The 56,063-nt window shown below is 72.2% G+C and carries 54 protein-coding genes, 2 tRNA genes, 1 pseudogene and 1 riboswitch (2 of these 58 cut by a window edge); of the genes and pseudogenes, 30 read left to right on the forward strand and 27 right to left on the reverse strand.

All coding sequences use genetic code 11. From position 1 onward, the window contains the following. From pepN to J3P36_RS05115, 5 genes are all read left to right on the forward strand, one after another. Window positions 1–1,611, forward strand: partial view of an aminopeptidase N gene (pepN, locus tag J3P36_RS05095; RefSeq protein ID WP_210506140.1) — the 3' portion only. 927 nt of this gene lie to the left of the window's left edge; 1,611 of the gene's 2,538 nt are visible here — the last part of the coding sequence; its start codon lies off the left edge, out of view; it ends in the stop codon at window positions 1,609–1,611. Between the two features lie 347 nt (window positions 1,612–1,958). Further along, entirely contained in the window at window positions 1,959–3,602 is a 1,644-nt protein-coding gene (locus J3P36_RS05100) for an amidohydrolase (RefSeq protein WP_210506141.1), read from the forward strand. Window positions 3,603–3,660: 58 nt separating this feature from the next. After that, the gene (locus J3P36_RS05105; protein ID WP_210506142.1) at window positions 3,661–4,566 is read left to right on the forward strand and encodes an ABC transporter substrate-binding protein; all 906 of its coding nucleotides are present in this window, start codon (window positions 3,661–3,663) and stop codon (window positions 4,564–4,566) included. Window positions 4,567–4,568: 2 nt separating this feature from the next. Continuing rightward, window positions 4,569–5,540 carry an amino acid ABC transporter permease gene (locus J3P36_RS05110; protein ID WP_210506143.1) on the forward strand — a complete coding sequence of 324 codons (972 nt, stop codon included), beginning with the start codon at window positions 4,569–4,571 and terminating at the stop codon, window positions 5,538–5,540. Beyond that, the gene (locus tag J3P36_RS05115) at window positions 5,537–6,307 is read left to right on the forward strand and encodes an amino acid ABC transporter ATP-binding protein (protein WP_282595081.1); all 771 of its coding nucleotides are present in this window, start codon (window positions 5,537–5,539) and stop codon (window positions 6,305–6,307) included. The genes J3P36_RS05110 and J3P36_RS05115 overlap by 4 nt, the downstream gene beginning before the upstream one ends. A gap of 88 nt (window positions 6,308–6,395) precedes the next feature. Here J3P36_RS05115 and J3P36_RS05120 read toward each other — a convergent pair whose 3' ends face one another. Beyond that, window positions 6,396–8,393, reverse strand: coding sequence for an NAD(P)-binding protein (locus J3P36_RS05120; RefSeq protein ID WP_210506144.1), 1,998 nt, complete (start codon window positions 8,391–8,393; stop codon window positions 6,396–6,398). Window positions 8,394–8,465: 72 nt separating this feature from the next. Next, a complete protein-coding gene (locus tag J3P36_RS05125; RefSeq protein ID WP_210506145.1) occupies window positions 8,466–8,897 on the reverse strand; it encodes a VOC family protein in 432 nt (143 codons plus the stop codon). Window positions 8,898–8,977: 80 nt separating this feature from the next. On the opposite strand from J3P36_RS05125, the gene J3P36_RS05130 reads away from it, so the two are divergent. Continuing rightward, window positions 8,978–10,030: a mechanosensitive ion channel family protein gene (locus tag J3P36_RS05130; RefSeq protein ID WP_246854145.1), complete on the forward strand. Its 1,053-nt coding sequence runs from the start codon at window positions 8,978–8,980 to the stop codon at window positions 10,028–10,030. A 65-nt stretch (window positions 10,031–10,095) separates the two neighbouring features. Then, window positions 10,096–10,476, forward strand: a complete 381-nt coding sequence (locus tag J3P36_RS05135; protein WP_210506637.1) for a globin — start codon at window positions 10,096–10,098, stop codon at window positions 10,474–10,476. Between the two features lie 19 nt (window positions 10,477–10,495). On the opposite strand, the gene J3P36_RS05140 is transcribed toward J3P36_RS05135, so the two are convergent. From J3P36_RS05140 to J3P36_RS05150, 3 genes are read right to left on the reverse strand one after another with little or no spacing between them, the layout of a single operon-like run. After that, window positions 10,496–13,636, reverse strand: coding sequence for an efflux RND transporter permease subunit (locus J3P36_RS05140; protein ID WP_210506146.1), 3,141 nt, complete (start codon window positions 13,634–13,636; stop codon window positions 10,496–10,498). Continuing rightward, on the reverse strand, window positions 13,636–14,094 hold the full coding sequence (locus J3P36_RS05145) for a hypothetical protein (RefSeq protein WP_210506147.1): 459 nt from the start codon (window positions 14,092–14,094) through the stop codon (window positions 13,636–13,638). Before J3P36_RS05145 ends, J3P36_RS05140 begins: the two co-directional genes overlap by 1 nt. Then, a complete protein-coding gene (locus J3P36_RS05150; protein ID WP_210506148.1) occupies window positions 14,091–17,243 on the reverse strand; it encodes an efflux RND transporter permease subunit in 3,153 nt (1,050 codons plus the stop codon). The genes J3P36_RS05145 and J3P36_RS05150 overlap by 4 nt, the downstream gene beginning before the upstream one ends. Before the next feature lie 343 nt (window positions 17,244–17,586). Between J3P36_RS05150 and J3P36_RS16895 the strand changes: the two are divergent. Together J3P36_RS16895 and J3P36_RS05155 are read left to right on the forward strand one after the other, a co-directional pair. Continuing rightward, window positions 17,587–17,943 (forward strand): annotated as a pseudogene (locus J3P36_RS16895) (FAD-binding protein); the annotation flags it as partial. Window positions 17,944–18,044: 101 nt separating this feature from the next. Beyond that, window positions 18,045–19,175 carry an FAD-binding dehydrogenase gene (locus tag J3P36_RS05155; RefSeq protein WP_374100702.1) on the forward strand — a complete coding sequence of 377 codons (1,131 nt, stop codon included), beginning with the start codon at window positions 18,045–18,047 and terminating at the stop codon, window positions 19,173–19,175. Between the two features lie 16 nt (window positions 19,176–19,191). Here the strand turns inward: J3P36_RS05155 and J3P36_RS05160 are convergent, their stop codons facing one another. Continuing rightward, window positions 19,192–19,872: a hypothetical protein gene (locus J3P36_RS05160; RefSeq protein ID WP_210506149.1), complete on the reverse strand. Its 681-nt coding sequence runs from the start codon at window positions 19,870–19,872 to the stop codon at window positions 19,192–19,194. A 61-nt stretch (window positions 19,873–19,933) separates the two neighbouring features. Between J3P36_RS05160 and J3P36_RS05165 the strand changes: the two genes are divergently transcribed. Continuing rightward, window positions 19,934–20,812 (forward strand): acyl-CoA thioesterase II, encoded by an 879-nt coding sequence (locus J3P36_RS05165; RefSeq protein ID WP_210506150.1) that lies wholly within the window; start codon window positions 19,934–19,936, stop codon window positions 20,810–20,812. Between the two features lie 191 nt (window positions 20,813–21,003). After that, window positions 21,004–21,474 (forward strand): SRPBCC family protein, encoded by a 471-nt coding sequence (locus tag J3P36_RS05170; protein WP_210506151.1) that lies wholly within the window; start codon window positions 21,004–21,006, stop codon window positions 21,472–21,474. A gap of 57 nt (window positions 21,475–21,531) precedes the next feature. On the opposite strand, the gene J3P36_RS05175 is transcribed toward J3P36_RS05170, so the two are convergent. From J3P36_RS05175 to msrA, 4 genes are all read right to left on the reverse strand, one after another. Beyond that, window positions 21,532–22,011 carry a thioesterase family protein gene (locus J3P36_RS05175; protein WP_210506152.1) on the reverse strand — a complete coding sequence of 160 codons (480 nt, stop codon included), beginning with the start codon at window positions 22,009–22,011 and terminating at the stop codon, window positions 21,532–21,534. Between the two features lie 10 nt (window positions 22,012–22,021). Beyond that, the gene (ettA, locus tag J3P36_RS05180; RefSeq protein WP_210506153.1) at window positions 22,022–23,704 is read right to left on the reverse strand and encodes an energy-dependent translational throttle protein EttA; all 1,683 of its coding nucleotides are present in this window, start codon (window positions 23,702–23,704) and stop codon (window positions 22,022–22,024) included. Window positions 23,705–23,764: 60 nt separating this feature from the next. After that, a complete protein-coding gene (locus J3P36_RS05185) occupies window positions 23,765–24,229 on the reverse strand; it encodes a single-stranded DNA-binding protein (protein WP_210506154.1) in 465 nt (154 codons plus the stop codon). 146 nt (window positions 24,230–24,375) lie between these two features. After that, entirely contained in the window at window positions 24,376–24,903 is a 528-nt protein-coding gene (gene msrA, locus J3P36_RS05190) for a peptide-methionine (S)-S-oxide reductase MsrA (protein ID WP_210506155.1), read from the reverse strand. A gap of 81 nt (window positions 24,904–24,984) precedes the next feature. Between msrA and J3P36_RS05195 the strand changes: the two genes are divergently transcribed. From J3P36_RS05195 to J3P36_RS05215, 5 genes are all read left to right on the forward strand, one after another. Continuing rightward, window positions 24,985–26,001 (forward strand): aldo/keto reductase, encoded by a 1,017-nt coding sequence (locus J3P36_RS05195; protein ID WP_210506156.1) that lies wholly within the window; start codon window positions 24,985–24,987, stop codon window positions 25,999–26,001. Further along, on the forward strand, window positions 26,002–26,952 hold the full coding sequence (locus J3P36_RS16730) for a DMT family transporter (protein WP_210506157.1): 951 nt from the start codon (window positions 26,002–26,004) through the stop codon (window positions 26,950–26,952). A gap of 58 nt (window positions 26,953–27,010) precedes the next feature. After that, window positions 27,011–27,241: a hypothetical protein gene (locus J3P36_RS05205; RefSeq protein WP_210506158.1), complete on the forward strand. Its 231-nt coding sequence runs from the start codon at window positions 27,011–27,013 to the stop codon at window positions 27,239–27,241. Window positions 27,242–27,266: 25 nt separating this feature from the next. Then, the gene (locus J3P36_RS05210; RefSeq protein WP_210506159.1) at window positions 27,267–28,073 is read left to right on the forward strand and encodes a hypothetical protein; all 807 of its coding nucleotides are present in this window, start codon (window positions 27,267–27,269) and stop codon (window positions 28,071–28,073) included. Between the two features lie 69 nt (window positions 28,074–28,142). Continuing rightward, window positions 28,143–28,577 carry a MarR family transcriptional regulator gene (locus J3P36_RS05215; protein ID WP_307806953.1) on the forward strand — a complete coding sequence of 145 codons (435 nt, stop codon included), beginning with the start codon at window positions 28,143–28,145 and terminating at the stop codon, window positions 28,575–28,577. A 51-nt stretch (window positions 28,578–28,628) separates the two neighbouring features. On the opposite strand, the gene J3P36_RS05220 is transcribed toward J3P36_RS05215, so the two are convergent. Continuing rightward, entirely contained in the window at window positions 28,629–28,979 is a 351-nt protein-coding gene (locus tag J3P36_RS05220; protein ID WP_210506161.1) for a hypothetical protein, read from the reverse strand. Window positions 28,980–29,166: 187 nt separating this feature from the next. Here J3P36_RS05220 and J3P36_RS05225 point away from each other — a divergent pair. The 5 genes from J3P36_RS05225 (at window position 29,167) to J3P36_RS05245 (ending at window position 31,753) form a co-directional block, all read left to right on the forward strand. Next, window positions 29,167–29,239 (forward strand) — tRNA-Arg (locus J3P36_RS05225). A 264-nt stretch (window positions 29,240–29,503) separates the two neighbouring features. Next, complete coding sequence (locus J3P36_RS05230; RefSeq protein ID WP_210506162.1) at window positions 29,504–29,743, forward strand: hypothetical protein; 240 nt, start codon at window positions 29,504–29,506, stop codon at window positions 29,741–29,743. A gap of 102 nt (window positions 29,744–29,845) precedes the next feature. Next, window positions 29,846–30,100, forward strand: a complete 255-nt coding sequence (locus J3P36_RS05235) for a hypothetical protein (RefSeq protein WP_210506163.1) — start codon at window positions 29,846–29,848, stop codon at window positions 30,098–30,100. 134 nt (window positions 30,101–30,234) lie between these two features. Next, window positions 30,235–31,011: a glycerophosphodiester phosphodiesterase family protein gene (locus J3P36_RS05240; protein WP_210506164.1), complete on the forward strand. Its 777-nt coding sequence runs from the start codon at window positions 30,235–30,237 to the stop codon at window positions 31,009–31,011. Between the two features lie 118 nt (window positions 31,012–31,129). Further along, window positions 31,130–31,753 (forward strand): hypothetical protein, encoded by a 624-nt coding sequence (locus J3P36_RS05245; protein WP_210506165.1) that lies wholly within the window; start codon window positions 31,130–31,132, stop codon window positions 31,751–31,753. A gap of 94 nt (window positions 31,754–31,847) precedes the next feature. Here the strand turns inward: J3P36_RS05245 and J3P36_RS05250 are convergent, their stop codons facing one another. After that, window positions 31,848–32,063, reverse strand: a complete 216-nt coding sequence (locus tag J3P36_RS05250; protein WP_210506166.1) for an SCO4848 family membrane protein — start codon at window positions 32,061–32,063, stop codon at window positions 31,848–31,850. A gap of 52 nt (window positions 32,064–32,115) precedes the next feature. Between J3P36_RS05250 and orn the strand changes: the two genes are divergently transcribed. Further along, a complete protein-coding gene (gene orn, locus J3P36_RS05255; protein WP_210506167.1) occupies window positions 32,116–32,736 on the forward strand; it encodes an oligoribonuclease in 621 nt (206 codons plus the stop codon). Between the two features lie 61 nt (window positions 32,737–32,797). Next, a tRNA-His gene (locus J3P36_RS05260) sits at window positions 32,798–32,873 on the forward strand. Between the two features lie 84 nt (window positions 32,874–32,957). Here the strand turns inward: J3P36_RS05260 and J3P36_RS16735 are convergent. Then, window positions 32,958–34,190 (reverse strand): MFS transporter, encoded by a 1,233-nt coding sequence (locus J3P36_RS16735; RefSeq protein ID WP_210506168.1) that lies wholly within the window; start codon window positions 34,188–34,190, stop codon window positions 32,958–32,960. A 71-nt stretch (window positions 34,191–34,261) separates the two neighbouring features. Between J3P36_RS16735 and J3P36_RS05270 the strand changes: the two genes are divergently transcribed. Further along, window positions 34,262–34,615, forward strand: a complete 354-nt coding sequence (locus J3P36_RS05270) for a metallopeptidase family protein (protein WP_210506169.1) — start codon at window positions 34,262–34,264, stop codon at window positions 34,613–34,615. 229 nt (window positions 34,616–34,844) lie between these two features. On the opposite strand, the gene J3P36_RS05275 is transcribed toward J3P36_RS05270, so the two are convergent. Beyond that, entirely contained in the window at window positions 34,845–35,126 is a 282-nt protein-coding gene (locus J3P36_RS05275; RefSeq protein ID WP_210506170.1) for a hypothetical protein, read from the reverse strand. A 59-nt stretch (window positions 35,127–35,185) separates the two neighbouring features. Between J3P36_RS05275 and J3P36_RS05280 the strand changes: the two genes are divergently transcribed. Next, the gene (locus J3P36_RS05280) at window positions 35,186–36,421 is read left to right on the forward strand and encodes a hypothetical protein (protein ID WP_210506171.1); all 1,236 of its coding nucleotides are present in this window, start codon (window positions 35,186–35,188) and stop codon (window positions 36,419–36,421) included. Here the strand turns inward: J3P36_RS05280 and J3P36_RS05285 are convergent. The 6 genes from J3P36_RS05285 to J3P36_RS05310 form a co-directional block, all read right to left on the reverse strand. Beyond that, entirely contained in the window at window positions 36,405–36,947 is a 543-nt protein-coding gene (locus tag J3P36_RS05285; protein WP_246854147.1) for an ATP-binding protein, read from the reverse strand. The genes J3P36_RS05280 and J3P36_RS05285 overlap by 17 nt on opposite strands. Beyond that, window positions 36,934–37,713 carry an energy-coupling factor transporter transmembrane protein EcfT gene (locus J3P36_RS05290; RefSeq protein WP_210506172.1) on the reverse strand — a complete coding sequence of 260 codons (780 nt, stop codon included), beginning with the start codon at window positions 37,711–37,713 and terminating at the stop codon, window positions 36,934–36,936. The genes J3P36_RS05285 and J3P36_RS05290 overlap by 14 nt, the downstream gene beginning before the upstream one ends. Next, window positions 37,710–39,182: an ATP-binding cassette domain-containing protein gene (locus tag J3P36_RS05295; protein WP_307806954.1), complete on the reverse strand. Its 1,473-nt coding sequence runs from the start codon at window positions 39,180–39,182 to the stop codon at window positions 37,710–37,712. The genes J3P36_RS05290 and J3P36_RS05295 overlap by 4 nt, the downstream gene beginning before the upstream one ends. 1 nt (window position 39,183) lies before the next feature. Beyond that, on the reverse strand, window positions 39,184–39,810 hold the full coding sequence (locus J3P36_RS05300) for an ECF transporter S component (RefSeq protein ID WP_210506645.1): 627 nt from the start codon (window positions 39,808–39,810) through the stop codon (window positions 39,184–39,186). Window positions 39,811–39,842: 32 nt separating this feature from the next. Beyond that, window positions 39,843–39,953, reverse strand: a riboswitch (TPP riboswitch). Between the two features lie 43 nt (window positions 39,954–39,996). After that, entirely contained in the window at window positions 39,997–40,644 is a 648-nt protein-coding gene (locus tag J3P36_RS05305; protein ID WP_307806955.1) for a response regulator transcription factor, read from the reverse strand. A 40-nt stretch (window positions 40,645–40,684) separates the two neighbouring features. Beyond that, window positions 40,685–42,073: a sensor domain-containing protein gene (locus J3P36_RS05310; RefSeq protein ID WP_210506173.1), complete on the reverse strand. Its 1,389-nt coding sequence runs from the start codon at window positions 42,071–42,073 to the stop codon at window positions 40,685–40,687. Between the two features lie 128 nt (window positions 42,074–42,201). On the opposite strand from J3P36_RS05310, the gene J3P36_RS05315 reads away from it, so the two are divergent. Continuing rightward, window positions 42,202–43,128 carry an LLM class F420-dependent oxidoreductase gene (locus J3P36_RS05315; protein ID WP_210506174.1) on the forward strand — a complete coding sequence of 309 codons (927 nt, stop codon included), beginning with the start codon at window positions 42,202–42,204 and terminating at the stop codon, window positions 43,126–43,128. A gap of 70 nt (window positions 43,129–43,198) precedes the next feature. Here J3P36_RS05315 and J3P36_RS05320 read toward each other — a convergent pair whose 3' ends face one another. Then, on the reverse strand, window positions 43,199–43,525 hold the full coding sequence (locus tag J3P36_RS05320; RefSeq protein WP_210506175.1) for a hypothetical protein: 327 nt from the start codon (window positions 43,523–43,525) through the stop codon (window positions 43,199–43,201). A 121-nt stretch (window positions 43,526–43,646) separates the two neighbouring features. Here J3P36_RS05320 and glgX point away from each other — a divergent pair, with 121 nt between their 5' ends. From glgX to treZ, 3 genes are read left to right on the forward strand one after another with little or no spacing between them, the layout of a single operon-like run. Beyond that, window positions 43,647–45,854, forward strand: coding sequence for a glycogen debranching protein GlgX (gene glgX, locus J3P36_RS05325; RefSeq protein ID WP_210506176.1), 2,208 nt, complete (start codon window positions 43,647–43,649; stop codon window positions 45,852–45,854). 1 nt (window position 45,855) lies between these two features. Beyond that, a complete protein-coding gene (gene treY / locus J3P36_RS05330; RefSeq protein ID WP_210506177.1) occupies window positions 45,856–48,189 on the forward strand; it encodes a malto-oligosyltrehalose synthase in 2,334 nt (777 codons plus the stop codon). Then, window positions 48,186–49,943 (forward strand): malto-oligosyltrehalose trehalohydrolase, encoded by a 1,758-nt coding sequence (gene treZ, locus J3P36_RS05335; protein ID WP_210506178.1) that lies wholly within the window; start codon window positions 48,186–48,188, stop codon window positions 49,941–49,943. The genes treY and treZ overlap by 4 nt, the downstream gene beginning before the upstream one ends. 68 nt (window positions 49,944–50,011) lie before the next feature. Here treZ and J3P36_RS05340 read toward each other — a convergent pair whose 3' ends face one another. From J3P36_RS05340 to J3P36_RS05360, 5 genes are all read right to left on the reverse strand, one after another. After that, a complete protein-coding gene (locus J3P36_RS05340) occupies window positions 50,012–51,178 on the reverse strand; it encodes a DNA polymerase IV (RefSeq protein WP_246854373.1) in 1,167 nt (388 codons plus the stop codon). Window positions 51,179–51,657: 479 nt separating this feature from the next. After that, complete coding sequence (locus tag J3P36_RS05345) at window positions 51,658–51,870, reverse strand: hypothetical protein (protein ID WP_210506180.1); 213 nt, start codon at window positions 51,868–51,870, stop codon at window positions 51,658–51,660. An 86-nt stretch (window positions 51,871–51,956) separates the two neighbouring features. Beyond that, window positions 51,957–52,979 carry an FAD-dependent monooxygenase gene (locus tag J3P36_RS05350; protein ID WP_210506181.1) on the reverse strand — a complete coding sequence of 341 codons (1,023 nt, stop codon included), beginning with the start codon at window positions 52,977–52,979 and terminating at the stop codon, window positions 51,957–51,959. Then, the gene (locus J3P36_RS05355) at window positions 52,976–53,512 is read right to left on the reverse strand and encodes an isoprenylcysteine carboxylmethyltransferase family protein (RefSeq protein ID WP_307806956.1); all 537 of its coding nucleotides are present in this window, start codon (window positions 53,510–53,512) and stop codon (window positions 52,976–52,978) included. Before J3P36_RS05355 ends, J3P36_RS05350 begins: the two co-directional genes overlap by 4 nt. Further along, the gene (locus J3P36_RS05360) at window positions 53,509–54,591 is read right to left on the reverse strand and encodes a type III polyketide synthase (RefSeq protein ID WP_210506182.1); all 1,083 of its coding nucleotides are present in this window, start codon (window positions 54,589–54,591) and stop codon (window positions 53,509–53,511) included. Before J3P36_RS05360 ends, J3P36_RS05355 begins: the two co-directional genes overlap by 4 nt. An 87-nt stretch (window positions 54,592–54,678) precedes the next feature. Between J3P36_RS05360 and J3P36_RS05365 the strand changes: the two genes are divergently transcribed. Further along, window positions 54,679–55,695 (forward strand): magnesium and cobalt transport protein CorA, encoded by a 1,017-nt coding sequence (locus J3P36_RS05365; protein WP_210506183.1) that lies wholly within the window; start codon window positions 54,679–54,681, stop codon window positions 55,693–55,695. Here the strand turns inward: J3P36_RS05365 and J3P36_RS05370 are convergent. Then, window positions 55,673–56,063, reverse strand: partial view of an oxygenase MpaB family protein gene (locus J3P36_RS05370; protein WP_210506184.1) — the 3' end only. Its footprint extends 515 nt past the window's final position; the window shows 391 of its 906 coding nt (coding positions 516–906); its start codon lies off the right edge, out of view — the gene reads right to left on this strand; it ends in the stop codon at window positions 55,673–55,675. The two genes, J3P36_RS05365 and J3P36_RS05370, sit on opposite strands and share 23 nt — an antisense overlap.

A 56,063-nucleotide genomic window follows, 5' to 3' on the forward strand; every position in this document is an offset into this window, starting at 1 on the left:
CTCGTGACCATGAAGTGGTGGAACGACCTCTGGCTGAACGAGTCGTTCGCCGAGTACATCTCGACGCTCGCCGCCGCGGAGGCCACCGAGTGGACCGAGTCGTGGACCACCTTCGCCGCCCTCGAGAAGGGCTGGGCGTACCGCCAGGACCAGCTCCCCTCCACGCACCCGATCGTCGCGACCATCAACGACCTCGAGGACGTGCAGGTCAACTTCGACGGCATCACCTACGCGAAGGGCGCATCCGTCCTCAAGCAGCTGGTGGCCTGGGTCGGCCGGGAGGCCTTCCTGCAGGGCGTCGCCGCCTACTTCAAGAAGCACCAGTTCAAGAACACCGAGCTGCGCGACCTGCTCACCGAGCTCGAGGCTGCGAGCGGCCGCGACCTGACGGCCTGGAGCGAGAAGTGGCTCGAGACCGCGGGCGTCAACACGCTGCGGCCCGAGTTCGAGCTGGACGACGAGGGCCGGTTCACGTCCCTCGCGATCACCCAGACCGCGCCGCCCGAGTGGCCCACCATCCGCCCGCATCGTCTCGCGGTGGGCCTCTACAACCTGCGCGGCGGCAAGCTCGTGCGCGACGGACGCGTCGAGCTCGACGTGGACGGCGAGCGCACCGAGGTGAGCGAGCTGGTCCGCGAGAAGAAGCCGGACCTCCTGCTGCTCAACGACGACGACCTCGCCTACGCCAAGATCCGCCTCGACGACGAGTCGCTCCTCGTCGCGATCGACTACCTGTCGGCCATCGAGTCCCCGCTCGCGCGCTCGCTCGTCTGGGGCTCGGCGTGGGACTCGACCCGCGACGCCGAGACCGCCGCCCGCGACTACGTGCAGCTGGTGCTCCGCAACATCGGCGCCGAGACCGAGTCGACGACCCTCCGGACGGTGCTCGCGCAGGCGCAGACCACCGCCGCGATGTACGTCGCGCCCGAGCGCCGGGAGGCGGCGCTCCGCGAGCTGGGTGACGCGTTCTGGGCGCTCGCCAAGGAGGCGGCCCCCGGCTCGGACGCGCAGTTCCAGTTCGTCAAGGCGTTCGCCGCGGTCGCCCACACGCCCGCGCAGCTCGACGACGTCCAGGGCGTGCTCGACGGCACGACGACCCTGCCGGAACTCACCGTGGACACCGACCTCCGCTGGGAGCTGCTGACCGCTCTCGCGGCGGGCGGACGCGTCGGCGCAGCCGAGATCGACGCCACCCTCGAGCAGGACAACACCGCGACCGGCCGGCAGTCCGCCGCCACCGCCCGCGCCGCGATGCCCGATGGCAAGGAGCAGGCGTGGACCTCGATCGTCGAGGAGACGGGCGCGTCGAACCTCATCGTCCGGGCGACCGGCGCCGGCTTCCTCCGCACCGCGGACCCGTCGGTGCTCGAGCCCTTCGTCGCGCGGTACTTCGACGCGCTGACCACGATCTGGGAGACCCGCAGCTACGCGATCGCCGCCGGGATCATCAACGGGTTCTACCCGTCGGTGCTCGCCGACCAGGCGCTCGTCGACGCGACGAGGGCCTGGCTCGAGGCGAACCCGGAGACGCCCGCGCTGCGGCGCCTCGTGATCGAGAACCTGGCCGGCGTGGAGCGCGCGCTCCGCGTCCAGGCCCGCGACGCGGCGTAGGGAGTCACCCCCGGGTGAGTGAGTAGGCCGCGGAGCGGCCGTCCATCCATCCCGGTGATTGAGGAGGCCGCGGAGCGGCCGTCTCCTCCGGTGATTGAGGAGGCCGCGCAAGCGGCCGTCTCGAAATCACGCGACGTCCCTTTGCACCCGGCCACGTGGCTGAGTCCCGAGAGGAAGGTCACGGGATTTCGAGACGCCGCCTGCGGCGGCTCCTCAATCACCGGAACGCCGTCCGGTGCTTTCCGTCGCCGGATCGGCATTTCGCGACGGAATCAGCGGCAGTTCTGTGGATATGGTGTCGGATACGACATTCCGACGGACGGGATGGTCGTGACAGCGGAGGTGGTATGGCGGGCGCGGACGCGGTCTTCGTCGGCGGTGTGGTCTTCGACGGGAGCGGATCGGATCCGCGGCCTGCCGTCGTAGCGGTGCGCGACGGGCGCATCCTCGCCGTCGAGCGAGAGCTCGACCGCGACCTGATCACCGCGTCCACCGAGGTCGTCGATCTCGCGGGCGGCATGCTGCTCCCGGGCTTCATCGATGCTCACGTGCACCCCGTCGAGGGCGGCATCGAGCGCCGCCGCTGCGACCTGTCCGGCCTGCACACGCGCGAGCAGTACCTGGAGGCGATCGCCGACTACGCGCGGCGCAATCCGGACGCCGAGTGGATCCTCGGCGGGGGCTGGCAGGCGCCCGCCTTCCCGGGCGGCAATCCGCTCGCCGCCGACCTGGACCGCATCGTGCCGGATCGCCCGGTGTTCCTCTCCAACCGCGACCACCACGGCGCCTGGGTCAACTCGGTCGCCCTCGAGCGGGCCCGCCTCGACCGGACGACGCCGGACCCCACCGACGGCCGGATCACCCGGGACGCGGACGGCGCGCCCTCCGGCACCCTTCACGAGGGGGCCCGGCTCCTCGTCTCCGACCTCATCCCCCGCCCGACCGCGGAGGAGGAGCGGCTCGGCCTGCTCGAGGGCCAGCGCTACCTCCACTCGTTCGGCGTGACCGGCTGGCAGGACGCGATCGTCGGCGAGTACGGCAGCCACACCGACACCGGGAACGTGTACCTCGACGCCGCCCGCAGCGGCGAGCTGACCGCGACCGTCGTCGCCGCCCTCTGGTGGGACCGCAACCAGGGGCTCGAGCAGCTCGAGCACCTGCGCGCCCGCCGGGCGGAGCTGCGGCACGACCGGTTCGTGGCGACGAGCGTCAAGATCATGCAGGACGGCATCCCGGAGAACCAGACGGCCGCGATGCTCGACCCGTACCTGACACCCGGCTGCACGTGCGGAACCGACCGCGGGATCGCCTTCCTCGATGCGGCGGAGCTGCACGCGGCGGTGCGCGTCCTCGACGACGACGGCTTCCAGGTGCACGTGCATGCGATCGGCGACCGCGCGGTCCGGGACGCCCTCGACGCGTTCGAGGCGGTGCCGGACCGCCGGCGGCCGGGCGCGCCCCGGCACCACATCGCCCACCTGCAGATCGTGCACCCCGACGACGTGCCCCGGTTCGCCGCGCTCAACGTGACCGCCAACATGCAGGCGCTCTGGGCAACGTACGAGCCGCAGATGGTCGAGCTCAACCTGCCGATCCTCGGCGCCGAGCGGGCCGCCTGGCAGTATCCGTTCGGCGACCTGCGCCGCACGGGCGCCCCCCTCGCCGCCGGCTCGGACTGGCCCGTCACCACGCCCGACCCGTGGGCGGCCCTGCACGTCGCGGTGAACCGGCGCCTGCCGGACACCGACCCCGACTTCGATCCGCGCCCCTTCTATCCGGAGCAGGCCCTGGATCTCGGCTCCGCGCTCGCCGCCTACACCTCCGGCTCGGCGCGCATCAACTCCCGCGACGACGCCGGCCGCATCGCGGTCGGGGCCGTCGCCGACCTCGTGGTGGTCGATCGCAACCCGTTCGCCGCCCCCGCCGACGAGATCGCCGCCACTCGCTCCGTCTCCACCTGGATCGACGGGACACGCGTGGCCGGTCGCTGAGTTACCGTTCCATCACACATTCCTTCCGCACCAGCCCCTCCCCACAGAAAGCAGAGAAATGCGCTCTCCCAAGCTCCTGCTCCCGGCCGCACTCGTGGTCGGGACGCTCGCCCTCTCCGGGTGCGTCAACAACGAGGTCGCCGCCCCGGGCTCCGGCTCCGGCGGGGACTCCTCCGCTCCGGCCGCCGAGGTCAACGAGGAGGCGGCCGCCCTTCTCCCCGACGACATCGCCGAGGCCGGTGTCCTCCAGATCGGCACCGACGCGACGTATGCCCCGAACGAGTTCAAGGACGCCGACGGCAACCCGATCGGCTGGGAGATCGAGCTCGCCGACGAGATGGCCGCCCGCCTCGGCCTGACCACGAACTACAACATCGCGAAGTTCGACAACATCATCCCGAGCGTCACCGGCGGCAAGTACGACGTCGGACTGTCCTCGTTCTTCGACACCCTCGAGCGCCAGCAGCAGGTCGACATGGTCGACTACTACACGGCCGGCATCCAGTGGGCGGTGCCCGCGGGCAAGCCGGTCGACCCGGACGACGCGTGCGGGCTGAAGGTCGCCGTGCAGAACGGCACCACCCAGGCCCTCGACGACGTGCCCGCCAAGTCGCAGGCCTGCGTCGACGCCGGCAAGCCGGCCATCGAGATCCTCGGCTACGACACCCAGGACGAGGCCACGGCCGCGCTGACCCTCGGCCGCGCGGACGCCATGACCGCCGACTCCCCCGTCATCCAGTACGCGGTGAAGCAGAGCGAGGGCAAGCTGGAGCTGTCCGGCGAGATCTACTCGATCTTCCTGTACGGCATGCCGATCCAGAAGGACCGCGGCACCCTCGCCGAGGCCATGCAGGCGTCGCTCCAGTCGATGCTCGACGACGGCACCTACACCGAGATCCTCGAGAAGTGGGGCGTCGAGGCGGGCGCGATCGACGCGATCGACATCAACGGGGCCACGGAGTAGCTGTGACCACGTCGACCGGGGGGCCGGCCCCCACGCCGGCCCCCGGGCACGAGCCCATCCGAGCGGTGCCGCTGCGCCATCCGTGGCGCAACGTGATCGGCGCCGTGCTGATCATCGCCATCGCGGCGATCGTGTGGGACGCCGCCGTGAATCGCCAGGCCTACGACTGGCCGGCCGTCGGCAAGTACCTGTTCGACCGCCGCATCTCGGAGGCGGCGTTCGTCACGCTCCAGCTCACCGTGTACTCGATGGTCGGCGCCATCGTGCTCGGCATCATCCTCGCGGTGATGCGCCTCTCGCCCAACCCGATCCTCAAGTCGATCGCGTGGGTGTACATCTGGATCTTCCGCGGCACCCCCGTCTACGTGCAGCTCGTCTTCTGGGGCCTGCTCTCGACGATCTACCCGACGCTCGACATCGGCCTGCCGTTCCTGCCGCCCATCGCGCAGCTGCCGACCGACCAGGCGCTCAACACGTTCTGGATCGCCGTCATCGGCCTCGCGCTCAACGAGGCGGCGTACATGTCCGAGATCGTGCGGGCCGGCATCCTCTCCGTCGACCGCGGCCAGGAAGAGGCGGCCACCGCGCTCGGCATGGGCTGGGGCCTCACCATGCGGCGGATCATCATCCCGCAGGCGATGCGCATCATCATCCCGCCGACCGGCAACGAGGTCATCTCGATGCTGAAGACCACGTCGCTCGTGACGGCCGTGCCGTTCACGCTCGACCTCTACACGCGGTCGCGCGACATCTCGGCGGAGACGTTCAACCCGATCCCGCTGCTCATCGTGGCCTCGCTCTGGTACCTGTTCGTGACGTCGATCCTGATGGTCGGCCAGTACTTCCTCGAGCGGCGGTTCGCGCGCGGCCTCGACCGGGTGGACCTGACGAAGGGCGCCCGCTTGCCGCAGGGCGACGCCCCCAGCGTCGATTCGATCGCGAACGCGCGCGGCGAGTCGGAGGAGAGACGATGACGGCGACCGTTCCCATGGTCCGCGCCGACCGCCTGATGAAGAAGTACGGCTCCAACGTCGTGCTGCAGGACATCTCGCTGGAGGTGCGCACAGGCGAGGTGATGTGCGTCATCGGCCCGTCCGGATCCGGCAAGTCCACCTTCCTGCGCTGCATCAACCACCTCGAGAAGATCGACGGCGGCCGCCTGGAGGTCGAGGGCGAGCTCGTCGGGTATCGCGAGAAGGGCGGTGTGCTGCACGAGCTGCACCCGCGCGAGGCGGCCCGGCAGCGACGCGACATCGGCATGGTCTTCCAGCGCTTCAACCTGTTCCCGCACATGACGGCGCTCGAGAACGTGACCGAGGCACCGGTGCGGGTGAAGCGGCAGCCGAAGGACGCCGCCGTCGAGCGCGCGCGCACCCTGCTGGCCCGCGTCGGGCTCGGCGACAAGCTCGACAGCTACCCCGGACACCTGTCCGGCGGTCAGCAGCAGCGCGTCGCGATTGCGCGGGCTCTCGCCATGGAGCCGAAGCTCATGCTGTTCGACGAGCCGACGTCGGCCCTCGACCCGGAGCTGGTCGGCGAGGTCCTCGACGTCATGAAGGGCCTCGCCGCCGACGGCATGACGATGATCGTCGTCACCCACGAGATGGGCTTCGCGCGCGAGGTCGCCGACTCCCTGGTGTTCATGGACCAGGGGCACATCCTCGAGCGCGGCGCCCCGCGCGACGTGCTGGCGACCCCGGAGCACGAGCGGACCCGCGCCTTCCTCTCGAAGGTGCTGTAGCGGCATCCGGCAACGCAGACGACTGCACCCATCCCGGTGATCGAGGAGCCCGCGCATCGGGCGTCTCGATCGCCGGGTGGGACTGCTGTCAGGCGCGAACGACGCCGCGGGAGAACGCGAGCTCGAAGGCGTCGAAGATCGCCGCGTCGATGTTGCGCGGGGATACCGCGTCGCCCACCTCGACCACGCGGGCCGCGCCCGCACGGAGGTCCGGGCGGATGCTCTCGCGCGGCGTCGACAGGACGATCGCGTCGAGGCCGTCGAAGGTCTCCTCGCGGCCGGACAGCGCGTCCGCGACCGTGACCACACCCGGACGCACCTCCGCCACGCGCACCGCGGTACGGGCGGCGAACCGCGACGCGGCGAGCGTCTCGAGCAGCAGCGGCCGGTCGTAGCCTGCGCGGACGTGCGGGAACGGCGACTCGAAGCCGGTGATCAGCTGCACGTCGAGCCCGGCGCCCGCGAGCGTCAGCGCGATGCCCGAGGCGTACGCGGTGCCCTCGTCGTCGAGGATCGCGATGCGCTTGCCGAGCGCTGCCGCATCCGCGAGCGCGGTGCCCGCGTCCACCACCGCCGCCTCGTCGACCCTGGCGCCGCCGAGCATCCCGCCGAGGGCGAGCGAGGTGCCGTGCCGCGGAGCGCGGGCCCCGGTCGCGAGCACCACACCGTCGACGTCCGCGCCGAGGTCGGCGGGCGCCTCGGTGCGGAGGCGCACGTCGACGCCGGAGGCCGCGACCTCGCGGAGGAGGTCGTCGAGGAGCAGCCGGATGCTCTCCCGCCCGGGCACGGCCATCGCGGTGTGCAGCTGCCCGCCGAGGCGGTCGGCGCGCTCGTAGAGCGTGACGCGGTGCCCGGCGCGGTCGAGGTCTATGGCGGCGCGCAGCCCGGCGGGCCCGCCGCCGATCACGACCCACGACTCCGCACGCTCGGCGCCCGCAGGACGGCTCCGCTCCTGCTCCCGGCCGACCGTCGGATTGACGGTGCAGCTCATCGGGAGCCCGGTGCTGCCGCGGCCGAGGCAGCCCTGGTTGAGCCGGATGCAGTGCCGGATCTCGGCGGTGCGGCCGGTGCGCAGCTTCTCGGCGAGGTCGGGGTCGGCGATCTGGGCGCGGGTGAGGGCCACCATGTCGGCGATGCCGGAGGTGATCACCTCCTCGGCCTCCTCGACGCTGCGCGCGGCGCCCACGCCGAACACCGGCAGGTCGGGGTGCGCCTGCTTCAGCGCGGCGACGCCGTTCCGCAGCCATGCGACCGGCATCGGCGAGGACGGGAAGACGTAGTGCACGTTGTGGTAGCCGCCGGCGGCGAGGTCGAGGAAGTCGAGCCGCGCCTCCGCCCGGAGCAGGCGCACGATCTCGGCCACGTCGGCGCTCGTCAGGCCATCGGGACGGAACTCGTCGGCGACGATGCGGATGCCGACCGTGAAGTCGTCGCCGACCCGGTCGCGGACGGCGCGCAGCACCTCTCGCGGGAATCGGGTGCGCCCCTCGAGGTCGCCGCCGTACTCGTCCTCCCGCGCGTTGTAGAGGGGCGAGAGGAACTGGTGCAGCAGGTAGCCGTGCGCCATGTGGATCTCGACGCCGTCGAAGCCGCCCTCCCGGGCGATGGCGGCGGAGTCGGCCCAGCCCTGCACGAACTCGGCGATGTCCTCCCGGCTCGCGGCGCGGGTCGCGTGCCCGGTGGACGGCGACACGAGCCGCGACGGCGCGTACACCGGCCGGGGGCCGACCGGCCCGTCCGGCATCGCCTGCGCGCCGTGGTGGTTGAGCTGGACGAGGATCGCGGCGCCCTCGGCGTGGACGGCGTCGGTGAGGCGCCGGTCGGTGGGCACGGAGTCGGGGCGGAACGCGTCCGGGAAGCCCTTGATGGAGCCGGACGGGTGCACGAAGCGGTTGCCGGCGACGACGAGCCCGGCGCCGCCGCGGGCGCGGCGCGTGAAGTAGGCGATCTCGCGGTCCGACTCGTAGCCCTCGACCGCGTACTGCTTCGAGTGCGCCGCCTGCATGATGCGGTTCCGCACGGTGACGGCGCCGATCCGGAGCGGGGTGAAGAGGGCCGATGCGGGGTGCGGAAGCGGTTCGGTCATGATCCTCGGTCGACGCGGGAGGGGCCGACTCCCGGCCCGTTCCAGCCTAGAGGCCGCCTCCGCGGCGGCCCGTCAGTCGCCGGAGCGGTCGAGCTCCTGGAACAGCGTGACCTGGAGGCCGGCGGGCGCGCGGAGCCGCGAGTTGAGCGAGCGCCACGGCGTCTCGCGCGGCTCCGCGATCAGCTCGGCCCCCGCGTCGACCAGGCGCTCGGTCGTCGCCGCGGAGTCGTCCACCTCGAGCGCGACCCGCAGCCGGTCGCTGCGCTTGCCCTCCGCCTCCACCGCGTCGATCATGCGGACCTGCGCGGGGTTCGAGAGCTCGAGGGTCGCCCGTCCAGCGTCGAGGATGATCACCTCGGCGCCGCCGTCACCGCTGTACGACTCCTGCTCCGGCATGCCGAGGACGTCGCGGTAGAAGCGAACCGCCACCTCCCAGTCCTCCGCCTCGACGACCAGCCGCAGCTGGCGCACCGGTCCCGTCGAATCCGTCCGCTCGTCCGTCATGAGGTCACTGTAGGGCGCGGCCCGGTCCCACTCCCAGAAACCGTCCGTATCATCGATGGCTGCGAATCCGAGGGGGCTCTATGGCGGACGTTGTTGGTGCAGTGGGGGAAGCGATGGACTGGGAGCTGTTCTGGGGCATCTGGGGCACCCCGATCTACATCCTCGCGGTGATCGTGGTCGCGGTTCTCGCCCGCATCGCGCTGCACTACGCGGTCCGCAGCGTCGTCGAGCGCATCGTGCACGGCGTCAAGAAGCGTCAGCGCGTGACGGACACGCAGGCGCTGCACGCCTCGCCGCTGCACACCGTGCGCCTCGTCCAGCGCGCCCGGACGCTCGGCTCCGTGCTCAACAACATCGTGACGGTCACGATCGTCGTGATCGCGCTGCTGCTGATCATCACCCAGATCAACCCGAACATCACCGGAGCGTTCTCGCTCATCACCGCCGCCCTCGGCGCGGGCCTCGGCTTCGGCGCTCAGAACATCGTCCGCGACATCCTCAACGGCCTGTTCATCGTGATCGAGGACCAGCTGGGCGTCGGCGACGTGGTCGACACGGGGCAGGCGACGGGCGTCGTCGAGCACGTCGCCATCCGCACCACCCAGATCCGCGACGTGAACGGCACGCTCTGGTACGTGCGCAACGGCGAGATCCTCCGCGTCGGCAACATGTCGCAGGGCTGGGCGCGCGTCATCATCGATCTCGCGGTGCCCTACGATGCCGACATCGAGGCGGTGGAGGCGCGCATGCTGGACACGGCGAACTCCCTGGTGGAGGACCCGAAGTGGCGTTCCACCGTGATCGAGCGGCCGGAGATCTGGGGCCTCGAGTCGATCTCGTCGGAGGCGCTCGTCATCCGTCTCGTCCTGAAGACGCGCACCTCCGCCAAGGACGACGTGTCCCGCGAGCTGCGCCTGCGCCTCAAGCGCGCCCTCGACGACATGGGCGTCCGCCTTCCCTCGCTCAACGCGGTGGTGCTCTCCGGCTTCGAGGGCGCCGCGAGCGTCAAGGGCGCCCGGCCGCCGCGCACCGCCCCCACTCCCCTGCCCGCGTCCGCGCCCGCGAAGAAGCCGCGCGCCACGCGCGCCAAGAAGGCGGACGTGAGCAGCGCGGTCGACGGGAGCTCCTCGTGAGCGACGACCGCTCCGTCGTGCCGCCCTCCCCCGTCACCCTGCGCATGTCGCCCGGCGGCGAGGCGATGCAGGGCAACTTCTGGGAGCAGGTGGGCGGACGCCCGACGTTCGAGCGCCTCGTCCGCGAGTTCTACCGCGGCGTCGCGAGCGACCCCGTCCTGCTGGCCCTCTATCCCGAGCAGGACCTCGAGCCGGCGATCCAGCGGCTCACCGGCTTCCTCGAGCAGTACTGGGGCGGGCCCACCACGTACAGCCAGGAGCGCGGCCACCCGCGCCTCCGGATGCGGCACATGCCGTTCAAGGTGAACCCGGACCAGCGCGACCGCTGGCTGAAGCACATGCGCGCCGCCGTCGACTCGCTCGACCTGCCGCCGCTGCAGGACGCGACGCTCTGGGCCTACCTGGAGCGCGCCGCGCACGCGATGGTCAACACCTTCGACGACTGAGGCGGACGGACCGCTCGGGTCAGACGGGCACTGGCTCCTCGGCCCGCTCCTGCTCCTGCTTCGGGCGCCGCTTCGCCGTGACGCGCAGGTACAGCGTCGGCACGAGGTAGAGGTTCACGAGGGTCGAGGTGACGAGGCCGCCGACGATGACGACCGCCATCGGGTGCTCGATCTCGTGCCCGGGCAGGTCGCCCATGATGATCAGCGGCACCAGCGCGAGCCCGGTGGCGAGCGTCGTCATGAGGATCGGCGAGAGCCGCTCGGCGGCGCCGCGCAGCACCAGCGCCTCCCCCGGCTTCTCGCCCTCGTACCGCTCCAGATGCTGGAAGTGGTTGACGAGCAGGATGCCGTTGCGCGCCGCGATGCCCATCACGGTGAGGAACCCGACGATCGAGCCGAGCGAGAGCACGCCGCCGCTGATCGCCGCCGCAAGCACGCCGCCCACCAGCGCGACGGGCAGGGTGCCGAGGATCAGCAGGGACAGCCTCCAGTTCCGGAACGACGCCTGCAGCAGGACGAAGATGACCACCAGGGCCACGATCGCGAGCAGCAGCAGCCGGTTGGTCGCCTCCTCTCGCTCGGCGAACTCGCCGAGCACCACCGCGCGGTAGCCGGTCGGGAACTCGATCTCGGAGAGGCGGCGCTCCATCTCGGCGGCGACCGTTCCGAGGTCGCCGTCGGTCGCGGCGTTCGCGCTCACGTCGATGCGGCGGGAGTTCGCGTCGCGCTCGATCACGTTCGGCGTGGCCTTCACCGCGACCTCGGCGACGTCGGCGAGGCGCACCCGCTGACCGGACGGGGTGTCGATGAGGAGGTTCTGCACGCTCGTCACGTCGGAGCGGATCTTCGGGTCGCTCCAGATCCGGATGTCGAAGACCCTGTTGTTGTACCAGAGGTCGCCGACCTCCTCGCTGGCGATGACGGTCGCGGCGGCGCGCCGGACGTCGCCCGGCTTCAGGCCGTACTGCTGGGCTTTCGCGAGGTCGACCCGGACCTCGACCTGGGGGACGTCGACCTGAAGGGCGATGTGCTCCTCGACCGCCTCCGGGATGTCGCCGAGGACGGCCTCGACCTCTTCGGCCAGGTCGTGCAGCACCCCGAGGTCGTCACCGTAGATCCGCACCACCACCGCGTTGCCGGTGCCGGTGAGGACCTCGCGCACGCGCTCCTTGAGGTACGTCTGCACGTCGCGGTAGAGGCCGGGGTAGCCGTCGACCACCTCCTGCACCTTCGCGAGGGTGTCCTCGTAGTCGGCGGACGGCTCGACGCTGATCCAGTTCTCACCGAAGTTCACGCCGACGACCTCGTCCGCGGCGTCCGCCTGGCCGATGTGCGATCCGCAGTTGCGCACGCCGGGGATCTCGAGGAGCTCTCGGCACGCCTCCTCGCTGATGCGCACCTCCTCCACCACCGACGTGCCGGGCTGGGCGACCCAGTGCATCAGGAAGTCGCGCTCCTTGAAGGAGGGCAGCAGCGCCTGGCCGAGGAAGGGCAGCACGACGAGGCCGGCGAGCGTGGTGGCGCCGAGCGCGAGGAAGCCGGGAAGGGGCCGCTGCATCATCCGCTTGAGGAACGGGACGTAGCCGCGCTTCAGCACGCGGACGAGCGGCGGATCGCGCGGATCGAGCGGCGCCTTGCGCAGGAAGATGAGCGCGAGCGCGGGAGTCACGGTCAGCGCGACGAGCATCGAGGCGAACACGGCGAGCGCGTACGCCGTCGCGAGGGGGCGGAAGAAGGCGCCGGTGAGCCCCTCGAGGAAGAAGATGGGCGCCGCGGCCGCGAGGATGATGAGCGTCGCGTAGATGATCGGGCCCCGCACCTCCATCGACGCCTCGAGGACGACGGACGCCGTCGACCGGGTGCCACCCTGGGCGCGATGCGCGCGCAGCCGCCGGACGATGTTCTCGATGTCGATGATGGCGTCGTCCACCACGACCCCCACCGAGATCACCAGCCCGGCGAGCACCATCGTGTTGACCGTGCTGCCGGTCAGGATGATCACCACCGCCGCCGTCATCAGCGACAGCGGGATGGCGATCACGCTGATGAGCGCGGTGCGCCACTGGAACAGGAAGGCGCCGAGCACCAGGATCACGAGCAGGATCCCGAGGAGCAGGGCCAGGCTCAGGTTGTCGAGGGACTGCTCGATGAAGGTCCCGGGCCGGAAGAGCGTGGTGTCGAGCTCGACGTCGGGCAGCGCCGGGGCGATCCCCTCCACCGCCCGCTCGACGCCCTGCGTCACCTCGAGGGTGTTCCCCCAGGGGAACTTCTCGACGATGAGCATGAGCCCTTCGCCCTCGTTGATGACGGCGTCGCCGATGAGCGCGTTGTGGCCGATGACGAGGTCGGAGACCTGGTCGAGCCGCACCGCCTGCCCGACCCGGTTCTGCACCACCACCTTCGCCAGATGGTCCGGCGTCAGGATCGGGAGCACGTGCTGCACGGCGAGCCGCTGGTTCGGGGTCTCCACGAAGCCGCCGGTGCCGACGACGTTGCCGGTCGCGTACGGCAGGAGGCCGGCGTCGACCGCGTCGTTCGTCGCCTCCATCACCTCGTCGAGGGTGACGTCGTGCTGGACCATGCGCTCCGGGTCCACCCGCACGTGCAGCGACTCCTTGCGCTGGCCCCACACCGCGACGTTCGCCACGCCGGGGACGTCGAGGATCGCCGCCCGCAGCTTGTAGTGGGCGACCATGCTGAGGTCGATGAGGGAGAGCTCATCGGAGGAGACGCCGATCTTCATCACGCGGCTGGTCGACGACAGCGGCTGCAGCATGAACGGTGGCCGCACCCAGCTCGGCAGCGTCGGCGTCACCGTCGCGATCCGCTCGGCGACGAGCTGGCGGGAGCGCAGCAGGTCGGTCCCGGGCTCGAAGATCAGCATGATCGAGGACAGCTGAGCCACCGACTTGGACCGGATCTCGTCGAGGTTCTCCACGCCGGTCAGCGCGTCCTCGAGCGGGACGGTGACGAGCTCCTCCATCTCGGAGGCGGTCATCCCGAGACCTGCGGTCTGGATCTCGACTCGAGGCGGAGCGAACTCGGGGAAGACGTCGACGGGCGCGCTCGCGATCTGCACGCCGCCGAGCGCCATCATGCCGGCGGCCAGCGCGAGGATGATCGCCCGGAAGGCGAGGCTGAACCGGATGATCCGGCGCATCAGTGTGCCGTATCGAACTCGGAGCCGAAGAGCTCGGCCGCCCCGACCGTCGCGACCTCGGTCCCGACCGCCGGTCCGTCCGACAGGAGCACGGTGTCGCCCTCGATGCGGACGACGGTGACCGGCTCGCGCTCGAACACGAGCTCCTCGTTGCTCGCGTAGACCCAGGTCGACCCGTCCGCCATGTACAGCAGAGCGCTGTACGGGATCCGCAGCCCACCAGCGTCCTGCTGCACGGGCGCGGTCTCCAGCCCGAGCCGGTCCGCGGCCTGCGACGTCAGCGTGAGACGCGCGACGTCCGACCCCTCGGCGTGCTCGATGGCGACCGGCTCCTCGTGTCCCGTCGCCTCGGAGCTCTGGGCCGAGCAGCCGGCGAGGGCGGCGCCGACGAGGAACACCCCGGCTACGGCAGCGTGTGCACGACGACCGGCCGTCCGGCCGTACTCGCTCGCGGTCATGATGCGATCCCTTCTCGTGCAGGCGCGATCTCGTCGTCCCCGAATGTCCCGTCGCCTGCGGGCACGCGGACCCGGAACAGGGCGATCGGCAGGATGACGAGGGTCAGCAGCCAGGAGGTGAGCAGGCCGCCCCAGACGACGGCGGCGAGAGGCAGCAGGAGTTCGCGGCCCAGGGCGCCGCCGAGGGCCACCAGCGGCACGAGGGCGAGCCCGGCGACCGCGCCGCTCAGGAGGGTGGGCAGGAGGCGCTCGCGGGCCCCGGCCAGCACGCCGTCCACGCGGCCCTCCTGGCCGGACCTCTGGTGCTCGCGCACCGCGAGCACCAGCAGCACGGAGTCCCGCACGGTGATCGCCAGGACGGCCGCGAGCCCGGTGAGGGTGACCAGGGTCGGCCCCCCGACGAGGAGCGCGGCGGCGACCCCGCCGAGGAGGGCGATGGGCAGGGCGAGCGTGATCACGGCGGCGAGCGGCCAGCTCCGGACCGCCGTCTGCACGAGCACGAGGAGCCCGAGCACGATCGCGGCGATGAGGCCGGCCGTGATGAGCCCGTCGTCCCGCTGGTCGATGAAGCGGGCCGGCACCTCGGCGTGGTACTCGCGCTCGAACTCCATGCCGCGCACGGCGGACTGCACGTCGGCGGCCACGTCCCCGACCGAGCGGCCGTCGACGGAGGCGACGACGTCGATGTACCGCTCGGTGTCGACGTGCCGGAGGACGGTGTTCCGCGGGGCGATCCGGATGTCGGCGACGTCGCCGAGCCGCACCTGTCCGCCCGCGGGGGTGTCGATGGACAGGTTCTCGAGGCTCGTCAGGCTGTGCCGCACCTCCGGCATGCCCCGCACCACCACCTGGAACACCTTCTGCTGCTCGAAGAGGTAGCCGACCTCGAGGCCCTGGATGAGCGTCGCGGCCGCGCGGCGCACATCGCCGGGCTTCAGGGCGGCCCGCTCGGCTGCGGCCAGGTCGACCTCGATCTCGGTCACCGGCTCGGCTTCCGGGATGTCGAGCGCCACCGAGGTGACCCCGTCGGCGCCGCCGACCAGATCGGCGACCCGCTCGGCCTCCTGGCGCAGGACGTCGAGCTCGATGCCGAAGACCCGCACCGCGAACTCGGCCTCCCGGCCGGCGGTCGCCTCGCCCACCTTCGCCTCCGCGTACCCCACGACCTCGGCGTCGAGGCCGGGGATGGACTGGACGATCCCCTCCACGTCTCCCGCGAGGCCGCGGGAGTCGGCGCCGTCGGCGAGGTTCACCCACAGCTCGGACGAGTTGATCCCCACCACCTGGTCTCCGGCGATGGCGCGCCCGATGTGTCCGTCCACGCTCGTGACGCCGGGCAGCTCGCCGATCAGGGCGCCCGCTCGCTGCGTCACGCGGTTCATCTCGTCGATCCCCGTGCCGGGCGCTCCTGCCATCCGCACGAGGAGACTCGAATCGTTGACGACGGGCACGCCCCTGGCGGCGCCGGCGAGGAGGGGCGCGAGGGCCACGGCGCCCGCGGCGAGGAGGGCGCCCACGACGAGCACCGCCGTCGCACGGCTGGCAGTGCGCCCGAGCGCCGCCGCGTAGCCGCGCCGGACGCGGGCGATGGATCCCGGCTCCGGCCGGTGCGCGGTCCGGGTGAGCAGGGTGGACACGAGGGCGACGGTGAGGGTCCAGGCGAGGATCATCGCAACAGCGAGGGTGACGGCGAACGCCAGCACGAGAGGCCGCAGGAAGGCGCCCTCGACCTCGGGCAGGAACACGGCGGGCACCAGGACGAGCACGGCGACGAGGCCGCCGAAGAAGGCGGCGTAGCGGCTGGCCCGCAGCATCCGCGCGAGCCGGCCCGCCTCCTGGTCGGCGACGTCCACATCGACACCGGTGCGGCGCCCGGAGGCCTTGAACCCCCGGAGCGCGTGCAGGTCGCCGATCGTGTCGCCGACGATCACGGCGAGCGCGAGGACGAGCCCGGCGAAGATCATCGTGTTCATCCCCACGCCGAGCAGGGTGAGCACGAGCACGGCGCCCGTCGTCGTGACGACGAGGACGGCGAGCGCGAGCAGCCCGAGCCGCCAGGAGCGGAAGCCGAGCCCGATCAGGAGCGCGACGAGGATGACGCTGAGCAGGCTCCCGAGCCCCAGGGACTGCGCCGCGCTCTCGATGAACGTGGCCGGCCGGTAGACGGTGGAGTCCACGGTGACGCCGGCGAGGCCGGGGCGCATGTCGTCGAGGGCGCTCTCGAGCGCCGCGGTCACCTCGGCCGTGCTGGTGTCCGGGAACTTCTCGACGACGAGCACCAGTCCCGGATCCCCACCGCCTGCGGCATCGCCGATCAGCGGCTGGTGATCCTCCACGACGGTGGCGATGTCCCGCAGGGTCAGGCCGTTGGCCCCCTCGACGCTCATCTGCGACAGATCCGCAGGGGTCGTGATGGGGAGCACGTGCTGCACCCCGAGCCGCTGGTTGCCCGTCTCGATGAATCCGCCGGAACCCGGGGTCGACGCCCGGAGGTAGGTCAGCGGCGACACCCAGACCGCGTTGCCGGTGGTCTGGATCACCTGGTTCAGGGTCACGCCGCGCCCGGCGAGCTGTGCCGGATCCACGAGCACCTGCATCTGCTGCTCGCGGTGTCCCCAGATCGCCACGTTCGCGACCCCGGGGACGCCCATGAGCCGCGGCTTGACGTTCCAGCGGGCGAGCACCGACAGGTCGATGAGGGGAACCTCAGTCGACGACAGGCGGATCATCATGACGCGACTGGTCGACGACAGGGGCTGCATCAGCACCGAGGGTGCGGACACGTTCGGCAGGTCCCCCGTCAGCGGGAGGCGCTCGGCCACGAGCTGACGAGCCTTGTTGAGATCCGTTCCCGGCTCGAAGATGAGCTCGATGGAGCTGAGCCCGGCGACGGACTCGGAGCGCATCTCGTCGAGGAAGGCGATCCCGGCGAGGATGTCCACCTCCATCGGCGCGGTGATGAGCTGCTCGACCTCCTCCGCGGACAGGCCGAGCGCCTCGGTCTGGATCTCGACGTGCGGAGGGTCGAACTCGGGCACGGCCTCGACGGTCACACCCGGGAGAAGGGCGACGCCGAGAGCGACGACCCCCGCGGCGACGGTCAGGACGAGCAGGCGGAAGCGCTCGCTCCAGCGCGCGATCGAATTCATGCGAGGGCCTCGCGACCTGGGCGGGCGGAGCCGCGCAAGCCGGGGAGCGCGCGACGGAAGAACGGCACAGGGGCAGACAACATCGTCATTCCTCGGGCAGAAGGAAGAAGAGCGCAGGGGTACTGCGAGGGGCCGCCCCTAGGGGGCGGGCACCGCTCCCGCGGGTGGGGCCCGGGAGCGAGGGTCGGGATCTGGGTGACTGAACTGTGCTCGCGCTGAGGATCGCCGGATAAGGGCTTTGGTCCCGCCCCCGGTAGTGTTCGCGGGGCAGGACGAGGACGACGAGGGAGTCGGGTTGGCGGACGCGGACGCGATCATCGTGGGAGCAGGGCTGGCGGGACTGGTGGCCGCGGCGGAGCTGCTCGACGCGGGCAAGCGGGTGATCGTGCTCGACCAGGAGCCGGAGGGCGCCCTCGGCGGCCAGGCCTGGTGGTCGTTCGGCGGGCTCTTCCTCGTCGACTCCCCCGAGCAGCGCCGTCTCGGCATCCGGGACTCCCTCGAGCTCGCAACCCAGGACTGGTTCGCGTCCGCCGGGTTCGACCGGGAGGAGGACCTCTGGCCGCGCCGCTGGGCGGAGTCCTACCTCGACTTCGCGGCCGGCGAGAAGCGCACCTGGCTGCATTCGAAGGGCGTCCGGTGGTTCCCGGTCGTCGGCTGGGCCGAGCGGGGCGGCCGGACCGCGCTGGCCCACGGCAACTCCGTGCCGCGCTTCCATGTCACCTGGGGCACCGGTCCTGCTGTGGTGGCGCCCTTCGAGCTCAGGGTCCGCGCCGGGGTGGCCGACGAGCGGGCGCGCCTGTTGTGGCGGCACCGGATGGACGAGCTCGTCGTCGAGGACGGGGCGGTCGTCGGCGTGCGCGGCACCGTGCTCGCCCCCTCATCCGTCGAGCGCGGGCAGGCGAGCGATCGCGAACCGGTCGGCGACTTCGAGGTGCGCGCACCCGCCGTGGTCGTCGCGACCGGTGGCATCGGCGGCAACCACGACCTGGTGCGCCCGAGCGCCTGGGCGCCGCCCCGGCGTCGCTCCTCACGGGCGTCCCCGCCTCCGTCGACGGCCGCGGGCTCGAGATCGCCGAGCGCACCGGCGCCCGGCTCGTGGGCCGCGATCGCATGTGGCACTACACGGAGGGCATCGCGAACCACTCCCCCGTCTGGAACCTGCACGGCATCCGCATCCTGCCGGGCCCGTCCTCGCTGTGGCTCGACTCGACCGGCCGACGGCTGCCCGCTCCGCTGTTCCCCGGCTTCGACACCCTCGCCACCATGGAGCATCTCGCGCGCGGCGGGCACGACCACAGCTGGTTCGTGCTCACGCAGCGGATCATCGAGAAGGAGTTCGCGCTGTCGGGCAGCGAGCAGAACCCCGATCTCACCGGCAAGGACCTCCGGCTGCTCGCGAGCCGGGTGCGCGGCGGTGCGCCGGGGCCCGTCGACCGCTTCCTTCGAGAGGGCGACGACTTCGTCACCGCCTCCGACCTCGACACCCTCCTCGACCGGATGGCGGCGCTCGGCGGCGGCGCCCTCGATCGCCGCCTCGCCGAGCGGGAGGTGGTGGCGCGCGACCGCGAGGTGGAGAACGCATTCACGAAGGACGCCCAGATCGCGGCCATCCGGGACGCGCGCCGGTACCGCGGCGATCGCCTGATCCGGGTCGCCCCGCCGCACCGGCTGCAGGACCCGAAGGCGGGTCCGCTGATCGCGGTGAAGCTCCGGCTGCTCACCCGCAAGAGTCTCGGCGGCATCGAGACGGACCTGTCCGGACGCGCGCTGACGCCGCACGGCGAGGTGCTGCCCGGGCTCTGGGCGGCGGGCGAGGCGAGCGGCTTCGGCGGAGGCGGCATGCATGGCTACCGGTCGCTGGAGGGCACCTTCCTCGGCGGCTGCCTGTTCTCCGGGCGGGTGGCGGGGCGCGCGATCGCCCGGATGGTGTGACCGGACGGAGCCGCGGTCAGCCGAGCAGCGACCAGGACCGGCGGCGCACCAGCACGTGCCCGCGCGCGGAGCTGAGCCTGGTCCAGGCGCCCGCCTCGTAGACGGGGATGCGCTCGCCGGGCTCGCCGAGGAAGCCGAGGGTGAGGGCGGCGAAGCCGGCGCCCGCGGGCACGGCGTCCATGCCGTCGACTGGTCTGCCCCAGATCTCGGTGCGGACCCGGCGCACGATCTGCTCGCCGGTGCCCTCCGGCAGGGCGTTCGCGACCTCCTCGATGCCCTGACGCCCGGCGGTCTCCAGCGCGCCTGCCGTGATCTCGCCCGTCTGCTGCCAGCCGCCGCGCGGCGGCGAGATTCCGGCCCAGGTCACCGTGCTCACCTCGGTGGGCACGGTGATGGCGGGCGCGGGACCGATGGGACCCGCCGCCTCCTGGGCGCGGGTGAGCCGGTCGAGCAGCGACCGGACGGGCACCACGACGTCGAACCGGGCGTCGTCCTCGAGCGCGAGGGTGCGCAGGCCGAGCACCGTCTGGGACTCGTCGAGGAGACCCGCCGGGTAGAGGATCGCGGTGTAGACGGCGAGGACCCGGTTGCCGGCGATCAGGCGCACCGATCCGTCCTCGACCCTCCCGGCGCGGCCGAGATAGGTCACGAGGTCGCCCAGGGAGAGCGCGTCGGCGAGAAGGATTGTGCGGGCCACCGCCTCCTAAACTAACGGAACGGACGACTCGCCCTCCCGCGCGAGCGCCACAGGGAGAGATGTGACCGATCCGCTGGAGGCCCTGCTCGCCGCCCTCGACCTGACCGACACCGGGGCCCGCACGAGCGAGGACATCTTCACCGGTCCGTCCCAGTGGAGCCCGAACGGCCGGGTCTTCGGCGGCCAGGTGCTCGCGCAGTCCCTGCTCGCCGCGGTGCGCACCCTCGCCGAGGACCGCATCGTGCACTCGATGCACGCGTACTTCCTGCGGCCGGGCGATGTGCAGCACCCCATCACGTTCTCGGTGGACCGCATCCACGACGGCCGCTCCTTCTCGACGCGGCGCACGCAGGCCTATCAGCAGGGGCTGCCGATCCTCTCGATGATCGCCTCGTTCCAGGTCGAGGACGTCGGGCTCGAGCACGCGACGCCGATGCCGGAGGGGCTGCCGGAGCCGGAGAGCCTGCCGAGCGCGGCGGAGGTGCTCGGTGCGATCGAGCACCCGATCGCGCGCCACTGGGCGCTGTCGCGCCCGTTCGACATGCGGCACGTCCCCTCGCCCGTCTACGTGCGAGTGGAGGGCGAGCGCGTCGCGCACCAGGCCGTGTGGTTCCGCACGATCGGGCCGATGCCGGACGAGCCGAATCTGCACCGGGCGGCGCTCGCCTATGCGAGCGACTACACGATCCTCGAGCCCATCCAGCGGCGGCACGGCGTCCCGTGGACGACGCCCGGACTCAAGATGGCGAGCCTCGACCACGCCATGTGGTGGCACCGCTTCGCGCGCGTCGACGAGTGGCTGCTCTACGTGCAGGAGTCCCCGAGCGCCCAGGGTGGCCGGGGCCTCTCCCAGGGCCGCATCTACGACCGCAGCGGCCTGCTCGTGGCGAGCGTCGCGCAGGAGGGCATGATCCGCGTCCCCGACGCCGACTCCCGGTGACCGAGGAGCCCGCGCAACCCGGTGATTGAGGAGCCCGCGAAGCGGGCGTCCCGAAATCACTCGACGGACCCCGAACGCAGGCCGCGCCGGGATGAGTCCGGGGACGAGGTCGCCTGATTTCGAGACGGGCGCTCCGCGCCCTCCTCAATCACCGGGATGAGACCGGGACCACCCGGGTGAATGATGTCGGCATGACGACGACCACCGTGCGGCGCCGCATCGCCGCTCCCCCGCACCGCGTCTACGCCGCGCTCCTCGATCCCGACACTATCGCGCGCTGGCGCGTGCCCGCCGAGATGTCCTGTGTCGTGCACGAGTTCGAGCCCCGGGAGGGCGGCAGGGTTCACGTCTCGCTCACCTACGACAGCGCGGATGCCGTCGGCAAGACGACGGAGCACACCGACACCTACCGGGGACGGCTCGTCCGCCTGGTGCCGGATCGTGAGCTGGTCGAGGTGGACGAGTTCGACACCGACGATCCCGCCCTCCGCGGCGAGATGACGATGACGTTCACGCTCGCCGAGGCGGGCGACGCCACCGAGCTGTCTGTGGTGCACAGGGGCGTTCCCGCCGGGGTGAGCGCGGCCGACAACGAGCAGGGCTGGAACGAGTCCCTCGACCGCCTCGCCGCCCTGGTCGAGGAGCAGCAGGCTCAGCCGTGACTCGACCTATCCCCACTCCCTCCCAGCAAGAGCAGACCGTCGCCGGCGGAACGCGGCTCAGCGGCGGGTGAACGCCACTGGTGCCTCGACGTAGGGCTCCCAGGCCTTCCGCTCGGCGTCCCCGATCCGTTTCGGGCGGCCCGTCGCCGCGTCCACCATCACGACCGTCGTCGACGCCCGTCCGTACAGCAGGCGCGGTGCCACGTGCTCGGGCGAGTAGATCTCGTAGCAGACCTGCAGGCTCGCGCCGCCGAGCCGCCCGAGCCACAGCTCGATGTCGAGCGGGGCGCGCAGATACGGAATCGGGAGCAGGTACTCCATCTCCTGGTGGGCGATGAGCGTCAAGGTCTCCGCGCCGGGCCGGGCGTCGAGCACCGCGGTGCTCGGGCCCGCCTCCCCCCTCTCGTCGGCCGGGTCGAGCGTCCAGAACGCCTGGATGCGCGCCTCCTCGAGGATGCGCAGCATCTCCGCGTTGTTGACGTGCGCGTAGGCGTCGAGGTCCGACCAGCGCAGCCGGATCGGAACGTGCAGCCTCACTCGGAGCCGCTCAGCTGCGGGTGAGCTTGCGGTACGCGGAGCGGTGCGGGCGCGCCGCCTCCGGCCCGAGCCGCTCGATCTTGTTCTGCTCGTACGCCTCGAAGTTGCCCTCGAACCAGTACCAGTTGGCCGGGTTCTCGTCGGTGCCCTCGTACGCGAGGATGTGCGTCGCGATGCGGTCGAGGAACCACCGGTCGTGGGTGATCACGACGGCGCAGCCGGGGAACTCGAGGAGCGCGCCCTCGAGGCTGCCGAGAGTCTCGACGTCGAGGTCGTTGGTGGGCTCGTCGAGCAGGAGCAGGTTGCCGCCCTGCTTGAGCGTGAGCGCCAGGTTGAGGCGGTTCCGCTCGCCGCCGGAGAGCACGCCCGCGGGCTTCTGCTGGTCCGGGCCCTTGAAGCCGAAGGTGGAGACGTAGGCGCGCGACGGGATCTCGGTCTTGCCCACCGTGATGTAGTCGAGCCCGTCGGAGACGACCTCCCAGATCGTCTTCTTCGGGTCGATGCCGGCGCGGCTCTGGTCGACGTAGGAGATCTGCACGGTCTCGCCGACCTTCAGCTCGCCGCCGTCCAGGGGCTCGAGGCCGACGATCGTCTTGAAGAGCGTCGTCTTGCCGACGCCGTTCGGGCCGATGACGCCGACGATGCCGTTGCGGGGCAGCGTGAACGAGAGGCCGTCGATCAGCTGGCGGTCGCCGAAGCCCTTCTCGAGCTTCTTGGCGTCGATCACCTGGCTGCCGAGGCGCGGGCCGACGGGGATCTGGATCTCCTCGAAGTCGAGCTTCCTCGTGCGCTCGGCCTCCGCGACCATCTCCTCGTAGCGGGCGAGGCGGGCCTTCGACTTCGCCTGCCGGCCCTTCGCGTTGGAGCGGACCCAGTCGAGCTCCTCGGAGAGGCGCTTCGCGAGCTTCGCGTCCTTCTTGCCCTGCACCGCGAGGCGCTCGCGCTTCTTCTCGAGATAGGTCGAGTAGTTGCCCTCGTAGGGGTAGAGCCGGCCGCGGTCGACCTCGGCGATCCATTCCGCGACGTTGTCGAGGAAGTACCGGTCGTGGGTGACGGCGAGGACGGCGCCGGGGTACTTGGCGAGGTGCTGCTCGAGCCAGAGCACACTCTCGGCGTCGAGGTGGTTGGTGGGCTCGTCGAGGAGCAGCAGGTCGGGCTTCTGGAGCAGGAGCTGGCAGAGCGCGACGCGGCGCTTCTCACCACCGGAGAGGTTGCCGACGATCGCGTCCGCCGGAGGCGTCCGGAGGGCGTCCATCGCCTGCTCGAGCTGCGAGTCGAGGTCCCACGCGTCGAGGGCGTCGATCTGCTCCTGGAGGGTTCCCATCTCGGCGAGCAGCTTGTCGAAGTCCGCGTCAGGCTCGGCCATGGCGGCGCTGATCTCGTTGAAGCGGTCGACCTTGGCCTTCGTCTCGGCGACGCCCTGCTGCACGTTCTCGAGGACGGTCTTGTCCTCGTCGAGGTTCGGCTCCTGCTGCAGGATGCCGACCGTGTAGCCGGGGCTGAGGCGCGCCTCGCCGTTGCTCGGCTGGTCGAGACCGGCCATGATCTTGAGGATCGTCGACTTGCCGGCACCGTTCGGGCCGACGACACCGATCTTCGCGCCCGGCAGGAACGCCATGGTGACGTCGTCGAGGATGACCTTGTCACCGTGCGCCTTGCGGGCGCGGACCATGGAGTAGATGTATTCGGCCATGGGTTCCATCCTATTTGCGACGGCGGCCCTCCCCGGCCCTGTCCGCCGCCGGCGAAGCCGCTAGAAGGGGGTGTCCTCCGGGGCGGGTGCGCCCCAGTCCCCCGCCGCGGCCCCGGACTGGACGGGGGCCTGCTCCTCCGCGGATCGCCGGCCGCCCTCCCCGCCGCTGCGCTTCGTGTAGGCGGTGCTGCCCCACAGCAGGTCGTGGCCGAGCGAGTCGGCGATCACCTCGATGGACGTTCCCGACTGCCCCTTCTCGTTCTCCCAGTCGCGCACCTCCCCGCGCCCTGTCACCGTCACCCGCTCCCCCTTGCGGATCGAGTCCTTGCCGTTGACGGCCAACTGCTTGAACGCCTTGACCTGCACCCAGCTGGTCGCACCGGTGACGAAGGCGTTCTGCTTCTGGTCCCACCGCCGCTCGTTCACAGCGAGGCGGAACGACAGGATGTCGGAGCCTTCCTGGGTGTGGATGTAGCGCGGGTCGTTGCCGACCGTGCCGACGGCGGTGACGGTGAGAGCGTGCACGGGATCCTCCTGTTCGGGTGCGGAAGGAGCCGGCCACGTGCCGGATGACCGGCTCCCGAGCATGAAGCATCGCGACTCCCCCGCTCCCCGGACGCACGAAGGCCCGGTCCCGTGCGGAATGGGACCGGGCCTTCGGCTGGGGAGGGTCAGGCGGCCTTGATGTACTCCGCGTAGCCCTTGCGCACCTTGTTCACCTTCGGAACCGCGACCGCGAGGCAGTAGCCCTGGTTCGGGTTCTTGGCGAAGAAGTCCTGGTGGTACTCCTCAGCGCGGTAGAAGTCGCCGAGCGGCTCGATCGAGGTGACGATCGTGCCGTCCCACCACTCGCCGGCCCGCTGCGCGGCCTGCTCGAACAGCTCCTTCTGCGCGTCGTCGGCGTAGAACATCGCCGAGCGGTACTGCGTCCCCACGTCGTTGCCCTGCCGGTTGAGCTGGCGCGGGTCGTGCAGCGTGAAGAACACGTCGAGGATCACCTCACGCGGGATGACGTCGGGGTCGAAGGTGACCGCCACCGCCTCGGCGTGGTTCGTGGTCCCCGTGCACACCAGCTCGTAGCTGGGGTTCGGGATCGCGCCGCCGGTGTAGCCCGACACCACGTCCTGCACGCCCTTGAGGTCGCGGTACACGGCGTCCAGACACCAGAAGCAGCCGCCGGCCAGTACGAACGTCTCCATCAGATCTCCTCACTCCGGCCCCTCGAGGGCCGCACTCCTGTCAACACGGTGGGGGCGGGTCGTGTTCCCTAGGCTGAGCCGGTGACCGCTCAGCCCTACACCGCCGCGTCCGACCGATACTCCATCCTCGACTACCGCCGGACGGGGCGCAGCGGACTGCTGCTGCCGCCCGTCTCCCTCGGACTGTGGCACAACTTCGGGGACGAGCGTGCTCTCGAGACTCAGCGTGACATCCTGCGGGCGGCGTTCGACCGCGGGATCACCCACTTCGACCTGGCGAACAACTACGGCCCGCCCGCCGGTGCGGCCGAGCGGAACTTCGGGCGGATCCTCGCCGAGGACCTCCGCCCGTACCGGGACGAGCTCGTGATCTCGACCAAGGCCGGCTACTTCATGTCCGAGGGCCCCTACGGCGAGTGGGGGTCGCGGAAGCACCTGCTGTCCTCGCTCGACGCGAGCCTCGGCCGCATGGGACTCGACTACGTCGACATCTTCTACTCGCACCGGCCCGACCCGGAGACGCCCATCGAGGAGACCGCGGGCGCCCTCGCGACGGCCGTGACGAGCGGCAAGGCGCTCTACGCCGGCGTCTCCAACTACAGCCCCGAGCAGACCGCTCGCGCTGCCGAGGTGCTCGCCTCGCTGGGCGTCCCGCTGCTCATCCACCAGCCCCGCTACTCGATGTTCGACCGGCAGATCGAGGAGGGGCTCTTCCCCGTCCTCGAGGAGCACGGCATCGGCGCGATCGTGTTCTCCCCGCTCGCTCAGGGGCTGCTCACCGACCGCTATCTCGCGGGCGACATCCCCGCCGACTCCCGTGCCGCGACGAGCCGGTTCCTCTCTCCCGACCGCATCGACGAGACGTACTTGCAGCGGGCGCGCGCGCTCAACGAGATCGCGCAGCGGCGCGGGCAGACGCTCGCACAGCTCGCCCTGCTCTGGGTGCTTCGGCAGCCCACCATCACCTCGGCGCTCATCGGAGCGTCGAGCGTTGCGCAGCTCGAGCAGAACCTGGCGGCCCTCGCCGCGGCGCCGCTGACGGAGGACGAGGTCGCCGAGATCGAGCCGCTCGCCGTGCACGGCACCGCCCTGCGCTGAGTGGGCTACGTCCACGGCCTGCTCTCGGCCCTTCTCTTCGGCGCGAACGGCAGCGTCGCGAAGCTCGTCATTCAGGCCGGCATCGACCCGGCACAGCTGACCTTCTTCCGCTGCCTCGGCGCCGCGCTGCTCGCGGGCGGGTTCGTGCTCGCGCAGAATCGCGGCGGCTTGCGGGTCTCGCGGCGCACGCTGCTCGGCTGCGCGCTGCTCGGCGTCGCGGGGATCGCCGCCACCCAGTGGCTGTTCGCCGTCGCGATCGAGCTGCTGCCGGTCGGGATCACGCTGCTCATCCAGTACTTCGCGGTGCCGATCGTGGCGGTCGTGGCGTGGCTCGCCCTCCAGGAGCACGTGCGGGCCCGACTGTGGGTGGCGATCGGGCTCGTCGTGGCCGGGATGGCGGTCGTCGCCCAGGTGGGCGCGGCCCCGCTCGACGCCCTCGGGGTGCTCGCCGCCGCAGGTGCGGCCGTCGCGCTCGCGGCGTACTTCCTGCTCGGCGAGCGAGGCGTCGCCGCCGCGCCGCCGCTCGTGGTCGCCTTCTGGTCGATGCTCTTCGCGGCGCTCTTCTGGGCGGTGCCGAGCGGCTGGTGGCGGGTCTCCCCCTCCGCTCTCGCGGCTCCCCTGCCGCTCGAGCCGGGCGTCCCGATCCCGCTGTGGGCCGGGCTGCTCTGGGTGATCGCGCTCGGCTCGTTCGCATCGTACGCGCTCAGCTACCTGGCGATCCGCCGCCTCGGAGCCACGCGCGCCGGGATCCTCGCCGCCGCCGAGGTGGTGTTCGCGTTCGCCGTCGCCTGGCTCTGGCTCGGCGAGGCGCTCACGGCGCCGCAGACGATCGGCGCCGCGATCGTGCTCGCCGGCATCCTCGTCGCACAGTCGGCCCGTCCACGTACCGCCACCGCCATCGACGCGGACCTCGCCCTCGTGCCCGAGGGTGGTGTCGGAGGCCGCTCGTAGTCTCTCCTCACCAGTTCAGGACAGGCAGGGCCGGCTGCCGGACCAGGAGGAGCGCATCATGAGCACCACCCTTCCCGTCGCGGCCCGCCGCCCCGGCGTCGCCTTCGTCCAGCTCAACAACGGCCTCTGGCGCATCACCCGCCCGGCCGGCGCGGTGCTCGGCTACGTCGAGAACCTCGACGGCGGCCGCTTCCTCGCGAAGCGCCTCGCCTCGAGCGGCCGCGCCTTCCTGCCCGTCGGCGAGTTCTGGTCGTTCGACGACGCGGTGGACTGCCTCCGCTTCGGCTGACCGGGCCCGGCCTATAGTCCGGAGCATGCAGTGGTGGAACGACCTTCTCGCCTGGCTGAGCACGGACGACGGGCGCCTGGTGCTGCTCGGCGGGGTGCTGCCCTTCGTGGCGATCGTCGTCGCAGGCATCGTGGCCGCCCTCATCGCGCGCGGCGCGATCCGGCGACTGCTGGCCCGCCAGGACCGGGAGGCGAAGTCCGCCGTGCTCGGCCTGCTCGTCGACGCGGCGCGCCAGGCGTCGGGGTGGAGCTCGTCCTCCACCGGCGAGCGCGTCATGCTCGAGCGGGCGATCGCCGAAGCCGACCTCCGGCTCCGTCTGCTGCCTGTGCACGGTGCCCGCAGCGCCGCCGACTGGGCGGCACACGAGATCGAGGGCTTCCGCCGCGCCTCCGCTGCGTTCTCGCTCGGCTTCGACGAGCCGCTGGCCGCGTTCCGCGACCGCCTCGTCGAGTGGCACCGCCGCCCCCGTCGCGCGCGCAAGGGCTTCGACCAGGACCTCGCGCGCTGGCGCGCCGAGGAGGCGGAGGAGCGGCGCATCCGCGACGCCGAGGAGCCGCCGGCGGCCGACCCGGCGACCCCGCCGCTCGCCGCCGTCCCGGCGCAAGCGGCTTCCGCTCCGACTTCGTCTTCCGCCGCTCCCACCCGAGCCGCCCCGTCCCCCGTCGCGCAGGCAGCGCCGGTGCGGCACCGAGAGGCGGACGGCGGCGAGAAGCCGACGCTGGAGCCGCTGCGCGCGCGCACTCCGGACAGCCGGCCCGGCGAGGTGGAGCCACCGACCGACGACGAGTTCGCCGCACCGGTCGGAGCAGCACGCCCCTCCTCCGACGACTGAGCCCGGCCGCCGTTCTCCCTCAGCGGACTCGCATAGCCCGGCTATATGGCCGCGCTAACATTAACCAACGTGAACGATCCCCGCAGCACTCTCGCGTCCCTGATCACGTCGGCGCACCACCTCACGCGCATCGCCGCCCGCGCGACCGGCGACCAGACGTCGCCCGCCGTCTGGCGGACCCTCTCCATCCTCGCCGCCGACGGGCCGATGCGCCTCGGTGAGCTCGCCGCGGCCAGCCGGGTGGCGCAGCCGACCATGAGCAAGCTGGTGCAGAACCTCGCCGCCGACGATCTGATCCGCCGGATCGCGGACGTCGACGACTCCCGCGCCTGGCTCATCGCCACCACCGCAAAGGGCGAGCGGGCGCTCGAGCAATGGCGCGACCGCCTCGCCGACGCAGCCGCCCCCTTCTTCGCCGGCCTCAGCGACGCCGAGCAGCGGACCCTGCACGAGGCCGCGGCGATCGTCTCCCACCGCGTCTCGGCGACAGAGGCAGCCGCCTGAGCGGCGAGCCGAGGCGCGACCTCCTCGAGTAGCCCCGCCGGGACCGAGCGGTCAGGCGAAGTCGTCGAGGACGCCGAACTCGTCCGACCGGCGCGGGCCGCTCTCGACGACGGCGGCGCCCAGCCCGCGGTCGTGCAGAGCCTCGATCCGCTTCCGCACCTGATCGACCAGGTCGCCGTTGTCCGGGTCGGGGAGCGACGATCCGCTCGACTCCGCCAGAAGCGACGTGCCCGAGTTGAGCACCAGCCTCACGTCCACGTGGTCGCCGTCCGGCGCGAGCCCCGAGATCGCGACCTCGTCCCCTGTGCCGGCCACCGCGAGAGCGGCCGCGTAGTCGACGAGCGCGTCGGCGAGGTCGGCCGCGACCAGGAAGGATCGCGGGCCATAGGTGATCAGCTTCAAGAGTCCTCCGGATCGCGCCCGAAGGCTCAGCATGCGGCCGCTTCCAGCCGCCTCCTCACACTAGGTCGCGAACTCGAGCGGCGGGACACGTTCCGCTCCTCACCGGGGTCGGCTATCGTGCGCGCGGCATCCACAGTGGCGGGCCACCAGCCGGACCCGGGCGGCCGCCAGTAGACTTCTGCGGCCCGCCCCGATAGCTCAATGGATAGAGCAACGGCCTTCTAATCCGTAGGTTGCAGGTTCGAGTCCTGCTCGGGGCGCTCGTGTTTTCACTCCGATCGTTCGCGGTCGGCGGGGGCGCACTCCGCTTCTCAGACAGTTGCGCGCCAAGCATGGCGCGCAAAACTCGCCTCGGAGCGCGCCCCCGCCGACCGCTCGGTTCTGGCGAACCATTGCGGCGCCAGTGCGGCCTCTTCAGCCGTGTCCTCCCCCGGCGCGTGAAGGCGGTGTGGGAGCGACGGAGTCTTGGGCGGAACCCGATCCTCGTTCACCCGGTTGTCATGTGGCGGAGGGAGGGTGGGCGCATGTCGATGGCCGAGCCGATCCTTCCCCACTCCTCGTCCGACGAGGACGCCATCCCGGCCGCCGAGCCCGGAGCGGGCGGGCCTCTCCCCGCCGCTCCCGAAGAGCCGGACGTCCTGCCCGGGGAGTGGGACGAGGAGACCGACGTCGACCTCGACGAGCGGGAGGAGCCCCCGTTCCGCACGCCCGCCCCGGGCGACCGCCTGCACCCCGGCGACCTCGCGCCCGGCGGCGACCAGTAGCGCAGGGCCGCTGTCGGCGGCCTTGCTCTGAGGAGCGCGCCTCCCGTTGCGAGCGGCGGGCCGGTCGCGCCACTATGGGCGGAGCGTGAAAGGGCACACCCGATGAGCGACTCCCCCGACTCCCTCCGCGACGACGCCGTGCGCCTGGTGGCGGCGGTGATCGCCCGCGGGCCCGAGTCCGAGCTGGCCCAGGAGATCGCCCAGGAGGCGGTGGACACCCACCCTCCCGCCGACTTCGCGGTCGACGTCGCCGACATCGCGTCGACCTCCCTCCAGGCGCTCGCGGAGTCCGCCGGCGACGACCGGGAGACTCTGCTGCACGAGCTCTCCGACCGCCGCGCCCTGCACGCCGACTGACGCCGTCGCGCGTCCATCGGATGCGACTCGCCGACCCGGGGCCGCTGCGCCGGCGCTCGGCGCCCCTGTGAGGGCGCGGCGCACCCACGCGGGTGAGGAAGACTTCAAGCCAGAACGTCAGGAGGAGCAGCGGCATGACGGACGTCCGGTTCTTCGCGCATCGCGGATCGAGCGCCCGGTACCCCGAGCACACCCGCGCGGCGTACCGTCAGGCGATCGACGACGGGGCCGACGGGATCGAGTGCGACGTGCGGCTCACCGGCGACGGCGCCGTGGTGTGCTGGCACGACGCCACCGTCACGCGCACCACGGGCGCCAAGGGGCGGGTGGACAAGTACAGCCTCGCCGAGCTCGGCCGGCTCGACCTTCTGCGCGGGGCCGTGATCCCGGCCGCCCACGGCGACGCGGCCGAGCAGCTCGTCACCCTCCCCGCGCTGCTCGCGCTCGTCGAGAGCGCCGGGCGCCCGATGCTGCTCGCCATCGAGCTGAAGCCGGCCCGAGGATCCGAGCGGCGGCTCGTCGAGGCCGTGCTGGAGATCCTCGCCGCGGCCGGCTGGGACCCGGCCACCGGACGCGTCGGCGCCGTCCAGGTGTCGCTCATGGCGTTCAGCGTCCCCGTCATCACCGCTCTCCTCGCGCACGTTCCCGCATCGCTCCTCGTGCTGCTCCTCGAGGAGGAGACGCCCAAGGCGCTCGCCCTCCTGGAGGCGGGAACCGTCGGCGCGGGACCCGGCGTCGACGAGGTGCGGCGGCGCCCCGACCGGGTCCGCTCCTGGATCGCCCGCGGCTCGCACGTGCGCGTGTGGACCGTGAACACCGCCGAGGACCTCCACTTCTGCCTCGAACTCGGCGTGCGGGACATCATCACCGATCGCCCGGCCGAGCTGCGCGCCGCCCTCGACGGCCGGTGAGCCCGGACTGCCCCCGCCCCTGCCGCCGGCCTCTCGACCTCGGCCGCCCCGCGCTTCCCGGAGCCCGCTCGGCGCGCCGTCTCGCGCTGAGCCCGTCCTCCCTCCAGACTCGCCGCCTGTGAGCACCACGACGACGGACGCCGCGGCGCTCCGCATTCAGCCGATGCGCGACCTCTGGCGCGAGGGCTGGAAGTCGTTCCTCGCAACGTCCGTCCCGATCTTCGGCGCCCTCGGTCTGGTGGCAGCGGACAGCGGCCGGTTGCTCGCGGTGCTCGCCGGGTTCGCCGGAGCGACGGCCGTGTTCGCTCTCGTCGCCGGGCGGCTGCGCGGCTCGGGCGTGGTCCTCGACGCCGACGGCATCCACGAGCGGGCCTACCTGCGCTCCACGGTCTTCACCCCGCGCCGCCGCGTCCATCAGGCCCTTGTCGTGCCGGTGGGGCGCACGCTGCTCGACGAGGTGACGCATCAGCTCTTCCTACTCGACCGCCGTGGTCGCACACTGCTGCGGATGCGCGGCCAGCTGTGGGATCCCCGGGACCTCAAGGCCGCGGCGAACTACTTCGACGTGCCGGTCCGGATCCTCGACGCGCCCGTGACCTGGTCCGAGCTGCGGCAGTCCCCATACCGCGGCAACCTCGAGCCGTGGGAGCGGCACCCGCTGCTCACCACCGCCGGACTCGTGACCATTGCGATCGCCGTGCTCACGCCGGGGATCACCCTGGCGATGACGCTGCACCTCTAGCTCGGCGGGAGAACCGTCGACCTGCGGCAGCGACAACACCGCGGCGAGGACGATCCCAGCGCAGCGAGCGGCCGATCCGGGCCAGGAGCGGAGGTCAGGAGAACAGGCCGACCAGGCCGAAGACGATCGAGAGCGCGCCGATCAGCAGCGAGATGCCGATCAGCACGGTGTGCACGATCAGGAACCGGGTCGGGCGACCGGACGCGTCGCGGGAGCGCGGGTCACGCATCACCCGGCGGAAGAACGCGGGCCAGACGACGAAGTTCCAGACCCCGCTGACGAGCAGCAGCACGGCGAGGGTCGTCGTCACGCGCCCAGTCTAGGCGGCGGGCCCCTCCGGCCCGGCTGGCTAGACTCGCCTGGTGGCGAACGGCTCCGAACGACTGGTCTGGATCGACTGCGAGATGACCGGGCTCGACCTCTCCGTCGACGAGCTCGTGGAGGTCGCGGTCGTGATCACCGACTACGACCTGCAGCCGGTGGACCCCGGGCTCTCGATCGTCATCAAGCCCGACCAGTCCGCCCTCGACAACATGGGCGACGTAGTGACGGCCATGCACACCGACTCCGGCCTCCTCGACGAGATCCCGCACGGCGTAAGCCTCGCCGACGCCGAGTTCAAGGTGCTCGAGTACATCCAGCGCTTCGTGCCCAACTCGGGCACCGCTCCCCTGGCCGGCAACACGATCGGCACCGACCGCTCGTTCCTCAGCAAGTACATGCCGCGGGTGGACGGCTGGCTGCACTACCGCAGCGTCGACGTCTCCTCCATCAAGGAGCTCGCCCGCCGCTGGTTCCCGCGCATCTACTTCAACGCTCCGCAGAAGGCGGGCGGACACCGTGCGCTCGCGGACATCCTGGAGTCGATCCGCGAGCTCGAGTACTACCGGAAGGCCGCCTTCGTGCCCGCCCCCGGCCCCACCACCGAGCAGGTCCAGGCGGTGTCGGCGGCGGTGGTGGAGGAGTTCGCCTCGCGTCTGTAATAGAATCGATTGTCCGCGTGGGAGACCACACGGATTCCGCCCCGTCTGCGGACGGGACATGGTGGGCGTAGCTCAGTTGGTAGAGCGCTGGCTTGTGGTGCCGGAAGTCGCGGGTTCAAGCCCCGTCGTCCACCCCAATAACTCCGAATGCGGGAACCCCGCGAAACGACATCCGGCAACGGACACCGTTGCCGGATGTCGTCCCGGTTGCCGAATAGGCGTCACTCCGCGCCGGCGGGGATCCGCTCCGGCTGCCGCGTCTCCCGGGCCGCGAACGCCAGGACCCCGGCGAGGGCGATCAGCGCACCGACGATGAGCAGTGCGCGCAGCAGCCCGACCGCGTCGCCGAGCACGCCGATGAGCGGCGGACCGGCGAGGAAGGCGAGGTAGCCGACCGTCGACACGACGCTCACCCGGGCGGCCGCCTTCGCCGGGTCGTCCGTCGCCGCCGAGATGCTCACCGGGAAGCCGAGGGCGCAGCCGAGCCCCCAGAGCACGACGCCGACGACGGTGACCGCCGTCTGGTCGACGAAGATGACGAGCAGCAGCCCCGCGACGGCCATCGCAGCGGACACCCGCAGCACGGGCACCCGGCCGTACCGGTCGAGCACCCGGCCGCCGAGCAGCCGTCCGGCCGTCATCGACGCCGTGAACACCGCCAGCAGCAGGGCGCCCGACGCGTGGGAGGCGCCCCGCTCGTCCACCATGGCGAGCGCGAGCCAGTCGTTGGCGCCGCCCTCGGCGAACGCCATGCCGAGCGCGACCACCCCGAGCAGGAGGGTGCGCGGCTCGACCCAGACCGCCATCCGCTCGGCGAATCGGAGCCGCTCGCCCCCCTCCCCCGCTCGCCGCTCCGCTTCGAGCCGGTCGGCGAGGAGCGCCGGCACCGCCACGAGCACCGCGACGACGAGCAGCACACCGACGGCGGTGAGCTGCACCGACATCGGCACCCTCGCCTGCGCGACGAGCGCCCCGGCGCCCGCCCCGGCCACCGAGCCGAGGCTGAAGAACGCGTGGAACAGGGGAAGCATGCTCTTCCCGCTCCTCCGCTCGGCGGCGGCACCCTCCACGTTCATCGCGACATCGGAGAGGCCCGACCCGATGCCGAAGATCGCCAGCCCGGCGAAGGTGATGGCGTAGCTGCCGAAGACCTCGCTGCCGACTCCGATCAGGACGATTCCGACCGCAGCGAACGACTGGGAGCCGGCGACCGCCCGGCGGGAGCCGACCAGATGCAGGACGGGGCTCGCGAGCAGCAGACCCAGGATCGCCCCCGCCGAGCAGCCGAGGATGAGGAACCCCGTCTGCCCTGTCGTGATGCCGAGGCTCTCACGGATCGCGGGGACGCGGGCGAGCCAGGACGCGAGCGAGAAGCCGGCCACCGCGAACACGACGAACACCGCGTTGCGCCAGCGGACGAGGGACGCGCGCTCGGCGGCGACGGACTGGCTCACGCGTCGGGAGCCTAGCCGGGCCGCGTAGCCTGGACGGGGTCCGCCGCCCCCGCGCGGGCCGGGAAGGATCCATGCCGCTCGAGATGCCGGCCGACGAGTTCGAGAGGCTCGTCGTGGACGAGCTCGACGAGCTGCCCGACGACATGGTCGAGGGGCTCGAGAACGTGGTGTTCGTCGTCGAGGACCGCCCCGAGGACGGGACCCTCGATGTGCTGGGCACCTACGACGGCGTGGCCCTCACCGAACGGGACCGCTACGGCTTCGGCGAGATGCCGGACCGCATCATCCTCTTCCGTGAGGCCCTGCTCGCCATCTGCGAGGACGAGGAGGAGCTGCGGGACGAGATCCACGTGACCCTCGTGCACGAGATCGCGCACTACTACGGCATCGACGACGACCGCCTCCACGAGCTCGGGTGGGCGTAGGCATCCGCCCCGTTGATCGAGGAGCCCGCAAAGCGGGTATCCCATCCCCGGTGATTGAGGAGCGGCCGCAGGCCCGCGTCTCGAAATCACCCGACCGTGCCTTCGGACCGGAGCCGAGGTGGCTGAGTTCGAAGAGAGGGTCGCGTGATTTCGAGACGCCGGCCTCCGGCCGGCTCCTCAATCACCGGGACTGACGCCGGCCTCCGGCCGGCTCCAATCGCCGGTCGGGTTAGAAGCGGTAGGAGTCGACTTCCTTGTTGCCCTGGGTCTCGTCGCTGTCGCGCTCGTCCCAGCGGTAGCGGACGTGCGGCACACCCTGCACCTCGCGGCTGTCCTCGGCCGTGTACCAGAAGAGGCGGTCCTGGCCGCCGAAGGTCGCCATCTCGCTGATCTCGTCGTCGTGCTTGCCGTCGATGAGGATCCGGTGCTCGACGCGGCCCTCGAACGGACCGTCGATGAACTCGGCGACGTACTCCTTGCTGGACGGGACGGACGGCTGCGCATCGCTCATGCCTCCACGTTACCGCGCGCCGATCCGACCCTCTGAGGGGGTTGCCCTAGCCTGGCGCGATGCCACAGCGGGAGCGGAATCGGGTGCTCTGGGCGGTCGCCGCGATCCTCCTCGTGGCCGCCGCCGTCTACGCGCCGATGGCGCTGCTCGCCCCGCTGCCCGCCGCCCGCGTGGTCGACCTGGGCGCGCAGACCGCGCCCGGCGAGGGGCCGCCACCGGTGCTCCCGGCGGCGGGCTCCGCGGCCGTCACGCTCGCCGCGGAGGAGGAGCCGGTCGGCTCGACCGAGGCGGTGCCGATCGCCGCGGCGGCCAAGATCGTGACGGCGCTGCTCGTCCTCGACAAGCACCCGCTCGAGGCGGGGCGCAGCGGGCCGAGCGTGCCCGTGACGGCGGACGACTTCGCGAGCTACCAGCGCTACACGGCGCAGGGCGTCCGCGCCGTCCGGGTGGTCGCGGGTGACACGTGGACGGAGCGGGAGGCGCTGCACGCCATGCTCCTCTCGTCGAGCAACAACCACGCCGAGATGCTCGCGCGCTGGGCGTACGGCTCGCTCGACGGATACCGCAGCGCGGCGCAGGCGTGGTTGGCCGAGCGCGGCCTCGACTCGGTCAGCGTCGCGGACACCACGGGGCTCTCGCCGGAGAGCGTCGGGTCCGGCGCGGATCTCGCCCGGCTCGCCGCGCTCGCCTTCGCCGACCCGTTCCTGGCGGAGGTCGCCGGACTCGAGCGGTCCACGACGACGCGCGGCCTGACGTTCGAGAACGAGATCGCCTACCGTCCCGAGGACGGCATCACGGCCCTCTCCCGCAGCTACACGGATGAGGCGGGAGTCTGCCTCCTCTTCTCCGTCCCGGTGGAGGTCGGCGACGACACCGTCCCCGTGTACGGGGCATTCCTCGGGGAACCGAGCTACGACGACCTCGCCGCCGACATGGATGCGTTCCTCGCGTCCGTCCCCGCGTCACTCACCCGGCATCCCCTGCTCGCCGCCGGAACGCCGGTGGCCCGCTACGAGACCGAGTGGGGCTCGTCCGCCGAAGCCGTGGTGCGCGACGAGGTGACCGCGCTCGGCTGGGGCGGCCGCAGCTCGGACGTCGCCGCGGAGACGCGGCCGGTGACCACGGCGCCTGCCGGCGCCCGCGTCGGCACGGTGGCCGTGACGACGACGGAGGGCGAGGTCACGAGTCCTGTCGTCCTCGAGTCGGCGGTCGCCGACCCGGGCCCGCTGTGGCGCCTGCTCTCCCCCGGCGTCGTCGTGCCCCGGTTCGTCGAGTGGGTCAGCGGAAGGTCGTAGCCCGGCCGTCGAGCACGACGTCCGCGAGCAGGTCGGGACGCTCCCGGCGGCGGAACGCGCGCTCCTGCGCCGCCCAGCGGTCCCAGTGCGGCGCGTACGTCGCCCCGTCGCGGGCGAGGGCGCGGCGCTTCCGCTCCGCCTCGGCGAGCTCGACCCAGATCCCGAAGGTCGCGCGGTCGCGGCTGCGGCGGCTGAGCGCACCGGATCCCTCGACGATCAGCGGGCGGTCGCGGTCGAGGGAGTGCACCTCGGCCGGCGCCGCGGCCGCCCAATCCCACCGGCGCCAGCGGCCGGCGCCGAGGACGTCGTCGACGACGGCACGGCTCGCCTCCTCGAGCCCGTCCCAGCCGGGATAGATGTCGTCGAGGTGCACCAGCTGCGCCGAGAGCAGCCCCGCGAGCGCGGCGGCCAGAGTGCTCTTGCCGGAGCCCGAGCCGCCGTCGAGCAGCACCACGGGCGGCTGCCCGCTCGCCGCGATCCGCTCGACGAGGGGCGTCAGGTCGACGGCGGACTCAGCGTCCGGCAATGAAGTTCCAGTGCCCGGTGGCGACCGAGGCGATCACCGCTGCCGCCGCGATGAGCACGGCGCCGCCGATCAGCGCGGCGTCGCGGCCGCCGAGGCGGGAGGGCCGCGCCCAGGTGCGCCGCCCGGGAGCTCCGAATCCGCGTGCCTCCATCGCGGTCGCGAGCGTGCTGCCCCGGCGGATGGCGAGCACGAGCAGAGCGAAGGCCTGCCCGGCGAAGCGGCGGACGCGTCCGCGGTCGGCGACGCCCCGGGCGCGCCGGGCGAGTTCGAGCGCGCGCCAGTCGTCGCCGAACACCGCGAGCAGGCGCAGTGCGGCGAGGGCGCCGAGGACGAACCGGGCGGGCAGCCGCACGAGCTGGGCGAGACCGTCGGCCAGCTCGGTGGGGTCCACCGTGAGGAACAGCACGACGGCGGGCAGGCCGATCGCGAGCACCCGCAGCACGGTCGCGATCGCGAGCTCGATCGATCCGTCGGAGATCCGGACGAGCAGCCAGTCGACGTGGACGGTGCCGCTCTCCTGGCCGTAGAGCAGGATCGTCAGGCCGGTGAGCGGCGCGGCGAGCCAGACGACCGCCGTCCGCCGCCAGAGGCGCCGCCAGGGCACACCGGCGAACGGCAGGGCCAGCAGCTCGAGCGCGAGCGCGACGGACGCCGACACCCAGTCGAGCGAGAGCACGAGGGCGACGGCGAGCACGCCGGATGCCGCCAGCTTCGCGACCGGGTTCGTGCGGGCGAGAGCCACGGGCGGGGCGTCGACGGCGGTCATGCCGGCTCCCCCACCGGTGCGGCCGCGCCGAGGACGAGCCGCTCCGCGGCGAGCGCGTCGAGGACGGCGCCGTCGTGCGTGACCGTGACGAGAGCGGCGCCCTCCGCGAGCAGCTCGCGGAGCAGCAGCACGAGCTCGGTCCAGGTGACGAGGTCCTGACCGAAGGTCGGCTCGTCGAGCACCAGGACGCCCGGCCGGCTGGCGAGCGCCGTGCCGACCGACAGGCGGCGCTTCTCGCCGCCCGAGAGCGTGAACGGGTTGGCCGCGGCGAGGCGCGCGAGGGAGAGCCGCTCGAGGAGCTCCTCGACCCGCGCGGCGACCTGGGTCTCCGGCAGGCCGAGCGCCCGGGGCCCGACGGCGAGCTCGTCGGCGACCTGCGCCGCGAGGAACTGGTGCTCGGGATTCTGGAACACGGTCCCGATCCGGGAGAGCAGCTCGCGTGAGGTCCACCGTGCGGGATCGTCGGCCGCGCCGGCGGCGAGCCGAGCCTCGGCGACGACCCGGCCCGACCTCGGCGGGAGGAGCCCGGCGAGGGTCAGCGCGAGCGTCGTCTTGCCGGCGCCGTTCGGGCCGGTCACGGCGAGCGCCCCGCCGGAGCGGACGACGGCCGGCAGCTCGACGGCCGCGAGGGCCTGTCGTCCGCGTCCCACCACGAGCGAGTCCGTGCGCAGCAGCGCTGCGCCCGGCGCGACCTGCAGGGGCGGGAGGTGCGGGGTGTGACCCGGCACCCACACTCCCCCGGCGGCGAGCCGGTCGCCCTCCCGCCGGAAGACGTCGGCGGGGCTGCCGTCGGCGGCGATCCCGCCGCTGGGATCGAGCACGACGACGCGGTCGACGAGGTCGGCCCACACCTCGGTGCGGTGCTCGACCACGACGAGGGTCGCCCCCGTCGCGTCGACGAGCCGCTCGACGGCGTCGCGCACCTCGCCGACGCCGTCCGGGTCGAGGTTCGCGGTCGGCTCGTCGAGCAGGATGACGCCCGGCCGCATCGCGAGGACGCCGGCGAGCGCGAGCCGCTGCTTCTGGCCGCCGGAGAGCCTGGACGTGGACGCGCGCAGCGGCACATCGAGCCCGACAGCGCCGAGCGCCTCGGACACCCGCGGCCAGATCCGGTCGCGTGGCAGCCCCAGGTTCTCGCAGCCGAACGCGACGTCGTCGCCGACGCGGGCGAGGAGAACGCCCGCCTCGGGGTCCTGCAGGACGAGGCCGGCGCGCCCGCGAGCCGAGGCGGACGGGACGCCGTCGAGGAGGAGGACGCCTTCCTCCTCGCCCTCGTCCACACCGCCGAGGAGGCCGGCCATGCCCTGCAGCATCGTCGACTTGCCCGCGCCGGACGGTCCGAGGAGCAGGACACGCTGACCCGCCGGGATGTCGAGGTCGACTCCGCGCACGGCGAAGTCGCGGCGGGCGGCGTGCCGCCACCCCCAGCCCCGCGCGGTCAGGTGCGCGGGCCGCACCCCGTCGTCCACGTCAGACCCGGACGGACTCGCGCCCCGCCGCGAAGCGGCTGAGCGCGCCGGTCCTGGCGAGAGCGCGGGCGAGGATCCAGGACAGCCCGCCGGCGAGAACGGCGCCGGAGACGACCGAGCTCGCGAGGTAGATCGTCGCGAACGCCGCTCCCGACCCGGGGTACCAGAGGATCAGGTCGTTGACCGCGCCGAAGAGGCCGGCGCCGGCGCCCGCGAGCACCGCGACGGGCAGGCTCCAGCGGCGGTAGAGGAAGGCGAGGAGCACGAGCTCGGCCCCGAGGCCCTGCACGATGCCCGCCTCGAAGGTGAGGAAGCTGCCCCACTGGTTGCCGGCCAGGGCGGAGACGACCGCCGCGACGAGCTCGGTGAAGATCGCGGCGCCCGGCTTCCGGATGATGAGCCCGCCGAGCACTCCGGCGAACAGCCAGACACCGTTGACGAGCCCCTGCAGGCCGGGCAGCGCGGCCTCGAGGACCGAGCCCGGCAGCTGGTAGCCGAGGTTCCAGGCGAGGAAGACGAAGCCCGCCGCGACGCCGAGGACGGCGGCCACGACGATGTCGACGACCCGCCAGCGGAAGCGGGACTGCCCGCGAAGCGGGGCCGGAGAAGTGGTGGTGCTGGTCACGATTCGTGCCCTTTCGTAGAGGAAAAGAGGGCACGGGATTCCTTGAGATGCCTCCCTGCGCTGGCATGATCCAGATCAGGTTCGACGGTCGAAGCTTGGAGAAGCTTCCTCTCAGCCCGGCTCACCGGACTCCCGTGTCGGCTCGATTCTAGTGCGCGCGCCGGCGCAAAGGCTGCGCAGCCCCCGAGGTCAGCGCTGGAGCCACGCGAGGACCGCCAGCACCCGGCGGTGGTCGCCGCCGGAGTCCTCGAGGCCGAGCTTGCCGAAGATCGACGTCACGTTCTTCTCGACCGCGCCCACCCCGATGAACAGGGCCTCCGCGATGGCGGCGTTCGTCCGCCCCTCCGCCATCAGCTGCAGCACCTCACGCTCGCGCGGCGTGAGGGTCGCGAGCGGGTCGTTCCGGCGGCCGATCAGCTGAGCGACGACCTCCGGGTCGAGCACCGTGCCGCCGGCGGCGATGCGCCCGATCGCGTCCTCGAGGTCGGCGAGCGACGCGACGCGATCCTTCAGCAGGTAGCCGACGCCGCCGCGGCCGGAGCCGAGCAGCTCCTGGGCGTACGCCACCTCGACGTACTGCGAGAGCAGCAGGATGCCGGTGCGGGGCAGCCTGCCGCGGAGGGCGATCGCCGCGCGCACGCCCTCGTCCCGGAACGTCGGCGGCATCCGCACGTCGAGGACGGCGAGGTCCGGGGCGAGCGCCGGAGCGGCCTCGAGCAGTGCGTCCGCGTCGCCGTAGGCCCCCACGACCTTGTGGCCGGCCTCGACGAGAACGCGGACGAGGCCCTCGCGCAGGAGGACCGAGTCGTCGGCGACCACCACCCGCAGCGCGCTCACCCGCCCCAGCCTAGGGGCGGGTGAGCGCCTGCGAGACGCGTCAGCGAACGGACGGCGGCAGGTCCGTCATCACCGGCAGGGTGGCCGTCACGACGGTCGGTCCGCCCGCGGGGCTGTCGACCGAGAGGGTGCCGCCGAGGCCGTGCACGCGCTCCTCCAGTCCGGCGATGCCGTGGCCCGGCAGCGCCGCGGCGCCGCCCCGCCCGTCGTCCGTCACGACCACTTCGAGCCAGGTGGCATCGCCGTCCGGCACCCGGCGCAGGGCCACCCGCACCTCCACGGCCGTCGCGCCGCTGTGCTTCGCGGCATTCGTCAGCGATTCGGCGGCCACGAAGTACGCGTTGCGCTCCAGCTCGGCGGGCAGGGCGGTCTCCTCCGGCAGCTCCGACACGACGCGCGCCGGGATCGTGCTGCGCACCGCGAGGGACTCGAGAGCGGGCACCAGACCGCGGTCGAGCAGGATCGGCGGGGCGAACCCTCGCGAGATGGCGCGCAGCTCGTCGAGCGCGTCCCGCGACTGCTGCAGCGCTCCGGCGATCAGCTCGCGGGCGGCGGCCGGGTCGCGCTCGAGCTGCCGATCCGCGGCGGCGAGGTCCATCTGGAGCCGGACCAGGCGCTGCTGCGGCCCGTCGTGGATGTCGCGCTCGAGCCGGCGCAGCGCCGTGCCCTCTGCCGCGACGGCCGCGGTGCGGGACGAGGAGAGGTCGCTGACCCGCTCGCGCAGCGCGTCACTGGGGAAGGCGGCGAGCATCCCGCGGGCGATCCACCAGTGCAGGAGCACGAGCCCGCGGGTGATGAAGGGCAGCGTGACCAGGAGGATCACCCCGACGATCAGGTAGACGACCGAGTCGCCCACCCGCTGGCTCACGCCGGTGACGGCACCCGGGCTGAACCAGCCGACGACCACGTCGAGCAGGTTCCAGCCGCGCTCGGGCTCGGGCAGCCAGCGCTGCCAGAACCAGTAGGTCACGCCGCCGAGGCCGGTGGTGAGCCAGGTGAAGGAGATTACCCAGCTCACGATGCCGATGACCGGGTTGATGACCATCGTGTGCAGCAGCGCGAGCCAGTAGTGGCCGTCCGTGAAGGGCCGGAGGAAGTCACCCATCGAGCGGGTGGTGAACGGCGTCCAGCGCGGCCGCGGGATGCGCGGACGCCCGGCGGCCTCGAGCCGCACGACCTCGAGCATGCCGAAGCCGCGCGAGACGAACAGCGACAGGAGCACGAGCGGGATGCCGATCAGGACGAAGAGGAGGCCGGTGCCCGCGGAGAAGAGGGTCGAGGAGACGGTGAGCGCGACGACGACGATCGGCAGGGTGGGGAGCAGGAAGCCGAGCTCGCGGGGCACGCCCGCCCAGAGCCGGCCGTAGGTGCTGCGCTCGCGCCGCTCGGTGCCGGCGGCGACGGGGGCGGCGGTGCTGGTGGTGGTCATGGTGGAGTCCTTCGGGGTCATTCTTCCGTTCGGGAAGGACTCCAGCCTCCCGAGCGGCGCGATCCGCGGACATCCGGCCCGACCCCGGATCGGAGGGGGGATATCCCCCGCCCTCCTAGGCTGGTCGGGTGGAATTCTGCGTCTTCACCGAACCCCAGCAGGGCTACGAGTACGAGACCCTCCTCGCGAACGCGCAGGCGGCGGAGCGGCTCGGCTTCGACGGCTGGTTCCGCAGCGACCACTACCTGCGCACGGGATCGTCCGTCGATGGGCTGCCCGGCCCGACCGACGCGTGGACGACGCTGGCGGCCCTCGCCCGCGAGACGTCCCGAGTGCGGCTCGGCACCCTCGTGTCGTCGGTGACCTTCCGGCACCCCGGCGTGCTCGCGATCCAGGTCGCGCAGGTCGACCGGATGTCGGGCGGGCGCATCGAGCTCGGGCTCGGCGCCGGCTGGTACGCGGAGGAGCACGCGGCGTACGGCATCCCGTTCCCGGAGAAGCGCTTCGGGCTGCTCGAGGAGCAGCTCGCCGTGCTCACCGGGCTGTGGGGCACGCCCCTCGGCGAGCGCTTCGACTTCGCGGGCACGCACTACACGCTGACCGACTCCCCCGCCCTGCCGAAGCCCGCCCAGCAGCGGGTGCCGGTGATCATCGGCGGGATGGGCCCCAAGCGCACGCCCGAGCTCGCCGCCCGCTACGCCACGGAGTACAACGCCGCCTTCGCCCGGGACGAGAACATCGCCGCGGCGTTCGGGCGGGTGCGGGACGCCGCCGAGGCGGCAGGCCGGCCCGACGGGGACCTGCGGCTCTCCACCGCCCACACCACGGTGGTGGGCCGGACCGAGGCGGAGTTCCTGATGCGCGCCGAGCGGATCGGCGCCGACCCGGAGCAGCTGCGCCGCTCCAACCTGGGCGGCACCGTGGCGGAGGTCACCGACCGGATCGGCCGCCTCCGCGACCTGGGCGCGAGCCGCGTCTACCTGCAGCTGATCGACCTCGAGGACGAGGAGCACCTGGAGCTCCTCGCGTCCGAGGTCGTCGCCCCCTTCCGCTGACGCGGGTCGCGCGGACGGATCACGACGGTCTGCGGGGTGGCGGCTGTCCGCACGCCCCGCGGCAGGCGCGCTACTTCTTCAGGGCACGCACGACGCGGGCGAGCGCCTTGCCGGCGACCCAGGTGAGCGGGATCGCCACCGCGAGCACGGCGACGAGGTTCGGCTCGAAGCGGACCGTCGTGCCGGTCGTCACGTAGGCGCCGACCGGGATCGTCGCTCCCCCGCCGCCACCGCCCGCCGCGGCATCCTCGCCCTCGTCGCTGCCCCCGCCGAAGCCGTACCAGAGGAGGGCGACGGGCACGATGCGCTTGCCGTCCACCTCGATCGGGTCGCCGTAGGCGGCCTTCGCGCCGAAGGTGGTGAGCATCTCCGCGAGGCGGACCACGAGCTGAGGCATGCGGCAGAGGCTACTCGCGTCCGGAGCCCTATGGCATCCCCCTGCAGGCAGTCAACGGCCCCGGCCCGTTTCGCGAGGGTCGCTAGTTTGGTCGAGGCAAATCCCTGACTGGAGGAGATCGATGGTTGAAGCATGGCCCGGAAGCCCCTACCCCCTCGGCGCGACGTTCGACGGCAGCGGAACGAACTTCGCGATCTTCAGCGAGGGGGCTGAGCGGATCGAGCTGTGCCTCTACGACGACGAGGGCACGGAGACCCGTGTCGAGCTCCTCGACGTGGACGCGTACGTGTGGCACGCCTACCTTCCCCAGGTCCAGCCGGGCCAGAAGTACGGCTACCGGGTGCACGGCGAGTACGACCCGGGCGCCGGCAAGCGCTTCAACCCGAACAAGGTGCTCCTCGACCCGTACGCGAAGGCGACGGCGGGCTCGTTCGACTGGGACCAGTCGCTGTTCTCCTACAACTTCGGCGACCCCGAGTCGGTGAACAACGACGACTCCGCCGGGCACGTCATGCTGAGCGTCGTCGTGAACCCGTTCTTCGACTGGGCGGGTGACCGCCACCCGAAGACGCCGTACTCGGAGACGGTGATCTACGAGGCCCACGTGAAGGGCCTCACCCAGCTGCACCCGGACATCCCGGAGGACCAGCGGGGCACCTACGCCGGCGTCGCGCATCCCGCCGTCATCGAGCACCTGCAGAAGCTCGGCATCACGGCGATCGAGCTGATGCCGGTGCACCAGTTCGTGCAGGACTCGACCCTGCTCGACAAGGGCCTGCGCAACTACTGGGGCTACAACACGATCGGCTTCTTCGCCCCGCACAACGAGTACTCCGCCACCGGCGACCTCGGCCAGCAGGTGCAGGAGTTCAAGTCGATGGTCCGCTCGCTGCACGCGGCGGGCATCGAGGTCATCCTCGACGTCGTCTACAACCACACCGCGGAGGGCAACCACCTCGGCCCCACCCTCAGCTTCAAGGGCATCGACAACGCGGCGTACTACCGGCTCGTCGAGGACGACCAGCAGTACTACATGGACTACACGGGCACGGGGAACTCGCTCAACGTCCGGCACCCGCACTCGCTGCAGCTGATCATGGACAGCCTCCGCTACTGGGTGACCGAGATGCGTGTCGACGGCTTCCGCTTCGACCTCGCCGCGACCCTCGCCCGCGAGTTCTACGACGTCGACCGGCTCTCCACCTTCTTCGAGCTCGTGCAGCAGGACCCGGTGGTCTCGCAGGTGAAGCTCATCGCCGAGCCCTGGGACGTCGGCCCCGGCGGCTACCAGGTCGGCAACTTCCCGCCCCAGTGGACCGAGTGGAACGGCAAGTACCGCGACACCGTCCGCGACTTCTGGCGCGGCGAGCCGTCCACGGTCGGCGAGTTCGCCGCCCGGATCACCGGCTCCGCCGACCTCTACGAGAACGACGGCCGCCGCCCCGTCGCGTCCATCAACTTCGTGACCGCCCACGACGGGTTCACCCTCAACGACCTCGTCTCGTACAACGAGAAGCACAACGAGGCGAACGGCGAGGACAACAACGACGGGGAGTCGCACAACCGCTCCTGGAACTGCGGCGTGGAGGGCCCGACCGACGACCCCAGTGTCCTCCGGACCCGCGCCAAGCAGCAGCGCAACTTCCTCGCGACGCTGCTGCTCTCGCAGGGCGTTCCGATGATCCTGCACGGCGACGAGCTCGGCCGCACCCAGAACGGCAACAACAACACCTACGCGCAGGACAGCGAGATCAGCTGGGTGCACTGGGACCGCGCCGACCTGCCGCTCATCGAGTTCACCTCGGCCGTGGTGCGGCTCCGCAAGGAGCACCCGGTCTTCCGCCGCAGCCGGTTCTTCAACGGCCGTCCGGTGGAGCGGGAGGAGGGCTCGCCCGCGCCGGACATCATGTGGCTCAACACGGACGGCAAGGAGATGTCCCAGCAGGACTGGGATGAGAGCAGCTCCCGGAGCCTCGGCGTCTTCCTCAACGGCACCGGCATCCGCCAGCGCGACCCGCGGGGCGCGCAGATCACCGACGTGGACTTCCTCGTCTACTTCAACGCGTCCGACGAGACGGTCGAGTTCACCCTGCCGAGCAAGGACATCGAGCGCAGCTGGGACGTGGTGGTGGACAGCGCCGGCGAGCTCGCCGACACCCCGGCCCGGGAGGCCGGCTCGACGCTCCCGGTCGAGGCGAAGTCGCTCATCGTCCTGCGCGCCCACTCGGCGCCCGAGGTCGAGCCCGACCACTCGGTGGCCGCCTCCATCGCGGTCCTGACCGGCACTCAGGCCGACCCGGCCGCGGCCGTCGCGCCCAAGGTGGGCTGACATGAAGCAGCCGCTCTCCACCTACCGGGTCCAGATCCGGTCGACCTTCGACCTCCGCGAGGCGGCCGGGATCGCGGACTACGTCCGCGACCTCGGCGCCGACTGGATCTACTTCTCGCCCCTCCTCGAGGCGGAGCCCGGCTCCGACCACGGTTACGACGTCGTCGACCACTCGCGGGTCGACCCGGCGCGCGGCGGCGCGGAAGGCCTGGCCGCGGCCGTCGAGGCAGCGCGGGAGAACGGGCTCGGGGTCCTCATCGACATCGTGCCCAACCACGTCGGAGTCGCCACCCCGGTGCACACCCGCTGGTGGTGGGACGTGCTCGAGAAGGGCCGCGAGTCCCGCTACGCCGAGGCGTTCGACATCGACTGGGACTTCGGCGGCGGCAAGGTGCGCCTGCCCGTCCTCGGTTCCGGGGACGACCTGCCCGAGCTGAAGCTCGTCGAGGGCGACGACGGCCTGGAGCTGCGCTACTACGACCACCGCTTCCCCGTCGCGGCCGGCACCGGCAAGGCCGGCGACGACCCGGTCGAGGTGCACGCGCGGCAGAGCTACGAGCTGGTCGACTGGCGCCGGGCGGACTACGACCTCAACTACCGACGGTTCTTCGCGGTCAACACGCTCGCCGCGGTGCGGGTCGAGGTGCCGCGCGTGTTCGCCGAGTCGCACGAGGAGATCGTGCGCTGGGTCCGCGAGGGCCTCGCCGACGGCCTGCGTGTCGACCACCCGGACGGGCTCTTCGATCCAGGCGCCTACCTCGACGACCTCGCCGAGGCGACGGGCGGCGCCTACGTGCTCGTCGAGAAGATCCTCGAGGGCGACGAGCAGCTGCCCTCCTCCTGGGCGACCGCGGGCACCACCGGCTACGACGCCCTCGCCGACATCGACCGCATCCTCGTCGACCCCGACGGCGAGGCGCCGCTGACCGCGCTCGACACCGAGCTGCGCGGCGGCGAGGCGCTCGACTGGCACCAGCTCATCCACGACACGAAGCGCGACGTCGCGGACGGCATCCTGCACTCCGAGGTGCTGCGCCTCGACCGTGAGGTCGCCGATGCGATCGAGCGCGGCGAGGAGCCCGCCGACGAGGTCGCGGACGCGATCGGCGAGCTGCTCGCCTGCTTCCCCGTCTACCGCTCCTACCTGCCGGAGGGTCGCGAGCACCTCGAGGAGGCCGCGGAGCTCGCGAAGCGGCACCGCCCCGATCTCGCCGGCATGATCGACGCCCTGCTGCCGATCCTCGGCGACGTGGAGCAGCCGGCGGCACGCCGCTTCCAGCAGACGTCCGGCATGGTGATGGCGAAGGGGGTGGAGGACTGCGCGTTCTACCGCTACACCCGGCTCACGAGCCTGACGGAGGTCGGGGCCGACCCGGCCGAGTTCGGGATCGGGCACGACGCCTTCCACGCCCGCCAGCAGCGGCGGCTGGAGACGATCCCCGGCTCGATGACGACCCTGTCGACGCACGACACGAAGCGCGGCGAGGACGTGCGCGCGCGCATCAGCGTGCTCGCCGAGATCCCCGGCGAGTGGGCGGACGCCCTCCTCGAGCTGCGCGACATCGTGCCCCTCGGCGACGGTCCGCTCGCGAACCTGCTGTGGCAGGCGATCCTCGGGGCCTGGCCCGCGAGCCGCGAGCGGCTGCACGCCTACGCCGAGAAGGCGTCCCGGGAGGCCGGCAACTCGACGACGTGGACGGCTCCGGACGAGGAGTTCGAGCAGCGGATGCACGCCCTCATCGACGCCGCATTCGACGACGCCCGCGCGTCCGCGATCCTGTCGCGCCTCGTCCAGCGCGTCGCCGCCCCCGGCTGGTCCAACTCGCTGTCGGCGAAGCTGCTCCAGCTGACCGCGCCCGGCGTCCCCGACGTCTACCAGGGCAGCGAGCTGTGGGAGATGTCCCTGGTCGACCCGGACAACCGCCGCGCGGTCGACTTCGCCGAGCGGCGCCGCCTGCTCGCCGACATCGACGCCGGCGCTCTGCCGCCGATCGACGAGACGGGCGCCGCGAAGCTGCTCGTCACCACGCGCGCCCTCCGGATCAAGCGGGACCGGCCGGAGCTGTTCGGCGGCTACACCCCGCTGCGCGCGGAGGGAAGCGCCGCCGAGCACCTCGTCGCGTTCGACCGGGGCGGCGCCATCACCCTGGCGACCCGGCTCCCGGTCGGCCTGGCCGCCGCCGGCGGCTGGGGCGACACCACGATCGACGTGGGCTCCGCTCCCGTCGCCGACGTCCTGAGCGGTCGCCGGCACCAGGGCGGCACGCTCCGCGTCGCGGACATCCTCACCGACTACCCGGTGGCACTGCTGGTCGAAGAAGGAGGCAAGCCTTGAGCCCCTACGACGTGTGGGCGCCGAGCGCCGGCTCGGTCACCCTGCTCCTGGACGGGGAGAAGCACCCGATGACGCCCGCCGGCGACGGCTGGTACACGGTCGACGTCGCCGCGGACGGCGCCCAGCACGACTACGGCTACCTGCTCGGGGAGGGCGAGACGCCGCGGCCCGACCCGCGCTCCCGCCGCCAGCCGGACGGGGTGCACGGACTGAGCCGCACCTTCGACCCGAACGCGCACGCGTGGGGCGACCGGTCGTGGACCGGGCGGCAGCTGGCCGGCGGGGTCGTGTACGAGCTGCACATCGGCACCTTCACGCCGGAGGGCACCCTCGACGCGGCGATCGAGCGGCTCGACCACCTCGTCGACCTCGGCGTGGACTTCGTCGAGGTGCTGCCGGTCAACGGCTTCAACGGCACGCACAACTGGGGCTACGACGGCGTCCTCTGGTACACCGTCCAGGAGACGTACGGCGGGCCCGCCGCCTACCAGCGGTTCGTCGACGCCTGCCACCAGCGCGGCCTCGCGGTCATCCAGGACGTGGTCTACAACCACCTCGGCCCGAGCGGCAACTACCTGCCCGAGTTCGGCCCCTACCTGCACGAGGCGTCGGCCAACACGTGGGGCGCATCCCTCAACCTCGACGGCGAGCAGTCCGACGAGGTGCGCGACTACATCATCTCCAACGCACTGATGTGGCTCGACGACTACCACGTCGACGGCCTCCGGCTCGATGCGGTGCACGCGCTCGTCGACCACCGCGCCGTGCACATCCTCGAGGAGCTCGCCGAGGAGGTCGACGCGCTCTCCGCGCACGTCGGCCGCCCGCTCACGCTCATCGCCGAGTCGGACATGAACGACCCGAAGATGATCCGCCCGCGGGAAGCGCACGGACTCGGCATCACGGCGCAGTGGAGCGACGACTTCCACCACGCGCTGCACGTCAACCTCACCCGCGAGACCACGGGCTACTACGAGGACTTCGACTCGATCCGGTCGCTCGCGACCGTGCTGGAGGAGGGCTTCTACCACGCGCGCACGCTGTCGAGCTTCCGCGGCCGCGTGCACGGCCGGCCGATCGACGCCGACCGCACGCCCACCTGGCGGCTCGTGGTCTTCGCGCAGGACCACGACCAGATCGGCAACCGCGCGACCGGCGACCGCCTCACCGCGACGCTCGACGAGAAGCAGCTGGCCCTCGCGGCCGTCCTGACGCTGACCGCGCCCTTCACGCCGATGCTGTTCATGGGCGAGGAGTGGGCCGCGTCGACGCCGTGGCAGTTCTTCACGTCCCACCCGGAGCCGGAGCTCGGCGAGGCGACCGCGAAGGGCCGCATCGCCGAGTTCGCGAAGATGGGCTGGGACCCGGCGGTCGTGCCCGACCCGCAGGATCCGGAGACCTTCCAGCGCTCGAAGCTCGACTGGTCGGAGCCGTACCCGGAGAGCGGCGAGGACGGTCGTCACACGCGGACCCTCGACCTCTACCGGCGGCTCCTCGCCCTCCGCAAGGAGGTGCCCGAGCTCACCGACCCGCGGTTCAAGGAGACGTTCGTCGACTACGACGAGGACGAGCGCTGGCTCGTCATGACGCGCGGCGCCGTCAGCGTCGCGGTCAACTTCGGCGACGACGAGGTGGAGCTTGGCCTCGGGGGCGAACCGCTGCTCGCCACCGACCCGGGTGTCGCGGAGCTCCCCGACGGCGCGATCAGCCTGCCGGGCCGCTCCGCCGTCATCCTGGCCGCCACCGAGGAGTAGCGACCGGAGAAGGGTTCGAACGACGAACGGCAGCCGGAGACGGTTGCCGTTCGTCGTTCCGGTTGCGTTCAGGTCTCGCGGTTGAAGCGGGGCTTCTCCGGCTCGTTGCGCTTCAGCAGGGTTGCGGGACGGATGGCGCCGCGGCCGAAGCGCTCGGTCGCCTTGTCCATCACCTGCTCGGCGTCCTTCCAGGCGTCGTCCTCGCTCCACAGTGACAGGCTGTCGCCCTCGCCGTCGACGAGCTGCTCGGCCCGGACGCCGATGAGGCGCACCCGGCGGCCGCCGAGGTCCTGCTCCTCGAGCAGCTCGACCGCCTGCTCGTAGATGCGGCGGGCCACCGACGTCGCCTCGGGCAGAGTCCGCGATCGGCTGATCGTCGTGAAGTCCGCGAAGCGGAGCTTGAGCGCCACGGTGCGCGCCGAGTGGCCGGCCGCGCGCAGCCGGACCGCGACACGCTCCGACTGGTCGAGCAGCTCCCGGCGCAGCACCGTCAGGTCGTCGACGTCGACCGCGAAGGTGTTCTCGTGGCCCACGCTCTTCTCCACGCGGTGCGGGTTCACCCGGCGTGGATCCCTCCCCCAGGCCAGGTCGTGAAGGCTGCCGCCGGCCGCCGGGCCGACCCACTTCTGCAGCACGTCGCGCGGCGTCTGCGCGAGGTCGCCGACCGTGCGCAGGCCGTGCCGCTCGAGCGACGCGGCGGTCGCCTTGCCGACGCCCCAGAGCGCCGCCACGGGCAGCGGGTGCAGGAACGCGAGCGTGCGGTCCGCGGGCACGACGAGCAGCCCGTCGGGCTTCGAGCGGGTGGACGCGAGCTTGGCGACGAACTTGGTGGAGGCCGCGCCGATCGAGCAGGTGAGCCCGGTCTCCTCGCGAACCCGCTGCCGGAGCGTGCGGGCGATCGTGCCGGGCGAGCCCATCAGGCGCCGCGCGCCGGCGACGTCGAGGAACGCCTCGTCGATGCTGAGCGGCTCGACGAGCGGTGTCACGTCGCGGAACATGCCCATGACGATGCGCGACCAGTGGCTGTACTTGCCGTACGAACCGGGCAGCACGACGGCGTTCGGGCACAGCCGGCGCGCCTGCGACATCGGCATCGCCGAGCGGACGCCGTAGGCGCGCGCCTCGTAGGTGGCGCTCGTCACGACCCCCCGGCCGCCCACACCGCCGACGATCACCGGCTTGCCGCGCAGGTCGGGCCGGTCGAGCAGCTCGACGCTCGCGAAGAAGGCGTCCATGTCGATGTGCAGGATCGTCGCGGTCGAGCTGTCGACGGCGTCGTCCGATACCTGCCGGTCGCCCTGGCCGCCCTTGACGCTCACCGGACCATTGTCGCCCGCCCCGCCGACACCGGCGGTCGCGCCGGGCAGGGCCGAGCGGACGACCACCCCGTCCAGCAGGCACCGCGCCCGGGCTCAGCAGGAACCCGAGGATTTCAGCAGGCGATGACCCGGTCCAGCGGCGCCGACCGCGTCCAGCAGGCACAGCTCCTGGCTTCAGCAGGCACCGAAGGGGTTCAGCAGGCAGAAGTGGCCTTGTTCTGCCTGCTGAACCCGCTCCGTGCCTGCTGAAGCCGTGACGTGTCGGCTGGACCCGCTGCGTGCCTGCTGAAGCCGCCGGATGCCTGCTGAATCCCTGCCAGCGCCGGGCAGGACTCCGCGTCCAGCGGCACCCGGGTGAGGGGGCCGTCCGGCGGCGCAGAGGTGCGCCGACGGCGTCAGGCGGCGCCGGCGAGCTGGGTCACGGCGACCTCGACGCTCTGCGACCAGGCGACGACGGCGCCCGAGGAGTCCTCGACGGCCCACGAGCCGCAGATGCAGGTGAGCATGAGGGCTCCCTCGCCGAAGTCGAGGGACGCGTCGTCGACGGTGAGCTCGGCGATCTGGTCCAGCGGGGCGCTGCAGACCTCGGCGATGTGCGGATCGTTCATCAGTGCTCCCTTCCTGTTCCATGGTCACCCCGGGCCCGAACGGCTCCGGGATGCCACGCCGACAGGATGGCGCGAGCCTCCGACACTCAGCGCGCGAGGCGCTCCACGATGCCGCCGTAGACGCCGGGCAGGGCGGCGGCGGTCGGCACGATCGCCCTCCGTGCCGGCGAGGTGGCGGCAGCGACGAGGCCGCCGGTGATCACCCGGAAGTCGCGGGTCCGCCGGGCCCACTCCCTCTCGTACGCCCGCACGTCGCCGCTCGCCGCCGCCTCCACGGCCGCGTCGGCCTGGGCGAAGCCGACGCGCATCCCCTCGCCGGTGAGGGCGTCCACGTAGCCGGAGGCGTCGCCGGCGAGCAGCACACGACCTGCCGATCGGCGCCGGGTGCGCTGCCGCAGCGGACCCGCGCCGCGCACCGGGCCGTCCGGCTCGGCGTCGGCGACCCGATCGGCGAGCCCGGGGACCTGGCGCAGGGCGTCGTCGAAGCCGGTGCCGCGGGGACCGAGCAGGGCCACTCCGACGAGGTCCTCGGCGACGGGCGTGACGTACGCCTCGACGCTGCGACCCCAGTGCACCTCGACGAGGTCCGTCCACGGGGCGATCCGGTAGTGCCGGCGCAGCCCGAACCGGTCGCCGGCCGGACGCGGGGACTCGAGTCCCGCGAGGCGCCGGACGGTCGAGTGCAGGCCGTCGCAGCCGAGGAGCCAGGATGCCGTCACCCCGGCGGCGGCCACCGTGCAGCCCCGCTCGTCGACCGACTCCACCCGAGCCGTGACCCGCTGGACGCCGAGCGCCTCCGCCCGCTCGGCGAGCGCAGCCGACAGGACCGTGCGGCGCACACCCCTGCCGGCGGGGCCCCGGAGGCGGTGCACGACCTCCCGGCGTCCGTCGGCGTAGCGGAAGCCGCGAAGCGGCATCCCGGCGGGGTCGACTCCCACGGCGGCGAGCGCCACGACGGCGCCCGGCATCAGTCCCTCCCCGCAGGCCTTGTCGACGGGCCCGGGGCGCGGCTCCACCACCGCGGCGGTGAGTCCGGAGAGCCGGGCGCGGATGGCGGTGTAGAGGCCGACCGGTCCCCCGCCGACGACGAGGACGTCGACGTCGGTCACGGGGCCGCCGAGCGGAGGGCCTGCTCCTCGACCGGGATCCGGAAGCGCAGCAGCAGCACGGCGTTGAGCACAGTGAAGGCGAGCGCGGTGAGCCAGGCGGTGTGCACGAGCGGCAGCGCGATGCCCTCGACCGCCACGATCACGTAGTTGGGGTGGCGCAGCCACTTGTAGAGGCCGCGCTGCACGAGCGGCATCCCGGGCACCACGATCACCCGGGTGTTCCACTGCCGGCCCAGGGTGCCGATCACGACGTACCGCATCGCCTGCGCGAGCAGCGCGATGGCGAGGGCGGGCCAGCCGAGCCACGGCAGGAACGGGCGCTGCGCGAGCACGACCTCGGCGAAGCTCGCGACGATGAGGCCCGTGTGCAGAGCCACCATCCAGGGGAAGTGCCCGCGCCCGTACTCGACGCCGCCCCGCTCGAACGCCCACCGGGCGTTGCGGGCCGACACGATGAGCTCGACGATGCGCTCGAGGCCCGTCGCGAGCAGCAGCACGCCGAACCAGGCCACTCCCACCCAGTAGTCGCTCACGCCGCGACCTCCTCGGCCCAGCGGAGCAGCACGAGCTCGCCGCTCACGCCGGGACCGAGCGCGAACAGCAGCGCCGCGTCGCCCGGGCTCTGCGGACGGCGGTCGAGGGTGTCGGCGAGGACGTGCAGCACGGACGCGGAGGACAGGTTGCCGACGGCGGCCATCGACTCCCAGCTGAGCTCGAGAGCCCCGTCGGGCAGGTCGAGCGCGCGCGAGAAGGCCTCGAGCACCCGAGGGCCGCCCGGATGCGCGACCCAGTGATCGATGTCGGCGGGACCGAGTCCGTGCTCGCCGAGGAAGGCGCGCACGTCGCGCCCGAAATGCTCGTCCACGACGTCGGCCACGCCCGCCGTGAGCACGATGCGGAAGCCGGTCGAGCCGGGGTTGAAGCCGAGCACGTGCTCGCTGTGCGGGTAGAGGGCACTGCGGGCATCGACGATGTCCGGGCCGACGACCCCGGTGCGCGCGGCGCGGTCGGCGCCGACCGCCACGACAGCCGCTCCCCCGTCGCCGAACAGGCCGCTCGCGACGAGGTTCGCCATCGAGTCGTCGTCGCGCTGGACGGTGAGCGAGCAGAGCTCCACGGCGACGAGGACCGCGACGTCGTCCGGGTGCCCGGCCAGGTAGTCGTGCACCCGGGCCAGGCCGGCGGCGCCCGCGACGCAGCCGAGGCCGAACATGGGCACCCGCTTGACGTCCGGCCGCAGGCCCAGCCGCGGCACGAGGAGCGCGTCGACGGACGGTGCGGACACCCCCGTGACCGAGGTGAACATGACGAAGTCCACCTCCTCGGGGCGGATGCCGGCCTGCTCCAGGGCGGTCCGCACGGCACGCTCCGCGAGGTCGGTGGCGGCCTCGACGAACCGGCCGTTCGTCTGCGTGAAGGTCTGCGGCTCCCGGTACTCGTCGATCGGCATGATCAGGTGCCGCCGGTCGACCCGCGCGCCCTCGTGCAGCCGGTGCAGCAGGGCCCGCTTCGACGGGTCGGGCGCGATCATCGGCGCGAGCATCGCGGTGATGTCCGCCTGGGCGTACGCGTGCTCGGGCAGAGCGGCGGCCACGGCGGCGATTCGGCTCACGAGCGTGACGGTATCACCGGAAACTGGCGACCGGCCCCGGTCAGGCGGGGGCGTGGCCGGGGGCTAGGGTGGCGCGGGGAGGTCCGGATGCCGATCGTCGACAACGCCGTCTACGTGAACGGCGTCCGCACCGCGAATCCGCCGAGCCTCGAGGAGACGTTCGAGACGGTCCGCGCCCGGAAGGGCATGGCGTGGATCGGCATGTACCGGCCCAGCCCTGCTGAGCTGCAGGCGGTCGCGAACGAGTTCGGCCTGCACCCGCTCGCCGTCGAGGACGCGCTCAAGGGCCATCAGCGCGCCAAGCTCGAGCGCTACGGCGACGTCCTCTTCATCGTGCTGCGCCCGGCGCGCTACCTCGACGCCGCGGAGCGCGTCGAGTTCGGCGAGGTGCACGTCTTCGTCGGGCCCGACTTCGCGATCACCGTCCGGCACGCCGAGGCACCCGACCTCGGCCGGGTCCGGAAGCGCCTCGAGCACACGCCGGAGCTGCTCGCGCTGGGTCCGGAGGCCGTGCTCTACGCCGTTCTGGACCAGGTGGTCGACGACTACGCCCCCGTCATCGCGGGGCTGCAGAACGACATCGACGAGATCGAGGACCAGCTCTTCGCCGGCACCACGGACCTCTCGAAGCGCATCTACGCCCTCGCGCGCGAGGTGATGAACTTCCAGCGCGCGACCGGCCCGCTGGTCGACATGCTGAGCGCTCTGCAGCGCGGCTTCGAGAAGTACAGCGTGCACGTCGAGCTGCAGCGCCGGGTGCGGGACGTGCTCGACCACGCCATCCGCTCCTCGGAGCGCGCGGACGCGTTCCGCTCGCTCCTCGACAACGCGCTGCTCACCAACACCACGCTCGTGACGGAGCAGCAGAACAACGAGATGCGCCGCCTCAGCGAGACGAGCCTCGCCCAGGGCGAGCAGGTGAAGAAGATCTCCTCCTGGGCGGCGATCATCTTCGCGCCGAGCCTCGTCACCGGCATCTACGGCATGAACTTCGAGCACATGCCGGAGCTCGACTGGCCGGTCGGGTATCCCCTCGCGCTGCTCGCGATGGCGGTGCTGAGCGGCGGGCTCTACGCGGTGTTCAAGCGGCGGGGCTGGCTGTAGCGCCGTCCAGGCGCGCGAGCCGGCGCAGCGCGGCCTTCTCGGCGCCCGGCGGGGTGCCGAGAAGCCGTCCGGTGAGGCCGAGGACGCTCGACGTCGCCGGGACCACCGGACCGCGCGGCTTCGGCAGGCGCAGCAGGGTGCGCAGGTCGTCGGGCAGCGAGGCGACCGCCCCGTTGAACAGCACCGGGTAGGTGGGGCGCAGCGCGGGTGCCAGAGGCGGACGGCGCAGGAAGCGGACGACGTCGGCCACCCGGTCGTCGTGCCGCAGGATGCCGACATACGACCGGAGCTGGTCGCTGAGCTCGGCCTGGGTCGTCGGCGGATCGTCGACACCCATCAGCCGGCCGGCGATCGCCCAGTCCTTCACG

The organism is Naasia sp. SYSU D00057 (assembly GCF_017916505.1).
Classification (GTDB): domain Bacteria; phylum Actinomycetota; class Actinomycetes; order Actinomycetales; family Microbacteriaceae; genus Naasia.

What these genes read in the sequence shown, in the direction of transcription:
- J3P36_RS05340 (WP_246854373.1), bottom strand. Translation starts at nt 51,178, where the DNA reads ATGGACGCCTTCTTCGCGAGCGTCGAGCTGCTCGACCGGCCCGACCTG.
- J3P36_RS05310 (WP_210506173.1), bottom strand. Translation starts at nt 42,073, where the DNA reads ATGACCACCACCAGCACCGCCGCCCCCGTCGCCGCCGGCACCGAGCGG.
- J3P36_RS05240 (WP_210506164.1), top strand. Translation starts at nt 30,235, where the DNA reads ATGACGGACGTCCGGTTCTTCGCGCATCGCGGATCGAGCGCCCGGTAC.
- J3P36_RS05150 (WP_210506148.1), bottom strand. Translation starts at nt 17,243, where the DNA reads ATGAATTCGATCGCGCGCTGGAGCGAGCGCTTCCGCCTGCTCGTCCTG.
- J3P36_RS05205 (WP_210506158.1), top strand. Translation starts at nt 27,011, where the DNA reads ATGAGCACCACCCTTCCCGTCGCGGCCCGCCGCCCCGGCGTCGCCTTC.
- J3P36_RS05170 (WP_210506151.1), top strand. Translation starts at nt 21,004, where the DNA reads ATGACGACGACCACCGTGCGGCGCCGCATCGCCGCTCCCCCGCACCGC.
- J3P36_RS05120 (WP_210506144.1), bottom strand. Translation starts at nt 8,393, where the DNA reads ATGACCGAACCGCTTCCGCACCCCGCATCGGCCCTCTTCACCCCGCTC.
- J3P36_RS05320 (WP_210506175.1), bottom strand. Translation starts at nt 43,525, where the DNA reads ATGCCTCAGCTCGTGGTCCGCCTCGCGGAGATGCTCACCACCTTCGGC.
- J3P36_RS05100 (WP_210506141.1), top strand. Translation starts at nt 1,959, where the DNA reads ATGGCGGGCGCGGACGCGGTCTTCGTCGGCGGTGTGGTCTTCGACGGG.
- J3P36_RS05280 (WP_210506171.1), top strand. Translation starts at nt 35,186, where the DNA reads ATGCCACAGCGGGAGCGGAATCGGGTGCTCTGGGCGGTCGCCGCGATC.
- J3P36_RS05115 (WP_282595081.1), top strand. Translation starts at nt 5,537, where the DNA reads ATGACGGCGACCGTTCCCATGGTCCGCGCCGACCGCCTGATGAAGAAG.
- J3P36_RS05230 (WP_210506162.1), top strand. Translation starts at nt 29,504, where the DNA reads ATGTCGATGGCCGAGCCGATCCTTCCCCACTCCTCGTCCGACGAGGAC.
- J3P36_RS05145 (WP_210506147.1), bottom strand. Translation starts at nt 14,094, where the DNA reads ATGACCGCGAGCGAGTACGGCCGGACGGCCGGTCGTCGTGCACACGCT.
- J3P36_RS05135 (WP_210506637.1), top strand. Translation starts at nt 10,096, where the DNA reads ATGCAGGGCAACTTCTGGGAGCAGGTGGGCGGACGCCCGACGTTCGAG.
- J3P36_RS05140 (WP_210506146.1), bottom strand. Translation starts at nt 13,636, where the DNA reads ATGCGCCGGATCATCCGGTTCAGCCTCGCCTTCCGGGCGATCATCCTC.
- J3P36_RS05365 (WP_210506183.1), top strand. Translation starts at nt 54,679, where the DNA reads ATGCCGATCGTCGACAACGCCGTCTACGTGAACGGCGTCCGCACCGCG.
- msrA (WP_210506155.1), bottom strand. Translation starts at nt 24,903, where the DNA reads ATGGAGACGTTCGTACTGGCCGGCGGCTGCTTCTGGTGTCTGGACGCC.
- J3P36_RS05235 (WP_210506163.1), top strand. Translation starts at nt 29,846, where the DNA reads ATGAGCGACTCCCCCGACTCCCTCCGCGACGACGCCGTGCGCCTGGTG.
- J3P36_RS05130 (WP_246854145.1), top strand. Translation starts at nt 8,978, where the DNA reads ATGGCGGACGTTGTTGGTGCAGTGGGGGAAGCGATGGACTGGGAGCTG.
- J3P36_RS05125 (WP_210506145.1), bottom strand. Translation starts at nt 8,897, where the DNA reads ATGACGGACGAGCGGACGGATTCGACGGGACCGGTGCGCCAGCTGCGG.
- J3P36_RS05270 (WP_210506169.1), top strand. Translation starts at nt 34,262, where the DNA reads ATGCCGCTCGAGATGCCGGCCGACGAGTTCGAGAGGCTCGTCGTGGAC.
- treY (WP_210506177.1), top strand. Translation starts at nt 45,856, where the DNA reads ATGAAGCAGCCGCTCTCCACCTACCGGGTCCAGATCCGGTCGACCTTC.
- J3P36_RS05345 (WP_210506180.1), bottom strand. Translation starts at nt 51,870, where the DNA reads ATGAACGATCCGCACATCGCCGAGGTCTGCAGCGCCCCGCTGGACCAG.
- J3P36_RS05210 (WP_210506159.1), top strand. Translation starts at nt 27,267, where the DNA reads ATGCAGTGGTGGAACGACCTTCTCGCCTGGCTGAGCACGGACGACGGG.
- J3P36_RS05275 (WP_210506170.1), bottom strand. Translation starts at nt 35,126, where the DNA reads ATGAGCGATGCGCAGCCGTCCGTCCCGTCCAGCAAGGAGTACGTCGCC.
- glgX (WP_210506176.1), top strand. Translation starts at nt 43,647, where the DNA reads ATGGTTGAAGCATGGCCCGGAAGCCCCTACCCCCTCGGCGCGACGTTC.
- J3P36_RS05290 (WP_210506172.1), bottom strand. Translation starts at nt 37,713, where the DNA reads ATGACCGCCGTCGACGCCCCGCCCGTGGCTCTCGCCCGCACGAACCCG.
- J3P36_RS05105 (WP_210506142.1), top strand. Translation starts at nt 3,661, where the DNA reads ATGCGCTCTCCCAAGCTCCTGCTCCCGGCCGCACTCGTGGTCGGGACG.
- ettA (WP_210506153.1), bottom strand. Translation starts at nt 23,704, where the DNA reads ATGGCCGAATACATCTACTCCATGGTCCGCGCCCGCAAGGCGCACGGT.